This window comes from Paenibacillus sp. DMB5 (assembly GCF_001517085.1).
In the GTDB taxonomy this organism is placed as follows: domain Bacteria; phylum Bacillota; class Bacilli; order Paenibacillales; family Paenibacillaceae; genus Paenibacillus_AQ.
Genome location: NZ_LRAC01000100.1, coordinates 1 through 56,702 on the forward strand (window position 1 = coordinate 1; position 56,702 = coordinate 56,702).

At 54.4% G+C, this 56,702-nt stretch carries 55 protein-coding genes, 2 pseudogenes and 2 riboswitches (1 of these 59 running past the window's edge); of the genes and pseudogenes, 33 read left to right on the forward strand and 24 right to left on the reverse strand.

Annotated elements, in window-relative coordinates; translation table 11 throughout:
- Together AWJ19_RS10745 and AWJ19_RS10750 are read right to left on the reverse strand one after the other, a co-directional pair.
- On the reverse strand, positions 1-333 hold a 333-nt coding region (locus AWJ19_RS10745; protein WP_128083568.1), incomplete at its 3' end, for a biotin/lipoyl-containing protein.
- 55 nt (positions 334-388) lie between these two features.
- On the reverse strand, positions 389-3,256 hold the full coding sequence (locus tag AWJ19_RS10750) for a 2-oxoglutarate dehydrogenase E1 component (protein WP_068723611.1): 2,868 nt from the start codon (positions 3,254-3,256) through the stop codon (positions 389-391).
- Between the two features lie 461 nt (positions 3,257-3,717).
- Positions 3,718-3,803: riboswitch (cyclic di-GMP riboswitch) on the forward strand.
- A 27-nt stretch (positions 3,804-3,830) separates the two neighbouring features.
- Between AWJ19_RS10750 and AWJ19_RS34000 the strand changes: the two genes are divergently transcribed.
- A complete protein-coding gene (locus AWJ19_RS34000; RefSeq protein WP_082707824.1) occupies positions 3,831-3,983 on the forward strand; it encodes an anti-repressor SinI family protein in 153 nt (50 codons plus the stop codon).
- 95 nt (positions 3,984-4,078) lie between these two features.
- Here AWJ19_RS34000 and AWJ19_RS10755 read toward each other — a convergent pair whose 3' ends face one another.
- The gene (locus AWJ19_RS10755) at positions 4,079-4,420 is read right to left on the reverse strand and encodes a helix-turn-helix domain-containing protein (RefSeq protein ID WP_068723612.1); all 342 of its coding nucleotides are present in this window, start codon (positions 4,418-4,420) and stop codon (positions 4,079-4,081) included.
- Positions 4,421-4,827: 407 nt separating this feature from the next.
- Between AWJ19_RS10755 and AWJ19_RS35780 the strand changes: the two genes are divergently transcribed.
- From AWJ19_RS35780 to AWJ19_RS10775, 4 genes are all read left to right on the forward strand, one after another.
- Complete coding sequence (locus tag AWJ19_RS35780) at positions 4,828-5,877, forward strand: hypothetical protein (RefSeq protein ID WP_068723614.1); 1,050 nt, start codon at positions 4,828-4,830, stop codon at positions 5,875-5,877.
- 13 nt (positions 5,878-5,890) lie between these two features.
- Positions 5,891-6,490 (forward strand): signal peptidase I, encoded by a 600-nt coding sequence (locus AWJ19_RS10765; RefSeq protein WP_157889987.1) that lies wholly within the window; start codon positions 5,891-5,893, stop codon positions 6,488-6,490.
- A gap of 93 nt (positions 6,491-6,583) precedes the next feature.
- Complete coding sequence (locus tag AWJ19_RS10770; RefSeq protein WP_068723617.1) at positions 6,584-7,093, forward strand: TasA family protein; 510 nt, start codon at positions 6,584-6,586, stop codon at positions 7,091-7,093.
- Positions 7,094-7,164: 71 nt separating this feature from the next.
- Positions 7,165-7,986: a TasA family protein gene (locus AWJ19_RS10775; RefSeq protein WP_068723619.1), complete on the forward strand. Its 822-nt coding sequence runs from the start codon at positions 7,165-7,167 to the stop codon at positions 7,984-7,986.
- A gap of 91 nt (positions 7,987-8,077) precedes the next feature.
- On the opposite strand, the gene AWJ19_RS10780 is transcribed toward AWJ19_RS10775, so the two are convergent.
- The 6 genes from AWJ19_RS10780 to AWJ19_RS10805 all read right to left on the reverse strand — a co-directional run bounded on the left by AWJ19_RS10780 (position 8,078) and on the right by AWJ19_RS10805 (position 14,508).
- Positions 8,078-9,052 (reverse strand): aldo/keto reductase, encoded by a 975-nt coding sequence (locus AWJ19_RS10780; protein WP_198536541.1) that lies wholly within the window; start codon positions 9,050-9,052, stop codon positions 8,078-8,080.
- A 55-nt stretch (positions 9,053-9,107) separates the two neighbouring features.
- The gene (locus tag AWJ19_RS10785; RefSeq protein WP_068723622.1) at positions 9,108-9,344 is read right to left on the reverse strand and encodes a hypothetical protein; all 237 of its coding nucleotides are present in this window, start codon (positions 9,342-9,344) and stop codon (positions 9,108-9,110) included.
- 103 nt (positions 9,345-9,447) lie between these two features.
- Positions 9,448-10,008: a PadR family transcriptional regulator gene (locus tag AWJ19_RS10790; protein ID WP_068723624.1), complete on the reverse strand. Its 561-nt coding sequence runs from the start codon at positions 10,006-10,008 to the stop codon at positions 9,448-9,450.
- Between the two features lie 6 nt (positions 10,009-10,014).
- Positions 10,015-11,535: an MDR family MFS transporter gene (locus AWJ19_RS10795; RefSeq protein ID WP_068723626.1), complete on the reverse strand. Its 1,521-nt coding sequence runs from the start codon at positions 11,533-11,535 to the stop codon at positions 10,015-10,017.
- A gap of 280 nt (positions 11,536-11,815) precedes the next feature.
- On the reverse strand, positions 11,816-13,654 hold the full coding sequence (locus AWJ19_RS10800) for a diguanylate cyclase (protein WP_068723627.1): 1,839 nt from the start codon (positions 13,652-13,654) through the stop codon (positions 11,816-11,818).
- 266 nt (positions 13,655-13,920) lie between these two features.
- Positions 13,921-14,508 (reverse strand): DUF5317 domain-containing protein, encoded by a 588-nt coding sequence (locus tag AWJ19_RS10805; RefSeq protein WP_068723629.1) that lies wholly within the window; start codon positions 14,506-14,508, stop codon positions 13,921-13,923.
- 165 nt (positions 14,509-14,673) lie between these two features.
- Here AWJ19_RS10805 and AWJ19_RS10810 point away from each other — a divergent pair, with 165 nt between their 5' ends.
- From AWJ19_RS10810 to AWJ19_RS10835, 5 genes and pseudogenes are all read left to right on the forward strand, one after another.
- Entirely contained in the window at positions 14,674-15,015 is a 342-nt protein-coding gene (locus AWJ19_RS10810; protein ID WP_068723631.1) for a metal-sensitive transcriptional regulator, read from the forward strand.
- Positions 15,016-15,064: 49 nt separating this feature from the next.
- Positions 15,065-15,265, forward strand: coding sequence for a copper chaperone CopZ (copZ, locus tag AWJ19_RS10815; protein ID WP_068723633.1), 201 nt, complete (start codon positions 15,065-15,067; stop codon positions 15,263-15,265).
- A gap of 118 nt (positions 15,266-15,383) precedes the next feature.
- Positions 15,384-17,835, forward strand: a pseudogene (locus tag AWJ19_RS10820) (heavy metal translocating P-type ATPase).
- Between the two features lie 28 nt (positions 17,836-17,863).
- Positions 17,864-18,643 (forward strand): oxygen-insensitive NADPH nitroreductase, encoded by a 780-nt coding sequence (gene nfsA, locus AWJ19_RS10825; RefSeq protein WP_068723635.1) that lies wholly within the window; start codon positions 17,864-17,866, stop codon positions 18,641-18,643.
- A gap of 257 nt (positions 18,644-18,900) precedes the next feature.
- On the forward strand, positions 18,901-19,089 hold the full coding sequence (locus AWJ19_RS10835; protein ID WP_068723639.1) for a hypothetical protein: 189 nt from the start codon (positions 18,901-18,903) through the stop codon (positions 19,087-19,089).
- Positions 19,090-19,291: 202 nt separating this feature from the next.
- On the opposite strand, the pseudogene AWJ19_RS10840 reads toward AWJ19_RS10835, so the two are convergent.
- The 5 genes and pseudogenes from AWJ19_RS10840 to AWJ19_RS10860 form a co-directional block, all read right to left on the reverse strand.
- Positions 19,292-20,039: pseudogene (locus AWJ19_RS10840) on the reverse strand (ABC transporter ATP-binding protein).
- 609 nt (positions 20,040-20,648) lie between these two features.
- Complete coding sequence (locus AWJ19_RS10845; protein WP_068723640.1) at positions 20,649-21,410, reverse strand: ABC transporter permease; 762 nt, start codon at positions 21,408-21,410, stop codon at positions 20,649-20,651.
- Positions 21,407-21,697 carry a thiamine-binding protein gene (locus tag AWJ19_RS10850; RefSeq protein ID WP_068723642.1) on the reverse strand — a complete coding sequence of 97 codons (291 nt, stop codon included), beginning with the start codon at positions 21,695-21,697 and terminating at the stop codon, positions 21,407-21,409. The genes AWJ19_RS10845 and AWJ19_RS10850 overlap by 4 nt, the downstream gene beginning before the upstream one ends.
- A gap of 46 nt (positions 21,698-21,743) precedes the next feature.
- Entirely contained in the window at positions 21,744-22,805 is a 1,062-nt protein-coding gene (locus tag AWJ19_RS10855; RefSeq protein ID WP_128083569.1) for an ABC transporter substrate-binding protein, read from the reverse strand.
- A 129-nt stretch (positions 22,806-22,934) separates the two neighbouring features.
- A riboswitch (TPP riboswitch) is annotated at positions 22,935-23,044 on the reverse strand.
- Between the two features lie 71 nt (positions 23,045-23,115).
- Positions 23,116-24,576, reverse strand: coding sequence for a hypothetical protein (locus tag AWJ19_RS10860; RefSeq protein WP_068723644.1), 1,461 nt, complete (start codon positions 24,574-24,576; stop codon positions 23,116-23,118).
- A 235-nt stretch (positions 24,577-24,811) separates the two neighbouring features.
- Between AWJ19_RS10860 and AWJ19_RS10865 the strand changes: the two genes are divergently transcribed.
- The 8 genes from AWJ19_RS10865 (at position 24,812) to AWJ19_RS10900 (ending at position 31,793) form a co-directional block, all read left to right on the forward strand.
- Positions 24,812-25,249: a pyridoxamine 5'-phosphate oxidase family protein gene (locus tag AWJ19_RS10865; RefSeq protein WP_068723645.1), complete on the forward strand. Its 438-nt coding sequence runs from the start codon at positions 24,812-24,814 to the stop codon at positions 25,247-25,249.
- A gap of 229 nt (positions 25,250-25,478) precedes the next feature.
- Entirely contained in the window at positions 25,479-26,516 is a 1,038-nt protein-coding gene (locus tag AWJ19_RS10870; protein ID WP_068723647.1) for an EAL domain-containing protein, read from the forward strand.
- 95 nt (positions 26,517-26,611) lie between these two features.
- Positions 26,612-27,286 (forward strand): response regulator transcription factor, encoded by a 675-nt coding sequence (locus AWJ19_RS10875; RefSeq protein WP_068723649.1) that lies wholly within the window; start codon positions 26,612-26,614, stop codon positions 27,284-27,286.
- Positions 27,283-28,719 (forward strand): HAMP domain-containing sensor histidine kinase, encoded by a 1,437-nt coding sequence (locus AWJ19_RS10880; RefSeq protein WP_068723650.1) that lies wholly within the window; start codon positions 27,283-27,285, stop codon positions 28,717-28,719. The genes AWJ19_RS10875 and AWJ19_RS10880 overlap by 4 nt, the downstream gene beginning before the upstream one ends.
- Before the next feature lie 61 nt (positions 28,720-28,780).
- Positions 28,781-29,692, forward strand: coding sequence for an ABC transporter ATP-binding protein (locus tag AWJ19_RS10885; protein ID WP_068723652.1), 912 nt, complete (start codon positions 28,781-28,783; stop codon positions 29,690-29,692).
- Positions 29,689-30,405 (forward strand): ABC transporter permease, encoded by a 717-nt coding sequence (locus AWJ19_RS10890; RefSeq protein ID WP_068723654.1) that lies wholly within the window; start codon positions 29,689-29,691, stop codon positions 30,403-30,405. The genes AWJ19_RS10885 and AWJ19_RS10890 overlap by 4 nt, the downstream gene beginning before the upstream one ends.
- 1 nt (position 30,406) lies before the next feature.
- Positions 30,407-31,147, forward strand: coding sequence for an ABC transporter permease (locus AWJ19_RS10895; RefSeq protein ID WP_068723655.1), 741 nt, complete (start codon positions 30,407-30,409; stop codon positions 31,145-31,147).
- 280 nt (positions 31,148-31,427) lie between these two features.
- Positions 31,428-31,793, forward strand: coding sequence for a metalloregulator ArsR/SmtB family transcription factor (locus tag AWJ19_RS10900; RefSeq protein ID WP_068723657.1), 366 nt, complete (start codon positions 31,428-31,430; stop codon positions 31,791-31,793).
- A 121-nt stretch (positions 31,794-31,914) separates the two neighbouring features.
- On the opposite strand, the gene AWJ19_RS10905 is transcribed toward AWJ19_RS10900, so the two are convergent.
- Positions 31,915-33,057: a cation diffusion facilitator family transporter gene (locus tag AWJ19_RS10905; protein WP_241781688.1), complete on the reverse strand. Its 1,143-nt coding sequence runs from the start codon at positions 33,055-33,057 to the stop codon at positions 31,915-31,917.
- 297 nt (positions 33,058-33,354) lie between these two features.
- Here AWJ19_RS10905 and AWJ19_RS10915 point away from each other — a divergent pair, with 297 nt between their 5' ends.
- On the forward strand, positions 33,355-35,634 hold the full coding sequence (locus AWJ19_RS10915) for a heavy metal translocating P-type ATPase (protein ID WP_241781695.1): 2,280 nt from the start codon (positions 33,355-33,357) through the stop codon (positions 35,632-35,634).
- A 186-nt stretch (positions 35,635-35,820) separates the two neighbouring features.
- On the forward strand, positions 35,821-37,851 hold the full coding sequence (locus AWJ19_RS10920; RefSeq protein WP_241781689.1) for a methyl-accepting chemotaxis protein: 2,031 nt from the start codon (positions 35,821-35,823) through the stop codon (positions 37,849-37,851).
- A gap of 83 nt (positions 37,852-37,934) precedes the next feature.
- On the opposite strand, the gene AWJ19_RS10925 is transcribed toward AWJ19_RS10920, so the two are convergent.
- The 3 genes from AWJ19_RS10925 to AWJ19_RS10935 form a co-directional block, all read right to left on the reverse strand.
- Positions 37,935-38,897, reverse strand: coding sequence for an L-lactate dehydrogenase (locus AWJ19_RS10925; RefSeq protein WP_068723662.1), 963 nt, complete (start codon positions 38,895-38,897; stop codon positions 37,935-37,937).
- Positions 38,898-39,230: 333 nt separating this feature from the next.
- Positions 39,231-39,737: a cytochrome c biogenesis protein CcdC gene (locus tag AWJ19_RS10930; protein ID WP_068723784.1), complete on the reverse strand. Its 507-nt coding sequence runs from the start codon at positions 39,735-39,737 to the stop codon at positions 39,231-39,233.
- 176 nt (positions 39,738-39,913) lie between these two features.
- Entirely contained in the window at positions 39,914-40,174 is a 261-nt protein-coding gene (locus tag AWJ19_RS10935; RefSeq protein WP_068723663.1) for a GlsB/YeaQ/YmgE family stress response membrane protein, read from the reverse strand.
- 281 nt (positions 40,175-40,455) lie between these two features.
- Here AWJ19_RS10935 and AWJ19_RS10940 point away from each other — a divergent pair, with 281 nt between their 5' ends.
- Positions 40,456-41,511 (forward strand): lactonase family protein, encoded by a 1,056-nt coding sequence (locus AWJ19_RS10940; RefSeq protein WP_068723665.1) that lies wholly within the window; start codon positions 40,456-40,458, stop codon positions 41,509-41,511.
- Positions 41,512-41,585: 74 nt separating this feature from the next.
- On the opposite strand, the gene AWJ19_RS10945 is transcribed toward AWJ19_RS10940, so the two are convergent.
- On the reverse strand, positions 41,586-43,886 hold the full coding sequence (locus AWJ19_RS10945) for an alpha/beta hydrolase (protein ID WP_157889988.1): 2,301 nt from the start codon (positions 43,884-43,886) through the stop codon (positions 41,586-41,588).
- Between the two features lie 378 nt (positions 43,887-44,264).
- Between AWJ19_RS10945 and AWJ19_RS10950 the strand changes: the two genes are divergently transcribed.
- The 4 genes from AWJ19_RS10950 to AWJ19_RS10965 all read left to right on the forward strand — a co-directional run bounded on the left by AWJ19_RS10950 (position 44,265) and on the right by AWJ19_RS10965 (position 47,575).
- The gene (locus tag AWJ19_RS10950; RefSeq protein WP_068723667.1) at positions 44,265-45,392 is read left to right on the forward strand and encodes a sulfate ABC transporter substrate-binding protein; all 1,128 of its coding nucleotides are present in this window, start codon (positions 44,265-44,267) and stop codon (positions 45,390-45,392) included.
- A 138-nt stretch (positions 45,393-45,530) separates the two neighbouring features.
- The gene (gene cysT / locus AWJ19_RS10955; RefSeq protein WP_068723668.1) at positions 45,531-46,370 is read left to right on the forward strand and encodes a sulfate ABC transporter permease subunit CysT; all 840 of its coding nucleotides are present in this window, start codon (positions 45,531-45,533) and stop codon (positions 46,368-46,370) included.
- A gap of 17 nt (positions 46,371-46,387) precedes the next feature.
- Positions 46,388-47,251 (forward strand): sulfate ABC transporter permease subunit CysW, encoded by an 864-nt coding sequence (gene cysW / locus AWJ19_RS10960; protein ID WP_068723670.1) that lies wholly within the window; start codon positions 46,388-46,390, stop codon positions 47,249-47,251.
- 102 nt (positions 47,252-47,353) lie between these two features.
- On the forward strand, positions 47,354-47,575 hold the full coding sequence (locus AWJ19_RS10965; RefSeq protein WP_068723672.1) for a YezD family protein: 222 nt from the start codon (positions 47,354-47,356) through the stop codon (positions 47,573-47,575).
- A gap of 117 nt (positions 47,576-47,692) precedes the next feature.
- Here AWJ19_RS10965 and AWJ19_RS10970 read toward each other — a convergent pair whose 3' ends face one another.
- On the reverse strand, positions 47,693-48,001 hold the full coding sequence (locus tag AWJ19_RS10970; RefSeq protein WP_068723674.1) for a hypothetical protein: 309 nt from the start codon (positions 47,999-48,001) through the stop codon (positions 47,693-47,695).
- Positions 48,002-48,259: 258 nt separating this feature from the next.
- Here AWJ19_RS10970 and AWJ19_RS10975 point away from each other — a divergent pair, with 258 nt between their 5' ends.
- The 4 genes from AWJ19_RS10975 (at position 48,260) to AWJ19_RS10990 (ending at position 51,459) form a co-directional block, all read left to right on the forward strand.
- Positions 48,260-48,688 carry a GNAT family N-acetyltransferase gene (locus AWJ19_RS10975; protein WP_068723675.1) on the forward strand — a complete coding sequence of 143 codons (429 nt, stop codon included), beginning with the start codon at positions 48,260-48,262 and terminating at the stop codon, positions 48,686-48,688.
- Positions 48,689-48,749: 61 nt separating this feature from the next.
- Positions 48,750-49,382: an NAD(P)H-binding protein gene (locus AWJ19_RS10980; RefSeq protein WP_068723677.1), complete on the forward strand. Its 633-nt coding sequence runs from the start codon at positions 48,750-48,752 to the stop codon at positions 49,380-49,382.
- Positions 49,383-49,631: 249 nt separating this feature from the next.
- A complete protein-coding gene (locus AWJ19_RS10985) occupies positions 49,632-50,060 on the forward strand; it encodes a hypothetical protein (RefSeq protein WP_068723679.1) in 429 nt (142 codons plus the stop codon).
- On the forward strand, positions 49,999-51,459 hold the full coding sequence (locus tag AWJ19_RS10990; protein ID WP_068723681.1) for an NAD(P)H-hydrate dehydratase: 1,461 nt from the start codon (positions 49,999-50,001) through the stop codon (positions 51,457-51,459). The genes AWJ19_RS10985 and AWJ19_RS10990 overlap by 62 nt, the downstream gene beginning before the upstream one ends.
- A 94-nt stretch (positions 51,460-51,553) precedes the next feature.
- Here AWJ19_RS10990 and AWJ19_RS10995 read toward each other — a convergent pair whose 3' ends face one another.
- Both AWJ19_RS10995 and AWJ19_RS11000 read right to left on the reverse strand, forming a co-directional pair.
- On the reverse strand, positions 51,554-52,009 hold the full coding sequence (locus AWJ19_RS10995; RefSeq protein ID WP_068723683.1) for a hypothetical protein: 456 nt from the start codon (positions 52,007-52,009) through the stop codon (positions 51,554-51,556).
- A gap of 26 nt (positions 52,010-52,035) precedes the next feature.
- Positions 52,036-52,935, reverse strand: coding sequence for an SDR family oxidoreductase (locus AWJ19_RS11000; protein WP_068723684.1), 900 nt, complete (start codon positions 52,933-52,935; stop codon positions 52,036-52,038).
- A 157-nt stretch (positions 52,936-53,092) separates the two neighbouring features.
- On the opposite strand from AWJ19_RS11000, the gene AWJ19_RS11005 reads away from it, so the two are divergent.
- The 3 genes from AWJ19_RS11005 to sdaAA all read left to right on the forward strand — a co-directional run bounded on the left by AWJ19_RS11005 (position 53,093) and on the right by sdaAA (position 55,239).
- A complete protein-coding gene (locus AWJ19_RS11005) occupies positions 53,093-53,509 on the forward strand; it encodes a GNAT family N-acetyltransferase (RefSeq protein WP_068723686.1) in 417 nt (138 codons plus the stop codon).
- A gap of 111 nt (positions 53,510-53,620) precedes the next feature.
- Complete coding sequence (sdaAB, locus tag AWJ19_RS11010) at positions 53,621-54,331, forward strand: L-serine ammonia-lyase, iron-sulfur-dependent subunit beta (RefSeq protein WP_068723687.1); 711 nt, start codon at positions 53,621-53,623, stop codon at positions 54,329-54,331.
- The gene (gene sdaAA / locus AWJ19_RS11015) at positions 54,328-55,239 is read left to right on the forward strand and encodes an L-serine ammonia-lyase, iron-sulfur-dependent, subunit alpha (protein ID WP_068723689.1); all 912 of its coding nucleotides are present in this window, start codon (positions 54,328-54,330) and stop codon (positions 55,237-55,239) included. Before sdaAB ends, sdaAA begins: the two co-directional genes overlap by 4 nt.
- Positions 55,240-55,307: 68 nt before the next feature.
- Here sdaAA and AWJ19_RS11020 read toward each other — a convergent pair whose 3' ends face one another.
- Positions 55,308-55,610 (reverse strand): hypothetical protein, encoded by a 303-nt coding sequence (locus AWJ19_RS11020; RefSeq protein ID WP_039878138.1) that lies wholly within the window; start codon positions 55,608-55,610, stop codon positions 55,308-55,310.
- Positions 55,611-55,957: 347 nt separating this feature from the next.
- On the opposite strand from AWJ19_RS11020, the gene AWJ19_RS11025 reads away from it, so the two are divergent.
- Positions 55,958-56,152 (forward strand): YwbE family protein, encoded by a 195-nt coding sequence (locus tag AWJ19_RS11025; RefSeq protein WP_068723691.1) that lies wholly within the window; start codon positions 55,958-55,960, stop codon positions 56,150-56,152.
- A 325-nt stretch (positions 56,153-56,477) separates the two neighbouring features.
- On the opposite strand, the gene AWJ19_RS34730 is transcribed toward AWJ19_RS11025, so the two are convergent.
- On the reverse strand, positions 56,478-56,702 hold the end of the coding sequence (locus AWJ19_RS34730) for an HNH endonuclease (protein ID WP_128083571.1). It continues 681 nt past the right edge of the window; 225 of the gene's 906 nt are visible here — the last part of the coding sequence; its start codon lies beyond the right edge, outside the window; it ends in the stop codon at positions 56,478-56,480.

Sequence of the window (56,702 nt, forward strand, 5' to 3'; positions counted from 1 at the left end):
GCAGCAGGTGCCGCTGCTGCTGTTCCCGCCGGCGCTGCTGCCCTCGCTGCTTGCGCCGCCACCAGAAGCGCTGCCGCCTCCAGCCGCGCCACCTTCCGAAGCCGCGCCGATCTCGCCGATCGCCTCGCCGACGGCCACGTTCTCGCCCGCCTGGCGCAGGATGGCGGAAATGACACCATCCTCCTCGGCGCTGATCTCAAGGTTCACCTTGTCGGTTTCAAGCTCGGCCAGCACATCGCCCTGGCCGACGGTGTCTCCTTCTTTTACCAGCCACTTGTATATCGTTCCTTCGGAAATGGACTCGCCCAGATCGGGTACTTTAATTTCGGACACAGGCCGTTACCTCCCCAAACTTAATAGTTTACGTTATCACGATACCGACTTCCGGTTAGGAGGACGGTACAGGCGCTTGTACTTGCGAGTTCGATTTCAGGGCTTCTGTAACAATGCGACGCTGCTCGAAGGTGTGAACATCCGCATATCCGCTGGCCGGGCTGGACCGTTCCGGACGGCCGATATAGCGGACGCTGACCCGCTCCGGTGCAATATCCCGCAGTCTAGGCTCTGTATAGCTCCAGCCGCCCATATTCTTAGGCTCCTCCTGTACCCAGACAATCTCCTCCAGGGAGGTCAGACTGTTCAGGTGTGCAGCGAGCTCAGCCTGCGGGAACGGATAGAGCTGCTCCAGACGGAGGATATGCAGCCAGGACCAGTCACGGCCGCCATTGGCCTCCAGCTCGGTCTGCAGGTCAATCGCTACCTTGCCGCTGCAGACAACCAGGCGCTTCACTTCAGCCGGCTTGCTGCCCAGCAGCGGTTCCGGAAGCACAGCCTGGAAGCTGCCGGAGGCAAGCTCCGCTCCCGGCGATGTGCTGCGGGTATTGCGGATCAGGCTCTTCGGAGCCATGATCACCAGCGGCCGGGCATCCGGCTGTCCGCACATGGCGGCCTGGCGGCGCAGCAGGTGGAAGTACTGTGCGGCACTGGACAGGTTCGCTACCGTCCAGTTCTCTTCAGCCGAGAGCTGCAGATACCGCTCCAGCCGTGCGCTGGAATGCTCCGGCCCCTGGCCTTCATAGCCGTGCGGCAGGAGGATCGCCAGATTGCTGCGCTGTGTCCATTTGGCCCGTCCGGCGGAGATGAACTGGTCAATGATGACCTGGGCGGCATTGGCGAAATCGCCGTATTGGGCTTCCCAGAGCACGAAGGTATCCGGTGCGAACACATTATACCCGTACTCATATCCAAGCACAGATGCTTCCGAAAGCGGGCTGTTATATACCCCGAAGGAAGCGTTGGAGGATTTCAGCTGATGCAGCGGGGAGTAGAGTGCTCCGGTCTCGCTGTCATGCAGCACCAGATGACGGTGGGCGAATGTGCCGCGCTGTGAATCCTGTCCGCTGAGGCGGATCGGAGTGCCGTCCTTCAGGATCGTTGCAAAAGCCAGCGTCTCGGCCAGTGCCCAGTCGACCCGTTCCCCGTCCTTCAGCGCATCCTTGCGGCGTTGGAGAATCCGCTCCAGCTTAGGATACACCTTGAATCCGGCGGGCGCTGATAACAGCTCCTGGTTGATCTCCTTCAGTGTGCTGAGCGGGACTGCTGTCGGACGCGGAGCCTTGGATTCCGCTTCAAGCACCACCGATGTTTTGGACTCGCCGTTCTTATGCTTACCTTCCTTCATGGATTCGAAGGCTGCCTGCAGCACGCTTTCCGATTCGGCACTCATACGCTGCACTTCTTCTGCAGTGATGATCTTCTCGCTCTGCAGCCGCTGGGCATACAGCCTGTAGACCGTCGGATGGCTGCGGACTTTGCCGTAAACAACCGGCTGGGTTGTCTCCGGGTCATCCATTTCATTATGGCCGTGACGGCGGTAGCCGATCAGATCAATGACGAAATCCTTTTTGAACAGATTGCGGTAAGCGCTGGCCAGGCGGACAGCCGAAATGCAGGCCTCCGGATCATCGGCATTTACATGCACAATCGGGATTTCATAGCCTTTGGCCAGGTCACTGGCATAATGGGTAGAGCGGGAATCTTCGCTTTCCGTAGTGAAGCCGATGCGGTTATTGACGATAATATGCACCGTTCCGCCATTCTGATAACCCTTCAATTTGCCGATATTGAGTGTTTCCGCAACGATGCCCTCACCGGGAAAAGCGGCATCCCCGTGCATCAGCACAGCCATGGCCTTGCTGGTATCCAGCTTCGGCAGGCCCGGAGTGCTGCGGTCCTCCTGAGCTGCCCGGGTAAAGCCCTCGACAACAGGATTAACAAATTCCAGGTGACTTGGGTTGTTGGCCAGCGTAATCCGTGTGCGCACCGTTTCTCCCTGGCGTACAGCGCGGTCAGCGCCGAGATGATATTTGACATCCCCGGTCCAGCCGTAGTTGATTCCCATCGAGCCTTCGGAAGGAAACAGCTCCTTATTCGGAGAATGATGGAACTCTGAGAAAATAATATCATACGGCTTGCCCAAAATGTGAGCCAGTACATTAAGACGTCCGCGGTGAGCCATCCCCATAAGAATATGCTCTGCACCGTCGTGGGCTGCAGCACGCACGATCTCATCCAGCATCGGTACCAGGGCATCATTGCCTTCAAGGCTGAAACGCTTCTGGCCGACAAAGGTTTTGTGCAGGAAGGTCTCGAACTGCTCCACCTGGATCAGCCGGTTCAGCAGCTCCTTGCGTTCATTATTGTTCAGCGGAGCAGGGGAACTCAGGGATTCCGCCTGGCTGTTCAGCCAGCGCAGCTCCTTCTCCTCATGCACATGCCCGAATTCATAGGCGATAGTCCGGGTGTAAGCCTGAAGCATCCGCTGAACCGCATCCCAAGCGGTTTTGACATCACCAGGCGCGTTCTCCCAGATCAGCGAGGCAGGCATTGCCGTGAGATCCTCACGGGTCAGGTCATAGGTACGGAAATCCAGCCATTGGGCCATCGGATTCTCACCGCGCTCAAGCGGATCAATATTGGCGGCGCGATGGCCATGTATACGAATGTTGGCGATCAGCTTGGAGGCTCTTACCGCCTTTTTCAGCCACTCGGCATCACCGGTGACAGCAGGCATCGGAGCCGGTTCCGGTAAAGGTGCCATCGGAGGCGGACCGGATGCAGTAAACAGATCGCGGTAATTAGGTTCTACTGAAGAAGGATCATTGATAAACTGTTCATATTTGTCTTGGATATAGCCCAAATTGGGTCCGTGATAATTGCTCCAAACGGATTCATTATAGGGTCCTTTGGCTGCCATGAATACATCCTCCTAACGGATGAACCCCACATGCGCCAGAAAAAGCACCAGCAGCTGGCAGGGCTGATATGTTTGCGGTTTCATTTCACTACTATTGTGCAACTTTAACGTCTGCTAATCAATTCATACTTTGTGCTATTCCGTTCGCAAAACGGTATGATTCAGGCCTTAATTCATCCAGAACCATCATAAATGCGGAGAGCTGATTGGATCCTGGAGAATTGGGTAAATAAGTCTATATTTACTTCTAGGAAAATAGGTTGAACGCTCCGCTAGTTTTAGGTCATAGAGCACAGTTTTCAAATAGTTTAATCAAAATATTACAAAATGAATCGTGAACTCCGAAGATATTCCTATAAAATATTTCCAACAATCGACACACTTTTTGTGGTAGGTGCTATATAATGTTATTGCAGATAGCGGTTTCATTCATTATTAGCCAGATCCTTTCATGTAAAGGGTCCAGTAAAGGGTAAACCTGGACGAAAGACAGGGGCACAAAGTCTCGGATCTAATGTAGAAATACTATGATGGCCGGACTGCCTGGGGACGCGTAATCTTAGGAGGAGATTTCTTGGATAAGTCCAACCAGGGGAATGTCGGAGAGCTGCAGACGGGTGATCTGGATCTAGAGTGGGTGTACTTAATGATGGCGGCCAGAAAGGCCGGGCTCAAGGTGGAGGAAATCCGCCGGTTTCTGAGTGAAAGAGCTTTGCAGGCGATGTAGTGCAGTAGAGCAACCGGATATTACATACAAAAAAGGGCACAGCGAACGAGGCTGTGTCCCTTTTTGTATGTCCGGAAGAGAAAACCTCCGGATGTCTATTCCTTCTGCTCCAGCCGCCATTTCTGATAATCCAGAAACTCCTTAAATTCCCGCTTGCTTATGCCGGAAGCCATGGCCTCCTGTACAAGACGGAACCATTCTCCGTCAAGCGAAGACTCCTGCGCTTCTACAGGTTCACCGTACAGCAAGACATGAATGGATACCTGAAGCGCATCAGCCATCTTCTCAATGAACTGGATGGAGGGGTTGGATTGAATATTTCTTTCCACATTGCTTAGGTATGATTTCGCCACGTCCGCCTTATCCGCAAGCTCGGATAAAGACAGGCCCTTCTCCACGCGGAGCTGATGAATGCGACTTCCTAAATGTTCCGGCACAGTTAAACGCCCCTCCGCACTTTTTGTTAACAGTATAGCAAATAACCCTACGACGGACAAAGGACTATCAAAAAAGTTATGGATCCATTTGTAAATCCCCCCGCCTTAATTTCCATCTCAGGAACTGAATCCATTGTACATGACGATAATATCTGTTTTCTGTGAAACTGTTCTTTAAAAAGTACGATATCATGAGCAAATCGCCGTAAAACGGAGGGAAAAGCGATGGAAATCGTTCTTTATAACGAATTTTGCTCGAAAATGAGAGTTTAAATTTGTAAAGGTGATGACATATACTAAGGCCATGGTTCTTTATAACGAACAATATATGTTCTTCATAAAGATCGTATAACTGATAGATGAACTAGTATGCATATGACGTGCACACTATTAAAGGAGAGGCTCAAATGAGGCTTTCACGGACATCGCGCAAGAAAAATAAAAGCCGGCTAACCCTCCCCCGGCTTGCCGGAATCGTGGTGATTTCTGCTTATGGAATCGGCCAAATCACTTCACCAACCTATGCGCTTATTACCAGCAGTACAACGTCGGAATCCGGCATTACGAGTGCATTTGTGTTCCCGGTTACAGTGGACCAATTAGCCAATCAGGCCAGCGAAGCGATGAACCGGGCTATTCTGAAGCATGAGGCGGCAAAAGGGGCATTGGCAGACATAGCAGACAAGGACGCGGATTCCAAAAAGGCCGGTAATCAGATTGGAAATATTCAGGAGGCTGCCGAACAGGCGCGCAGAGCTGCTGCTTCTGCAGCTGAATTGCTGGCTCAGCTCGAGGCTTACGCTCTGCGGTCGCAACAGGAGCTTGCGCAGCAAAGGCAAGAAATAGATCTTAGGCTGGCCCCTGCGGGAGTCACCATTGATCAGCTGGATACAGCACAGCAGACGGATCCCGCTGCATTTGAACAGCTGCTGGTCAAGGCTGATCTGACCATGATCGATTTTCAGGAAATGGTCCGCAGACTTGCTTCCGCTGTGCGGGTAGATACATACGTGAAGGCGGCCTATCAGCAGGCTTTGACAGCGGCCTCTCAAGCCGGAAGCTACGCCGATGAAACTGCACAGCTGTATGCACAGGCAACGGAAGCTCTGCAGGAGCTCAAAGCAACGGAGGAAAAGGCAAAGCTCGAGGCAGAAAAGAAGGCAAAGCTCGAGGCAGAAAAGAAGGCGAAGCTCGAGGCAGAAAAGAAGGCGAAGCTCGAAGCGGAAGAGAAGGCGAAGCTCGAAGCAGAAGAGAAGGCGAAGCTGGAGGCAGAGGAGAAGGCGAAGCTGGAGGCAGAGGAGAAGACAAAGCCCGGGACTCAGGAGCCGGCACAGCCGGAAGCTGAACCAGCAAGGCCCGATGCATCTGAACCTGCCGTCCCCGATGTGCCTGGAGCGATCACTAATACTGACGGTATAACCGTAAAGATAGGGCACGACAAAACAGATTTTAATTAAGGAGATGCCTCAAGTGATACTCAAATGGACCCGTACTTTAATGATGTATGTTCTCATGGCCATGTTTCTGCTTCTGCTGATATCTGCGGTAACCAGCAGGATGAATGGCGGAACGCCCAAGATTCTGGGCAAAGAAATTCTGACCGTCCTCTCTGGCTCGATGGAGCCCGGAATCAAGACCGGTGCTATCATCGCGGTTAACCCGGTAAGGGATGAGGCGCAGCGAGCGGACTTTAAGCCGGGAGATGTGATTACCTATAAGTCTCTGGATGGATCAGGCAGCCTGATTACCCACCGTGTTGTGAGCGTCAGCGGTACAGGATCTGAGCTTGCCTACATCACCAAAGGCGATAATAACGATGCCGAGGACCCGTCGCCGATACCCGCAGGCAATGTTGTTGCAAGCTACGCTGACTTTACGGTTCCTGTAGCCGGGTATTTGATGAACTGGGTAAAATCGACCGCGGGTATCATTGTCGTAATTCTGATTCCCGGTATTTATCTGGTTGTTTCGTCAATAATCACGATTTTTAGAGCAATCATGCGGATGGACGACGATTCTGCAGAGCTGCAGACCGCAGCCGGTGATTCCCCGCCGGTAACGAACGGTTGATGCTTCCATTAACGCGCTCACGCGGTTAGGGAAGATTCAATAAATATTCCATTATATTCTCCATGCATGGAGACCAGGAGGAGACAAATTACAATGGCTAATCTTAAAAAGACAATTGCAATGGCAATGGCGACTACTGCACTGGGGGCTACTTTAATTGCCGGGGGGTCCTTCGCGATCTTTACGAGCTCGGTACAGAATACAGGCAATACCTTTGCTGCCGGAACACTGAAGATAGGCCTGGATAAAGAAGATATAGACGGTACTCCTGCCAAGTATTTTACTCTGACGAATTGGGCTCCGGGAGATTCTGACATCCAGCCGGTAGTAGTAACGAACAAAGGCACACTTGAGCTGCGTTATGATCTTGCCCTCGCTGTAGGCGGTGATCTTGGCGGCGGTACGCATCCGGTCACCATTAAGGCCTATTCGGATGCTGCCGGAACAACTGCGCTTACCGTAACTGACCGTGTGCTGGCCGTCGGCGCTTCTGAGACCATTTATGTCAAAGTGGAGTTCCCTAAAAATGCAGGCAATGAATATCAGGGCAAATCCGGAACAGCCAGCATCAAGGTGGATGCAGAGCAGACCAAAAACAATTAATCAGCCGAATTTGATCCGAAACATATAATCTAAAGGGGGAAGCCCCCTTTTACTAAGGAGCGCTTAATCTAATGATGAAAAAGAAAAAATTGCTTATTACCGCACTTTCCTCCGTGGTTCTGCTCTGCGCTGCGATCGGCGGCGGTACCTATGCGCTATTCACCAGCTCCGCCAAAAATACGGGGAACACGTTTGCTTCCGGTACGCTGTCTCTCAGCACTCACCGTAACGATGTCCCGGTAGAAGGGCCGATGTTCTATACCAATGATTCTGATGCCGGCCGTATGGGAACGGGATTATGGGCGCCGAAGGATAGCCACACCCGTGCCATGCTGATCAAGAATACCGGATCACTGGATGCCAAATTGACGGATCTTGTGGCTCTTCCGGAAGGAACAGCCGACCAGCAGACTGCTGCACTGGCCTTCGGGGAGCAAGCGGTAGTAACTGTAGCTGCCCTGGCAACACCGGGAGGCGTAACGCTTAATGCCGATGCGCTCAATAAAGTGAATGAAGCTGCAGATCAGCTGTTCAAATCCCTGATCAACGGTCCGAACTTCGCAAAGGCGCTGGCGCGCAGCGGACAGGAAGCATTTGCAATTGTCAGAGAAGCCGCACTTGACTGGACTTATCGTGTAGATAACAACGGCCAGACGGTTGAGGTTAGCGTATCTGACGCTTATGTCGGCTCACTTAAGGATCTGTACAACGGCGGTGCGGGTAAGGATGCGAATCTGCCGAACTTGATCCTTCCTGCTAAAAAAACCATGCACCTGGCCTATAATGTAACTTTCATTGATGATACCGGCCTCGCCTTCGATAACGACGCCATTCAAGGGAAAGTCGTAAACTTCACCTTTAAAAACACGTTTGAGCAGGTGAAGAATAACTAGAATTAGGGTATAACCGCATAAGAGCGTCACCGCCGGCCTGATCAACCGGAGGTGACGCTCTTTTCATCGAGGATAGCACGGGGCTCCATGCCTAAGGCAGTTTCTCCCCCCGCGAGCTTATATACAGCTCATACCATTCCTTGCGGGACAGCTCCACCTTGTCCGCTCCCGCGCAGGCAGTGATCCGCTTGGGATTCACGGTGCCGATTACCGGCTGGATGGCTGCAGGATGGGTCATCAGCCATGATAATACTATGGCTTCAGGTGTTGTGTTCTTCTGTTCGGCGAGCGAGCTGACGAGTGCTGCTGTTTGCACTACATTCTCCGGCTGGCCCTCAAGGGAGCGCCCGCTGAAGCTGCCCTGAGCAAGCGGCCCCCAGGCCTGCAGCTGGATATTCTCCATGCGGCAGTATTCAACCGTGCCTTCAGGGAAGGTGATGTCCTTCCAGGGCTCACGGTTCACGCTGACCATCGCATCAAGCCAGCTGATCTTGGCCAGGCTCATATGCAGCTGGTTCACAATAAACGGCTCGTCGCAATAATGCTGCAGCAGCCTGATTTGGGCGGCGCTCATATTGGAAACGCCGAAGTGGCGGACTTTGCCCGCTTTTTTCAGCCGATGCAGTGCTTCTGCAATTTCCTCCGGGTCCATCAGCGGGTCGGGCCGGTGCAGCAGCAGGATATCAAGATACTCTGTACCGAGACGGGATAACGTACCATCAACACTCCTCAGGATATGCTCCCCGGAGATATCAAAGGTGTTGCTGGTATCACCCGGTTCGATCAGCCTGATGCCGCATTTGGACTGAATGATGATCTCCTCGCGCAGTCCCGGCCGGTCCTTGAAGATTTGTCCGAATACCTTCTCCGCCTTGCCGCGGGTGTAGATATCGGCATGGTCAAAAAAGTTGATGCCAATGGACAAAGCGGCTTCGACCGCTTCATGCCCCTGGCTGATATTTTCTGCGGTCAGCGGCTCGTAATCCCAGCCTCCGCCGAGTCCCATGCAGCCCAGGGCAATGCGGCTGGCGGGAATTCCCCGTGCATTAAGTGGCAGCGTTTTCAGCAAAAATGATCCCTCCGTCACAATGGAATTACAGCTCAGGGAATATTGTACACCTTCAGAAGCCGGTATGGTACTTTTTGTCACTTGAGGAGCGGTGTTTGGTGCCTTCCTTGTCCTTTTCCTCCTGCTGCTCTAGTGTGAGATCCTCTACCGGAATCGGATCGACATGCTGCTCGCTTTCATGCATGTCAAACAGGCTGGGCTGTTCGGTCGGGTATTGTTCGGGATGGTCGCGGTTGTCTCCCTGCAGCTTGTTGTCCTTGAGTTGTTCTTTATCCTTATCCATAGTCATTCCCTCGCTCTCCTGAATTTGCAGTTTGCACGTTAATACACGCATTCAGGTGTTATTAAACAGCAAAGAGGCCCGTTAGGGGCCTCTTCATCCAAATTACGTCCTATAGTGATAACGGTGTTCCAAAGTCGTTCAACTTGCGTGCCGTAACATCCGCGTACAGCCGCTTCAGCCACTTCAGCTCGGTAAGGCTGTGCTCATACCGGCCGTACATCAGGTGCAGTGCTGAACGGGGAACCACTGAGATATGCTCCTCATATACCTGATAGGCATAATTGACCTGATGCTCGATTTCCCGGATGCGCTCTTCCAGCACCTTCTCCACCTTGTCCTGGTCGATATACCGTGACAGCGCCAGCGCCATATACAGGGGGTGGAAGACAAGCTCGACCTTCTTGATCTGCTGCAGAATCAGCTGCTCGAACAGGGCCTTACCCTTGGCGGTGATCCGGTAGATGGTCTTGTCGGGACGGTCATTGCTGCGGATGGTCTCTACAGCTTCGATATACTCCCCCTGCGCCAGCTTGTCGACAGCGTAGTAGAGCGAGCCCATCTGCAGCTTCATCATCTGGTCGTACATGCGCTCCTTCATGATGAGTGTGATCTCATAAGGGTGCATGTCTTTTTCCTGCAGCAGGCCGAGGATAGCGATCTTCATCGACATCGCGGGTTACCCCCGATCGCTGGAAGGCTGTGCTGTCTTAGGTTTAAGCGTGAGCCGGTCGCCCGGCATAAGCAGTACAAAAACTACGCCAAGCGCTGCCGGAATGAGCGCCCACAGGAAGGTGTGCGAGATGGAGTCTGACAAGGCGCCTGTAATCTTATCCAGTACGGCTGCGGGAATATTGGCTCTTGCTTCCGGAGTAAGAGCTGCCTGCGGATTGCCAAAGGAAGCAGCCTGCTCACTGTTGCCGAAGGCGCTGCCCAGGCTGTCCGTGAAGCTGTTGCGCTGGATAATCCCGAAGATGGTTATCCCGAGCGTCATGCCGAGCGAGCGCATGAAGGTGCTGGTGGATGTCGCTGAACCGCGCTGGCGTATGTCAAAATGATGAATTGATGACATGCTGAGCACGGAGAAGGAGAAGCCGACACCGAAGCCGGTCAGCAGCATGAAGACATTAAGCATCAGCCGCGAAGTATCCGGCGACAAGGTGCTCAGGCAGAAGACTCCTGCCAGGAAGCAGGCTGCAGACAGCAGCATAATATTGCGGAAGCTGGTTCTGGTTGTGAGCAGACCGCCGGTCTGGCTGCCCAGCACGGTGCCGATCATCATCGGCATCAGGATCAGCCCGGAGTTGGTCGCCGAGCCGCCGTTAACGCCCTGCACAAAGATCGGAATATACACAGTGGCTACAATAAAGGTGGAGCCATAGAACAGCCCGATCACACTGCTGGTCGCAAACAGGCGTTTGCCGAACATAGCGAACGATATTACCGGTTCTGCCGCGTAACGTTCAATAAAGATGAAGGCAATCAGCAGAACGGCGAAGCCGGCGAACAGGCCGAGAATCGTTGCGGAATCCCAGGCATACTGGTTGCCGCCCAGCTCGAGTGCGAACATCAGGCAGATGATGGAGCCGACAAGTGTAAACGCGCCGCCCCAGTCAATCCGTTGCTTGGCATGAGAGATGGATTCCTTGTAGAACATCGTAATCAGTACAAAGGCCACAATGCCGATCGGCAGATTGATATAGAATACCCACTGCCAGCTCAAGTAATCGGTAATGTAAGCGCCCAGAAGCGGGCCGATTACGCTGGAGATGCCGAAGACGGCGCCGAAGAGACCGGTCAGCTTGCCTCTTTTTTCAGGCGGATAAATATCAAACACAATCGTAAACGCAATCGGCATCAGCGCACCGCCGCCAACCCCCTGGATAGCCCGGTAAATGCTGAGCTGGGTAATGCTGGTTGCCGTACCGCACAGCGCAGATCCCGCAAGGAAGACGATGAGGCCGAAGATGAAGAACCGTTTGCGCCCGTACATATCCGACAGCTTGCCGAAGATCGGGGTGCCGGCCATAACCATGACCATGTACGCAGAGGTGACCCAGACAATTTTATCGAGGCCGCCAAGCTCAGATACAATGGTGCCCATAGCCGAAGCTACAATGGTATTGTCCATCGCGGACATCAGAATACCAAGCAGCAGGCCGACAACTACAAGCTTTAAGTTGCTTTCTTTAGTATGCATGCTTCGCAGACTCCTTTACGTTCAATGTAGAAACAGACCTAATTATATTCAAATTGAATAGGGTAGCAACCATTATTTTTTGCGGCATTTAGTAGAGAGTATAGACCTATTGGCAGGGATGTATGCGGGAATATGCGGGAGTGGCAAAGACAGAGCTGTCAGCACAAAATAACCCCACAAAGTGGAGCTTTTTCAGGGAGACTGACTCATATACTTTGCGTGGACCCCGAAATATACTTTTTAATAAGTCAAAAAAAAGCCGGCCGGAGGAGGCGATGTGCTACATCGCCGCATTTCCGGGCCGGGGCTCTCTGGATTCAATATAGTTAATAAAAAGCTCCGTAAGCTCAGGGTCGAACTGGCTTCCGGCGCAGGCGCGCAGCTCAATGACCGCTTCTTCAAACGATTTGGTCGGCTGGTACGGCCTTTCTGTGGTCATTGCATCAAATGAATCGATGATGGTCAGCATCCGGCAGAGGCGGGGAATCTCCTCGCCCTTGAATCCGTAAGGATAACCTTTACCGTCGTAGCGTTCGTGGTGCAGCTCGATGTAAGGGGCCAGCTCCTTAAACTTGTCGTTAGTCAGCGCCATTTTTTTGCCCCAGGTGACATGCCATTTCACCATCTCCCATTCCTCGGGCGCAAGCTTGTCTGTCTTGTTGAGAATGCTCCAGGGTATCTCCAGCTTGCCGATGTCATGAATAAGCGCACCGAGCGTGAAATTTCTTTTGGATATAGCATCCATTTCGAGAATTTCGCTGATATCCATCGCATAGCGGAAGACGCGCTTGGAGTGGCGGAAGGTCTCCATGTCCTTGTACATGAACAGATTGAGCTGCTGCTCGATATCCCGCACATCCTGGCTGAAATCCAGCTCCTGCTCCAGCGGAGAATGTTCTCCGTAAGTGTGCACTGTGTTCTTGCCCTGGCGTTTGGAGTAGTAGAGCGCCTGATCGGCATGGTCGACGAGCTGTGATTTGTCGTGGATGTCGCTGCTGCTGGCAGCAATACCGGCAGAAAAGGCGAGGCAGCCTAGCGGAAAAATCTCAACGCCGTCGAAGCGGCTGTTGTTGAGCTTTTTGCGCAGCTGGTCGATGAAGGTCCGGGCCTGGAGGCTGTCGTAGCCGGGCATGAGCAGCGTGAATTCCTCACCGCCGTAACGGGCGGCAATGGTGCCGGATTTCCGCGACTCTGTCTTCAGCAGCTCTCCGACAAAAGAGATCAGCTTGTCCCCCTGAAGATGCCCGAAATGATCATTATATTTTTTGAAGTCGTCAAGGTCGATCATGGCCAGCGACAAAGGCGTGCCCGAGGACCTTGATTTCTGAATTTCCTGTTCCAGAACTTCCTCGAAGTAGCTGTGATTGAATAATCCGGTCCGCTGGTCGGTGTTGGCCCGCTCCTCGATGCTGCGGTACATGGAGAACAGCTTTTTGAAGGATTGGCAGAGCAGTACGGCCAGACACATAAAGAGCAGCAGTCCGAGAATCTGATTGTGGTAGACCAGCACAGTCAATACGAGGGAAAGCACTAAAGTGCACAGATAGACGAATACCGAATCCTTTATCATTCCTTTGATGGTCTCGTAAAGTGTAGCTCTATATAAAATATAATAATACAGGACGACTAGCAGGGTGTTGGAAGCAAAGTAAACGGTCAACACAAGGAGATAGTTGAATAATTGGGTGTTAATGAGCGCACCGGGGTTTCCTCCGAGGTACTGGAACAGAGCAGCTGATACAGTGATCATAATGCAGTAGATGGAGAAATTAGTCAGGTGCTTCCACCAGCGCGTGCCCCGGTCAATAATGGTGAAGAAAATGCAGTTCAACAGCAGCACGGTCAGGGTGAAGGCGGGTCCGAATATAAAAATACAGGCGAGATAGACCGAAGAATCCATCGACTGCTCATTGCCTTCCGGGGGAAGCTGGATCATAAAGAAGTTGAGGACAAGACAGGCGCTGGTCATCGCATAAACCCAGACCCAGGTGGGTGTGGAGTAGTGCAGGAACTCAAAGCGGTTCGTATATGAAAAAAGTCCCATGCCAACCAGGCAGACGGACAGTGCATACATGTGGCCTGAATCCAACGTTGCAGCAAATGATTTAAGTTTAGACATGAGGACCCCTCTTTACATTATCAAAATATTCCTTTGTACATAATAATAGTTTTAGGAACAAATGAATAGCGTAATGTAAAGAAACAGGCGGAAATACCCGCCTGTTTCGCATGAATACTTTTATAGTCCGCCAATCTTATAGCCCGAAGTCAAAGCGATAACTACTGAAGCTACAATAATAGCGTTGATCGCAAGACGGGAATATTTAATGCCTTCCAGTTTCTTTTTCACAGTATAACCCTCCCTTCCTGGAGTCAATTAGCGGCTTATCCCTGCACATCAGGCTGAGGCTTCCGGGTTGTGGCGGCAGGCGTCATGAGGTTGACTATGAACAGGAAAATGCCGAAGTTCATCACTACATCACCAATGCTGATAGCCTGCGTACGCGGATAAGGGCTGGACAGGGGGATAATATCGCCCAGAAAGGCAAGGCGGGTCGAGGCATCAAGCAAATAATGCTTGGTCACTGCATCGCCGCTTCTCAGCATCTCCAGATAGATCGGGTCCAGTACGGACGCCGCCTCGTAAGATACCGGCATTCTCCCTCCGTTGACAAGCATAACCAGAAAATTCAGGAATACGCCTATCATAATCAGCCAGAATCCTTTGTTGTGCCGGTTCAACCATAAAAAAATCAGCCCCACCACATACACAGCGATATAAATATATCCGCTGGCTGCGGCTACAGTGGACGACCGCTCCTGAATATAAAACATGAAAAATTGGAATACCAGCAGCAGCGGGAAGATCCAGCCTGACTTCAGCCGGATATTGCTGAACTGGACGAGGCCGTGTTTCAAGCCACCTCTGAACAAGCCGACAATTAAACCGATAATAATGCCATCGTAAACCATTAAGCCTACCTGCCCCTGAATAAAATATGTAAAAATTTACTGTGCTTCTGGTTAGTTCGTTGACATTAAATAAAAATCCTTTTTTTCTCATAAAAAAACTTCTCGACATACCCCTTGGGGGTATGTTAGACTGAATTTGCAGCCAGGATACGGGGAGGTATGTAGATGGCATCTAAGGAAGAGAAGCAGTCTCCTGCAGCCTGCGACAGCAGCTGTCATACACCGGGTGAACGCAAGAGCCATCATTCAGAGGAGTTCAAGAATGGACTGGCTACCCGTCTTAACCGGATTGAAGGGCAGATCCGCGGAATCAAGGGCATGATTGAGCGCGATACCTATTGCGATGATGTGCTTAATCAGCTGGCAGCCGTACAGGCTGCGCTTGGCGGAGTCGGAAAGCTGCTGCTCGAAGGGCATATGCGCAGTTGTATTGTGGAGCGGATCGAGGCCGGAGAGCATGAGGTTATCGACGAGCTGCTGATTACGGTCAACAAGCTCATGAAATAGGGCATAACAGGTTAATTGCCGCAACAACATTATATTAGGAGGGTTTGCCATGTCAAACGTAACTTTAACTGTAGAAGGAATGTCTTGCGGACACTGCGTCAGTGCTGTAGAGAAAGCGGTAAGCGGTCTGGGTGCTGCTGCCAAAGTGGATCTGCAGGCCAAGAAAGTGGCAGTAGAGTATGACGAGAGCAAAGTAAGCCTGAACGCGATTAAAGAAGCCATCGAGGATCAGGGATACGACGTGGTGTAAGCCGGATTCCGGCAATAAAGGCCTGGAGCAAAGGACCCGTTAGAAGGTCTGGTGGCATCCATGCCTTTTATTTTTCAAAGATTTATACCCTTGGGGGGTATACGGAGGTGTTTGGCAAATGGAAAAGAGTTCAGAAGCGGGACTGCAGCAGGCTACACTGCAGATTACAGGCATGACCTGCTCCGCCTGCGCGGCCCGGATTGAGAAGGGGCTGTCCCGGATGGAGGGGGTATCGCGGGCCAATGTAAACCTTGCGCTGGAGCAGGCAACGGTGGGGTTCGATCCGGCGGTTGCCACTTTGCCGCAGATTGAGGAGAAAATCCGCTCCCTTGGCTACGATACGATTAAGGAGTCGGCGGATTTTGATATTACCGGCATGACCTGTGCCGCCTGCTCGGCCAGAATCGAGAAGGTGCTTGGCAAGATGCCCGGGATTGCATCGGTCAATGTAAATCTGGCGCTGGAGACGGCGCATGTGGAATACTCGCCGGGCAATATCAGCACGGCGGATATTATGGAGAAAGTCAGCAGCATCGGCTATAAGGCATCACTGAAGCAAGACCGCAGGGAGACAGCGGACCAGCGCGGCCAGGAGATTGTGCGCAAGCGGAATAAGTGGATCATTTCAGCGATTCTGTCCTTTCCGCTGCTGTGGGCAATGGTCGGCCATTTCAGCTTTACCTCATGGATTCCTGCTCCTGATCTGCTGATGAATCCCTGGTTTCAGCTTGTGCTGGCCACTCCGGTACAATTTATTATCGGCTGGCAGTTCTATGTGAGTGCCTATAAGGCGCTGAAGAACGGCAGTGCCAATATGGATGTGCTGGTTGTACTGGGTACCTCTGCGGCTTATTTTTACAGCTTGTATCTGACCATAGATTCGCTCGGGATGAGCGGAATGAACCACTCTGTCGATATGTATTATGAAACGAGCGCTGTCCTGATCACGCTGATTCTGGTGGGCAAATGGTTTGAAGCGCTGGCCAAAGGCCGTTCCTCGGATGCGATCCGCAGCCTGATGGGGCTGCAGGCCAAATCGGCGCTGGTAATCCGCGGCGGTAACGAAATCAGCATTTCTATAGAAGAGGTTATTCCCGGCGATGTTGTACTGGTGAAGCCTGGCACGAAGATTCCTGTAGACGGCCAGGTACTGGAAGGCCTCTCTTCCGTGGATGAATCCATGCTGACAGGGGAGAGCATCCCGGTGGAGAAGAAGCCGGGTGACCCTGTAATCGGGGCAACGGTCAACAAGAACGGGATGCTGAAGATTGAGGCCCGCAAGGTAGGCCGCGATACCGCACTGGCGCAGATTATCCGGGTGGTGGAAGAAGCTCAGGGGTCCAAAGCACCGATTCAGCGGATTGCCGATGTCATTTCCGGTATTTTTGTGCCGATCGTTGTCGCTATCGCGGTTCTGACCTTCTTTATCTGGTACCTCTGGGGGGCACCTGGACAGTTTGCCGATGCACTGGAAAAAGCGATTGCCGTGCTCGTCATTGCCTGCCCTTGTGCTCTTGGGCTGGCACGCCGACCTCGATCATGGCCGGCTCAGGCCGGGCGGCCGAGTTCGGCATACTCTTCAAAGGCGGTGAACATCTCGAGGCTGCGCAGGATATCCGCACTGTTGTGCTGGATAAGACCGGCACGGTAACCAGCGGGAAGCCTGTACTTACGGATATCCTGACCACGACCGGCATTCCGGCTCACGGCAAGGAGCTGGCGGAGAACCGGCTGCTGGCGGTTAGTGCGGCTGCCGAGAAGCTCTCGGAGCATCCGCTTGCCGAGGCTATCGTGGCCGGAGCCGCCGCGCGCGCCTGGCGCTGCCGGAGGCAGAGCAATTCCAGGCTGTACCGGGCAGGGGTATTTCGGCGGTCGTTGACGGAGTGGCTGTTCTGGTTGGAACCCGCCGGATGATGGAGGAGAGCGGAGCGGATCCCGCCCCATGGAGCCAGCTGATGAAGAAGCTAGAACAGGAAGGCAAGACGGCGATGCTTGTATCTCTTGATGGAAGCATCGCCGGTATTGTGGCGGTTGCCGATACAATCAAAGAAACTTCGAAGGCAGCCGTAGCCAGACTGCAGGAGATGGGCATTGAGGTTGTCATGATTACCGGCGACAACAAGCTGACTGCCGAAGCTATCGCACAGCAGGCCGGCATCCGCACCGTGCTGGCGGAGGTGCTGCCCGAAGGCAAGGCGGCAGAAATCCGCAGGCTGCAAAGCGGCGGCGTGAAGGTCGCCATGGTCGGCGACGGAATAAATGACGCGCCGGCGCTGGCTACGGCCGATACCGGGATGGCCGTCGGCACCGGTACGGACGTTGCGATGGAAGCGGCGGATATTACGCTTATGCGCGGCGATCTGATGAGTATTCCCGATGCCATACTGATGAGCCGCAAGACGATGCGCAATATCAAGCAAAATTTGTTCTGGGCGCTCGCTTACAATACAATTGGGATACCGATAGCCGCACTGGGCTTTCTGGCGCCGTGGCTCGCAGGAGCGGCGATGGCCTTCAGCTCCGTGTCGGTTGTACTCAATGCGCTGCGGCTGCAGCGGGTGAAGCTGTAGCCGGCGGCAGGAATAAGGAGCGATAACAATGAGTGAAGAACAAAAGGTTGCGGCAGGCAGCCCGGACAACGAGACCCTATCGCTGTTAATGAAGCATGCCTCGGTCCGCCAGTACCTGGACACCCCTGTAAGTGATGAGCAGCTTGCCGCCATTATCGGGGCGGCGCAAATGGCTTCCACTTCCAGCAATGTGCAGGCTTACAGCGTTATTGCTGTGACTGACGCTGCACTTAAAGCGCAGCTCTCGGCTTACTCCGGCAATCAGGCATATATTGAGCAGTGCCCGGTGTTTCTGGTGTGGTGTGCTGATCTCTACCGGCTGAAGGAGACCGCGCGCCCGCATCTGGGTGATGCAGAGACCTATGAAGACACGACAGAGAACCTGATCGTTGCCACCGTTGATGTTGCTCTGGCTGCGCAGAATGCGGCGGTTGCTGCAGAGTCCCTGGGGCTCGGAGTCGTCTACATCGGCGGAATCCGCAACAACAGCGCCGCTGTATCCGAGCTGCTCGGTCTGCCTGAGCTGGTCTATCCTGTATTCGGCATGTGCCTGGGCACTCCAGCCGGAGAAGCCGGCCTGCGTCCGCGCCTGCCGTTATCTGCAGTGCTGCATTACAACGGCTATGATAAGGAGAAAACAGCGGCCCAGGTTGAGATCTACGACAAGGTAAGCAGTGATTACATGCATAAGCGGACCGGCGGACAGAGCAGCACCCCGTGGTCGGCCATGATGGCCAAGCGGCTTGCCGAGCCTGCGCGCCTGCACATGAAGGACTATCTGCAGGAGAAGGGCTTCATGAAGCGGTAACCGCTGCGGTTTGAGTGCGAGACGGTAGGGGGCGCAGAGATAGGCTGATTGTTCTAAAAGCATGGTGTACCGGTGCTGCCGGGGGCCATGCTTTTTTTGTGCCGCCGGCGGGTGAGGCAGAGGCAGCTTATGACGCTGGGCATCCGGCTGGGGCAGCAACGGACAAAGGGCTGGATCAAACCGGGAATGAAAAAGGTAGGACTTTGGAGGGTGAGGTTATGGAAATATGTTACAATAATTAAAAGGAGATGATAATCATGTCTAATTTTTTTAACCCAGGTCCTCCAAATTCGACTGATCCTGGCGGTCATAAAGCTAACCATGACGTTAACGCTGAAAAATATCATAATGAGGGCCCTCCAGGTTTTTGGAGGCAGGTTACTGATCTTTTGATTGCAGTAGGAATTTTAGCCGTTATCATTCTCGTTGTAATGTGGATATTTTAACCGCTGATAAAATGTACTCCAGGATATTTTGGTTTCACTATACCCGATTCGATATTTATTGCTTTTTTGGGAGTAGCGTAGCGGATGGTCTGCTCATATCTAAAAAAAATCCCTGCCCTCCTGTTTGCAACAGGTAGGCAGGGATTTCAATATTAAAGGCTTGCATGACGCACCGTTGCAGACTGACAGTCTCGTCCTCAGGCTACTTCCTGTCCTTGGCCTGCTCCTCCCGCATCCACTGGGAGAGCTGACGCTTGAGCTGCAGGAATTCAGACGTCTCGGTAATTTCCTCGCGGCGCGGGCGCGGAAACGGAACATCCACGGTATGGAGAATCGAGCCCGGCCGGCCGGAAAAGACATAAATCCGGCTGGAGAGCAGCAGCGCTTCTTCAATATTGTGGGTGATGAACAGCACGGAGCGACGGTTCTCCTCCCACAGCTCCAGCAGCCAGCGCTGCATGTCGCTGCGCGTCAGCGCATCGAGCGCGCTGAACGGCTCGTCGAGCAGCATCAGCTCCTGCGGAGCGAGGAGGGCGCGCAGAAAGGCGGCCCGCTGCCGCATGCCGCCGGACAGCATGTGCGGGTACGCCTGCTCGAAGCCGCCGAGCCGACCCGGCCGAGCCAGCGGCGGGCGTTCTCCCGCGCGGCAGCCAGCGGCTCGCCCTGCAGCTCTCCGGCCAGCAGGACGTTGTCCAGGGTGCTGCGCCATGGAAAGAGCGCGGGCTGCTGCGGCATGTAGCTGATCTCGCCGCGCTGCCCGGTAACGTTGCGGCCGTTCATGCTCACTGTTCCTGTATCCGGGGCCTCCAGGCCGCCGATGATGTGGAACAGGGTGCTTTTGCCGCAGCCCGACGGGCCGAGGATGGAGACGAACTCCTGCGGCCGGACGGTGAGGGAGACGTCATTCAGCACACGGGTCTCCTTGCGCCGCGGCCGAACGTCTTGGAGATGCCGTTGACCTCAAGCGCGGAGGCTGGTTCTGCGCGGCGTTGCCGTATGCGGCGTCAGTGCCGACATCTGCGGACTCTTGAGCGTTGGCAGCCCCGCTCCGGTGGCCTGCAGGAATGAAAGGGACCGATGATTCAATGTTCTCTGTTTGGTGAGACATACAGCATTACCTCCTTTCCAGTTGAGCTCATCGTCTATTGCAATTATAAGTTAGATAGACCGCAACCAGTGGCGTATGTACTCCTGTTTATACGTGTAAGCAGACGGCTGCCTGGAATTAGTGGGAAAAACGACAACTAAATGCTCTGAATTCGCCTGAACTCTAAAACTAAGTGGAAAAACGCCATCTAATTTTACTGGAAATCCTGTTTTCAGGCCAAAGTGGTGAGATTAGGTGGCAAAAATCCAACTAATCCTGACTGTTGTCCGTCCGGGAAGCAAATAGGCGGCGAAAATCCAACTAAGCTACCCCAATCCGGGTCGTCCCAAGCCGAACGAGAAGCTGGTCTCAAGCCGATCCCAAGCAAGCCCCAAGCGGGCCCAAAGCTGGTCCCAACCCGGTCCCAACCCGATCCAAAGCCGATCCCAAAATCGTCCGAAGCCCACCGTGCCTATTCCGTTTTCCGAGGCTTCCAGCGGACCAGCCATCTCTCCGCCAGGGCAATTATGGCGAACAGCACCAGACTTAGTAACACAATAATGACGATGGCGACAAACACGTTATCGGTGCGGTAAGCCGATTTCTGCAGCAGCATGTAATAGCCCAGCCCCTTGTCGGCGCCGATCCATTCGGCGACAACGGCGCCCATTACGGCGTAGGTGGCGGAGATTTTGACGCCGGAGAACAGGGCGGGCAGGGAGCCGGGCAGCTCCAGCTTGGTAAAGATCTGCCACTTGCTCGCCCCCGCCATCTTCATATAATTCATCATCATCCGGTCGCTCTGCGCAAGGCCCCCCATAGCGGCGACTGCTACCGGGAAGAAGCAGACAAGCGTGATCAGTACAATCTTCGGCAGCAGGCCGAAGCCGAACCAGATGACCAGCAGCGGCGCGAGTGCGATCGACGGCACATTCTGGCTTAGAATCAGCAGCGGATACAGCGCCCGCTTCAGCCAGGGCAGCAGATGCAGCAGCAGGGCTACGATCAGGCCGGTGGCTGTGCCGATCGGGAAGCCGATCAGGGTAAGACGCAGAGTAGCTGCGGTATGCGACCAGATGCTGGCAGCATTATCCGCAGAAGCCTGGGCAATCGCCCCTGGTCCCGGAAGAATCCAGGCCTCAATCCCGAATATAGATACGGACAGCTGCCAGATCCCTATAAACAAGACGACCGCCACTAAGGGCGGCCAAATCTGCTTGAAGTACGGTCTCACCGGTATTTCTCCGTCAGCTTGTCCATGCTGATGCCGTTTGGATTATGGGCGATCTTGATCTGGGAAATGACGCTCGGGCTGCCGGCAGCAACCAGCGCCTCATGCATCTGGCGTACAACCTCCAGCAGCTCGGTGATCTCGCCCTCCATGGTTGTTTCCAGCGGGTTCACCTGGTGCTTCACGCCGGATTGCTGAATCACTTCAATCGCTTTGTCTACATAGGGAATGGAGTCTTCTCCGTTCGGCGTTTTAGGGATAACCTGAATGCTAAGCAGTGTATTTGCCATTATAATCAACCCTCTCGATAGTATGGGATATTCACTTATTCCTTCTTTATTCCGCCGGCAAAAACTCATTGGTGAACGTACTGTCCACATCCAGCGGCTGATCCAGCAGCTTCAGGCCGTACATCCAGTCGGAATAGTTCTGCCAGACTTCAGCCTTCTGCTCACCCCAGCGGTCGGCATCGTCCGTATATTTCGGGCTCAGCCATTTCTGGCTGGCCAGGACAAGCTCGGGATCAAGATCAGGCACAGCCTTGGTCAGGATGGCGGCTGCTTCCTCCGGCTGGTCGATGGCGTACTGGTAACCTTTCGACGTGGCTTTGAGGAACGCCTTCACCAGCTCAGGCTGATCGGCAATAACTTTTTCGCTGGCCGTAAGAATAGGGGTGTAGTAGTCAAGCTGCGGCGCGTAATCCTTGAGATAGAGCATATCCAGCGGCTCGCCGCGCAGCTCGGCCTCAATACCGGTCCAGGCGTAGAAGATCCAGGCAAAATCAATATCGCGCTTCACGGCGGTGAAATAGTCGGCTTCCCCGATGTTCACCAGCTTGACCTTCTTCACATCGCCGCCTTCCGGGTCCATGATGGCTTTCATGGCCGCCTCTTCAGCCGGAGAGCCCCAGCCTCCGTAAGTCTTGCCTTCAAAATCCTTAGGTGATGTGATGTTGCGGTCCTTAGGTGCAGCGAATCCGGAGGTATTATGCTGAATGATGGCAGCAATGGATACAAGCGGCACACCCTGCAGACGGGCCAGCGTCAGTGCTTCCTGGGCACTGACGCCAAACGCAGCTTCGCCCGAGGTCACCATGGTATCGGCTCCGGCCGCTCCCGGCTGGACAATTTCCACATCAAGGCCCTCTTCCTCGTAATAGCCCAGCTCCTTGGCCGCGTACAGGCCGGTGTGGTTGGTATTCGGTGTCCAGTCGAGCGCAACCTTAATCTTGGTCAGCGCTGCCGGCGCCGCAGCTGTTGCTTCCGCAGCTGGTGCCGGGGAAGCGTTACCTCCGTTACCTTCGTTTGTTCCGTTTGCCCCGTTGTTACTGCCGCATCCGGCAATCGCCAGACTCAGGATGCAGGCAAGAGAGAGCAGTCTGCCTTTTTTGATTCCCATTTCGCTTGATTCACTCCTTCCAGCAATCCCTAGTCTTCCAGTTTCTAAATCTGATATGCAAAAAAGCGCCCCGAAGATCGGGACGCCAGTCATTTGCGCAAGGTTGCAGGCTCCGGCCGCAGGGGACCGGGAAGCAGTTATGGATTCCTACGCTGGCATTATCCAGATCAGGTATAAGGGTCAGTATCTTGAAGGGATACACTCTCAGCCGGCCAATTCCAGCCCCCCTGGTTCTATGAAGTTATCGGGTATTGCTTATTCTACGGTGTATTATAGACGCACCGCCAGGGGTTGTCCAGTAGCAATCTCCCTAATCCCTGGAGTAATACCGCTTCCTGCGGCGCCGGCGGATGCTGTTCCACAGCTCCTTCAGAGTCATGAAAATGCTGACGGTAATCCCTGTAAACGTGACGAACAGCGCCAAATATTCAAATGGGGAGTAGCCCGTCATTTTGCTCCAGTCAATCGGGGCCTTCAGGTCCTCAATAACCTGATTCATCCCGTAAATACCGCTGACCACGGTGAACACCGTAAGGATCATCAGCAGCGTATCCCGGCGTTTGGCCTGGAACTTGTCCTGGTACTGGAACAGGTCATCCAGCGTCATCTTCACTTCGTCGAATAAGGCGTCATTACCGTAAACCTTCCGCAGCTGGAAAAAAATCTCGCGGCCCTGTGACTGTGAAATCAGCTCCATAAAGTAGAATTTGGCTGAGAATTTATTGATCAGGAAGATCAGATTCTCAATTTCATCGTAGTCACGGTTGATGCGCAGACGGGAGTGCAGATTGGACAGCTTCAGCAGCACGATTTTGTGGAAAATACTCAGCAGCAGCCCATAGTAATACTCGCCATACATCTGGTTGGCCAGCTTGGTGGCGATTTCGGGCTTGGCTCTGCTGAGGCAGCAGAAGGTCTGCTCATTGGTCATATAATAGGTGTCCGGACCCCAGCGGTTGTAGGAATGCTCCTGGCAATAGTCCCTGATATAGTCCGGGTCGCTTGCGCTCATATAAGGACTGCCATCTGCGTCAAGCCCGTCCAGCTGGGAGGCCCGGAATCTCAGCCCGGTGTCCAGCTCATCTTCATCATCATCAGGAACAAAGCCGTAAAAGCCCTGAACCATCATCCGTTCATCGACGAAAAAGGGCAGCGTCTCAAAATAAGCCCCGTCAAGCTCCGACTGGTCCAGAAACGGCCTCAGGCTGGGCGCAAGATTCTCAAATACAAAATCCTCGACCAGATCAAACGACTTCTGGCCAAACTGAATAGAGGTTCCCTCATCCTCAAGAGTGGCATCCTCAAGGGTGCGGAACCGGTCGGCAAATTCCAGTGCCACACTGTAGGGAAGCGGAGTATCCTCAAGCTGGGTCCGGATGGTCAGAAAGCCAACCTGAAACGGACAGAGAAAAATATCGGTCGAGAGTACCCGGAAGGGAATGGACCGGCCGGGCATTTCAAGCGTGGCGGCCAGATCATTTACCTTGGAGAAGCGCCGGAAGGAGTCCTTATCTTTTTCTCGCGGAAACAGCACATGGGCTGCGAAGGGGAGGTAGCTGCGCTCCATTTTTTCATGCGATACACAGTATCCTTCGCCGTAATAGGCATCCTCAAGCTCCTTGTTATCCAGAAAAAAGCGTGTGAAGCCGTCCTGCTTAATCTGCCGGATCAGCTTGTCGTCCTCACCGTTTTGAATGGAGAAAGGAAAAATAAACTGCAGCAGCGCAGTATGTAACACCGGTTCGGGAGATTCAGCCAAAAGCTTAGTCATACACAGGTTCCACCTTATTTTTCAGAATATCAGTATTGTGTAGTATTACCCTAACCGACAGGCAGCAACGCTAGGCCTTACCCTCACAGAGGGATCTGTTCATGGATTTGTCCCGGATTCAATGCGAATGAAGGGGGTACACTATAGTAAGCACAATTTTTATGATAAATCCAAACTGCGAATGCGGATATATAAATGTGTATCTGCGTGATTTCTGAAAGGAGCTATTTCGTCCATGAATAACAATGAGCTGGAGCAGACTATCCTCAAGGCGCTGGATGACAACAAGTTCGGGTCCTTCGGCACGATCGAAGCCGGCAACAAACCAAAGGTGCGTTATATGGCGGTATTTCATGACGGACTGAATATTTATCTGGCTACCAATCGCAAAACGCATAAGGTAGAAGAGCTGCAGGAGAACCCGAATGCTTTTCTGCTGCTTGGATACGAACAGGGCGGCGGCAGGGATGTGCTGGAGATTGAAGCCAGAGCTTCCGTCACCAAGGATGACAGCCTGCGCTCCAAGGTCTGGAACAAGTCGCTGGAGGAGTGGTTCAAGGGACCGGATGATCCTGATTATGTTATCCTGGAGCTTACGCCTACACGCATTGAGTATATGGGCAAAAACAAAGAGCATGGCGTCTGGCAGCCTGGTGCTACTGCAGGGAAATAACAGGTTTCCTGGAAGCGTATCAGACAGAGCAGCCGGCATACAATACAGCCACCCGCGGACTCCAGTCCCGCAGGTGGCTTTTTAGGATGCGCCGGAGGCCAGGATCTGACCCTAACCTGCAAAAAAAGGTTAAAGCCGTCATTTTGCATCACAGCGTGGCTAAAAATTGGCAGATCATGATATAATGGCTACACTTAAGGTTCGACATTTGATGCGAGGGAGGATGTCTATGAACTGTAGGGACTGCTCTGCGATAGAGCCGGTGGAGGATGAGGGGGAAATCCGGTTTCGGCCGTGTACCTTTGTGTTTGCCTCTGCATTGAGAGCTTCAGGAGTGGAGTTCACAGCGGTGAAGAATACGGGGGAGATTCCGTACGCTTCCAGAGAAGCGCTCTTTGAGCTGCTGGAGCTGCTGACCATATTGCAGAAACAAGCGGATACTCATCTGAAGCTGTGCATCAGCGGCAAGTCAGGCAGCCTGACAGCAGAGCGCTGGGTCTCCTTGGAGCAGCTAGAAATAAGATTCGCCAACGACAATCTGATTTCCATCATTTCCAATCATGACTTTACCAGCCACATGCAGCCTATTGTGAATTTTACCGAGGAAATTGTGGGCTTTGAGCTGCTGCTGCGGCCGTTGCCCGAGGGAAGTGCTTTTCAGCCCTATGAGCTGTTTGAAATCGCCCGGCAGACCGGGTTTCATTCTTTTCTGGACCGTGCTGCGCGCATTTCGGCCATTGAGACCAGTGCGAGGCTGCTGCCCAAGGGCATTAAGCGTTTCGTTAATTTTTTGCCATCCTCCATTTATAATCCGAATTTTTGCCTTACCCACACCTTTGAGGCCATCGAACGATTGGATCAGGACCCGGAGGACTTTGTGTTCGAGGTAGTGGAGACGGAGAAAATCAGTAACATGGAGCACCTGCAGGCGATTTTTACGGAGTACCGCAGACAAGGGATGCGGGTCGCGCTGGATGATGTCGGCGCAGGGTATTCGACCGTGGAGGTCATGTCCAGCCTCAAGCCGGATTATGTGAAGATTGACCGGAATCTGATCAGCTATTGCGATCAGGATAACCTCAAGCAGAGCACAATCAAGGATATAATCAGCCGGGCCGGATCCTTTGGAGCCAGTGTGCTGGCCGAGGGCATCGAGCGGCGGGAAGAATTCCAGTACTGCCGGGAGATCGGCATCGAGCTTGCCCAGGGCTATCTTTTCGGCAAGCCGGAGGACAAGCCGCCGGCACATTTCGGATTTAGCGCATAACGTATGAAGTACATATTCCCCGGAGCGAACGCGGTTTATCCGCCGCCCCGGGGATTATTTGCGAACGAGACAAATTCAGAAAAAATGGAGGGGCTATGAGTATTACATTGCTGTATGTGGAAGATGACCGGGAGATCGGGAGCGCGGTTTCGGCAGATTTGCGGGAAAGAAAATATGCAGTCCGCTGGCAGCAGAGCGGCGAGGGTGCCGTTGAGGCCGCAGCAGGCTGCCAGCTGGCCATTCTGGATGTCATGCTGCCGGGGCTTGACGGCTTCACCGTCGGACAGCGGCTGAAGCGGGCCTATCCGGATATGCCGGTTCTGATGTTATCCGCCCGTACCTCCATAGATGACAAGCTGCAGGGGCTGGAGTTCGCGGATGATTATTTGACGAAGCCGTTTCATCCCGACGAACTTGCAGCCAGGATTGAAGTGCTGCTGAGACGAACCGGTGCTGCCGAGCCTGCACCGCTAGTTCTTAAACATCTTGTTGTGTATGAGGGCAACAACGTGATTCAGGAAGCGGCAACCGGCCGTGAGATTCTGCTTACCGGCAAGCAGTTTCAGATCTTTACCTATATGCTGCGCCATCTCGGGCAGATCCTGACCAAGGAACAGATTTATGAAGCCGTCTGGGGCGAGGCCTATATTGAAGGCGATAAGACATTGATGGTGCATATCCGCTATCTGCGCGAGAAGCTGGAGCTTGATCCGGCTGCTCCGGAGATAATTGAGACCGTCCGGGGGATCGGCTATAGGGTGCGGGCATGAGCGGGCGGAGGAGCCTGCGCGGGCGCCAGCAGTCGCTGCTGTCCCGTTATCTGCTGATTATTGTTGCAGCACTGCTGTTTATCCCGGTTGGCATTCCGCTGACCTTTGCAGGTTATAATCTGTTTAATCTTCAGACTGCCGAAAAACCTCCGGAGGAATATAAGCTGTATTCCAACATCACCTTACTTGAGGAGCAGTGGCATCAGGAGGCATTGGGCCTGTCCGGGCAGACTCCTGATGCGATCGACCGCAGGCTGGAGGAGCTGAGCGGCAGCTATCCGCTGGCCGCCATGTTCTGGGTGGACGGGGAAGGGCAGACGCGGCAGCTTCATACACCGGAGGATCCGCAGCTTTGGGGGCAGCTTGAAACGGACAGGATACCTGCGCAGTGGAGTGCACCAGAGGCGATTGCCTTCATGAAGGATGCGGCCAGGCAGGACCCGCTGGCCATTGTCGCATTCATAGGCGACCGCACAGATGCCGGTGAAGGCTTCCTGGTTATGCAGATACCGGAGAAGATTACCGAGGCCTACCGTTTCCAGAGCCTGGGCTCCTGGTATATTCTCGTACTGCTGATCTTTTTTGCCCTGTTTGTTGCGGTATCCTGGCTGTTCTTCACCGGAATCCGCAGGCGCCTGCTGAGGCTGCAGACAGCCATGAGCTTCACCGGGGGCGCCGGCATTCCTGAACCTATCGCACCCGGCAAGGCGGATGAAATCGGCCGTCTGGAAGAGGCGTTCAATCGTATGGTTGCAGAGCTGACCATGAGCCGCCGGCGGGAGGCAGAGGAGGAAGGGCTGCGCAAGCGGCTGGTCGCCGACCTGTCACATGATCTGCGGACTCCGCTGACCGTAATACGCAGCCATCTCCATGTGCTGGGCAAGGAAGGCTTGTCCCGGCGCGGGCAGGAGTCCATTCTGCTAATGGACGAACGGATTGAAAGCCTCAGCGGCCTCATTGATAATCTGCTGTCTTACAACCTGCTCAGCAGCGGCCGGGTGACTCTGAATCCTGAGCGCAAGGATGTGCTGCGGATATTACGGGAAAGTGCAGCTGCCTGGTATCCCCTGTGGGAAAAGGAAGGATTCGAGGTGGACATCAGCCTGGAGGGGGAACCCTTATACTGGATTATCGACGAGAGCTGGTTCCGGCGGATTCTCGATAATCTGTTTCAGAACATTGTCCGCCACGCGCGCAGCGGAAAATACGTCGGCGTGCAGCTGGTTACTCGGGAAGATGGGCGTGCGGTCGTCATCTCCGACCGCGGACAGGGGATGGACAGCGCTCCGGAAGCAGCAGGAGCGGGACTTGGCCTGTCCATTGTTGATCTGCTGCTAACCCGGATGGAGCTTGCCCGGGAGACCTACAGCTCCCCGCAGGGGACATCCATTGAAATTTTTCAGCTGCGGACGCAGAATTTAAACAAAATTTAAACTTGCTGCGGCCGCTGCTTTAACCTCGGGGCGTTATGCTGGATACCGAGGTGAACGACTAATGAAATCAACGGTAATCAAAACGACAGGTTTAAGAAAGGTGTACCGCGGCCGGGCTGCGGTCGAGCATCTGGAGCTGAATATCGGCCGGGGGGAAATCTACGGCTTCCTCGGACCGAATGGAGCGGGCAAAACGACAACCATCCGCATGCTGCTGGGCCTGATCAAGCCTACCTCCGGACGGATTGAAATCTTCGGACAGGAGCTGCATAAGCATAGGCTGCAGATTCTGCGCAAGGTGGGCTCGCTTGTGGAGTCGCCGTCATACTACGGGCATCTGAATGCAGTGGACAATCTGGAGGCGATCCGCCGGATTCTGGATGCTCCCAAGTCCCGGATTGCGGAGGTGCTTGATATTGTCTCTCTGACCGGTGAAGAGAAACGTCCGGTTAAGGGGTTCTCGCTGGGCATGAAGCAGCGTCTGGGGATTGCTGCCGCTCTGCTGGGCAGCCCTGAGCTGCTGATTCTGGATGAGCCGACGAATGGGCTTGATCCTTCCGGCATACAGGAGATCCGCTCGCTGATCAAGAGATTGCCGGCAGAGCACGGGATTACAGTGCTCGTCTCAAGCCATCTGCTCAGCGAGATCGAGCAAATGGCCGATACCGTGGGTATTATCCGCCAAGGCAAGATGGTCTATCAGGATACGATTGCCCATCTGCAGGAGCAGGCCGCAGGCGATCTCAGGCTTGCGGTATCCGAGCCGGAGGCTGCCCTGGAACTAGCCAAGCGGCGGGGCTGCGGCGGCTCGCTGCAGGAGAGCCGGGTTATTCTGCCCCGCATGAGTGATGCCCGGGTGGCACTGCTGATCAAGGAGCTGGTAGAGAACGGGCATGCGGTCTACCGGGTCGAGGAACGCCGGCAGTCCCTGGAACAATTCTTCCTGCAGGTTGTTGAGGGAGGAGTGTCATGATGTGGCGGGCGCTGTCGGCAGACTGGCTCAAAATACGCGGCAAAGGCCTGTGGTTCCTTGTTTTTCTTGGACCGCTAGGTCTTACTGCGATGCAGGGGCTGAATTTTGGCATCCGTTACGATTATCTGAAAGAGCAGTACCAGGCCGATCTATGGGGCGGACTGCTCAGCAATGTTGCCGGCTTCGTACCGATCGCCCTCTATCTGGGCGGTACGCTGATCTGCTCCCTGATCGCGAATGTGGAGCATCAGATGAGCTCGTGGAAACAGCTGCTGGCCCTTCCGGTTTCACGCACCTCCGTATTTATGGCCAAGCTGCTGCTCTGCCTGCTGCTGCTGGTCTGCTCCTGTCTGCTGCTGTCCGCCGGGACTCTGGGCCTGGGGCTGATCCTTGGCTTCGGCTCCCAGCCCGTACCGTATGCCGATATCCTGCGGCTTGGCTTTGCTTCTTATGCCGGTGCGCTGCCGGTCATTGCACTGCAACTGTGGCTCTCCCTTTCCAGCCGCAATCAGACCTTTCCCGTAGCTGTCGGGATTACGCTGTCGCTGCTCAGCATCTTCTCCATGTATCTGTCCGAATGGATGCCGCTGACCTGGCCTGCCCTTGCCTGGGAGGCCGATTCACCGTGGCTGTTCATCACGTCTGGCCTGCTGCTTGGCCTGCTGATGATCCTGCCCGGAGCTATTCATTTCGCGCGAAAGGATGTGGACTAAGATGCGGAGGTTCTGGAGAATTCTCTCGGCGGAGAGAATGAAGCTGTCGAGGTCCTTTATCTGGCTGCTGGTAGTCATCAGCCCGGTCATAGCGTTGCCAGTGGGTGCGCTGGCCAATGTGCAGCAGGAGGGAGAGCTGTTATCCTGGCAGATACTGCTGAATGTCATGTCCCTGATTCATGCCTTATTGTTTCTTCCAGTGCTCACAGGACTCTTTGCGGCGCTCATCTGCCGCGCCGAACACAGCGACGGCGGCTGGAAGATGATGCTGTCGCTTCCTGTAACACGAACATCGGTATACCTTGCGAAGTTTACTGTTATTATGGCGCTGCTGGCCTGCGTCCAGCTGGCCTTTCTGGCGGCCCTGCTGGGCATGGGCCTGTACCGCGGGGCTGAGGGGCCTGTACCCTGGCCGCTGTTCCTCTCAAGCATAGCGGGCGGCTGGTTCGCCTGTCTGCCGCTTGCTGCGCTGCAGCTGAGTGTATCCCAGGGCTGGAGCAGCTTCGGCGCACCGCTGGCGCTCAATGTCAGCCTGACCATCCCCAATATGCTGATCGTCAACTCGGCTACGTATGGGCCTTATTATCCGTGGGCCCAGCCTCTGCTTGCCATGTCACCCTTCGGAGGAGACGAGTTCGGCGCATTTCATCTTCCGGCACAGACGCTGATGCTTGTAGTATCCGCCAGCCTGATTGTGTTCCTGGCTGCCGGTCTGCTGGCTTTCCGACGCAAGGCGGTATAGGACGGCTTAACCATAAAGCTTTGCTGAATGCACGCTGTTCCCTGATCTCTTATCTCTGCCTTCTATTGTTTTACCTGTTGTCTGGTAACGCATCTGCCCTCCATTTATGCGTCACCCGCCAACTGTTACCGGCACCTGTGAATGGTCACCCGTACCCTTCCCCGGCTATGCTCTGCGGTCAGCTCAATGGACATTGTCCGAAGTTTTTTTTATAATTAATCGTAGAGAATCTTATTAATGACCGGTGCGACCGGGGAAGCTTAATTAGGAGGGCGGAAGCATGGAGCCGGCAGCACTTGAAGAATGCGATAACACCTGCAGCGGTTCGGAGCTGGGGCCGGAGACCGCGGCGCTCATTCTGCCAGACCGGGGAACTACGGATAAAATGGCCGAGATGTTCAAGGCGCTGGGCGATCCGACAAGAGTGCGGATGATTTACGCTTTATCGCAGAGAGAGCTGTGCGTGCACGATCTGTCCACTATTCTTGATATGGGGCAGTCGGCGGTATCCCATCAGCTCCGCTACTTGCGGAATCTGCGGATTGTGAAGCGCCGCAAAGAAGGCAAAACCGTATATTATTCGCTGAACGACGCGCATGTTGAGCAGATTTTCCTGCAGACACATGAGCATATCCGGCACGAATAGATCAGGCACACAAGAAACCGTCCATAGGGCCAGTAGCCCCGGGGACGGTTTTTTTTGCAGCGTTTAAATATCAGGATGGCTGAAATATCATGTGTACGGCTGCTCCGGGCTTTGGCCGGGGTCACACCTTTAACTCACCGTGCGCTATAGCGGAATTCTCGACCTGCAGTGTAACGTGACGGATGCCAAAGTCCTGCTCTATAAGCCGGACGGCTTGCTGTAATATAGCCTGATGACTGGCGTTATCCCTGATCAGCAGGTGTCCGCTAAGCGCATCCAGGCCAGATGTGATGCTCCAGATATGGAGATCATGGACATCCATCACGCCGTCGATGCCAAGGAGCGCTGCACTGACAGCTCCGGAGTCTACGGAAGGGGGAGCCCCCTCCATCAGAATGTGAAAGGCCTGCTTCACTACACCCCATGCGCTCCGCAGAATCAGCAGCGCCACAACCACACTGATGATCGGGTCAGCCAGGTACCAGGAGAACAGCGACATAACCAGCCCGGCCAGCAGTGCGCCGACAGAGCCGAGGGCATCACTGACGATATGCAGATAGGCGCTGCGGATGTTGATGTTATCATGGCCGCTGCTCTTGCGCAGCAGCGACCAGGCGCTTGCAAGGTTAGCCAAAAGACCAACGGCAGCGATGATCATCATGGTACCGCTGGCTACTTCAGGAGGGGAACCGAAGCGCTTGAACGCTTCCCACATAATAAAGCCGGCGATCACAAACAAAGTCACTCCGTTAAACAGGGCGGCCATGATTTCAAAGCGGTAAAACCCGTAGGTATTTTTGGCAGAGGCCGGTCTGACGGCAAATATCATGGCGACCAGGCTTAAAGCCAGTGAAGCCGTATCGCTGAGCATATGCCCGGAGTCTGAGAGCAGCGCCAGGCTGCCCGTGACCAGTCCCCCGAAGAATTCGAGCAGCATGATTCCGCCGGTAATAATCAAGGCAATCAGCAGACCCTTCCGGTCAGCCGGGGCATGGGAATGGCCATGTCCGTGAGCGTGGTCATGATCATGCCCCGTGTGGCTGTGTTTAAGAGCGTGCTTATTGTCTGTGCTGCCGTGTTGATGGGTCTTATCATGGTTTGGGTGGCCATGTCTGTGAGCGTGACCGTTGTCTATGTAGCCGTGTTGATGAGAGTGATTTTGGTTCATATCCTGGTGCTCTTCAGTGTGGTTATGCCCCGTGTGGTTTTTATGAAGCGATTGTTCATTAGCCTTATCGTTGCCTGAGCGGCGGTGCTGATTCATAAATAAGCCCCTTCCTTTAAAAAACATATGAATGATTGCTCATATGTTAATATTATCCCTGCTGTGATAAAATTACAAGCGGCTATATCTTTTATTTTTATAATCCCGACAGCGAATAAACATTATCCTGTAGCATCTAAAATAAAGGGCTAACTATGCAGTTTCTGCATTGACACTGTAAGTTTTAGGAGAATATAATGTGTTTAAGTTAACATATGAACAAATACTCATATATAGTTGGATCTAAGGGAGATGAGTCATTTGAGTACGGCTGAGGGTCTGGTGAAACGAAAGTGGATGCTTGACGGGCTGGATTGTGCAAACTGTGCAATGAAAATTGAGAATAAGGTCAGTAAGATTGAAGGCGTCTCCTCCTGCTCAGTCAATTTTGCCATGAAGACGATGACTGTGGAAAGTACTGCTGATCTGGCGGACAGCATCTCCGAGCAGGCCCGGCAGACGGTAACGAGCCTTGAGCCGCATGTGAAGGTGCGGGAACTGAAAGCAGGAGGCGTCCGCAGGAAGACGCAGCCGGGAGCAGAGTCCCGGGCTGTCCAAGAACATGAGGACGTAGACTCCGGCTCTAACGGGCATGAGCACTCCCACGGGCACGGGCATGCCCACGGAGACGCCGCCGCCCACAGGCACGCCCACAGCGATGACACCCGCGGTCATGGGCACGCCCACGAAGATACTGCCCATGGCCACAGCCATGATCACGGCGCAGGAGATACCCGGCGCATCGTGCTGAGGCTTGCCGGAGGCGGGATTCTGGCCGCTGCAGCCATGCTGCTGCCGCTCGGCGGCCTCCCGGAGCTGCTGCTTTTTCTGGCCGCATACCTGATTGTCGGCGGAGAGGTCGTTCTGTCGGCAGCCCGCAATATTATCCGCGGCCGGGTATTTGACGAGAATTTCCTGATGGCGCTGGCGACAATCGGGGCCTTTGCCATCGGCGAATATCCGGAAGGCGTGGCCGTCATGCTCTTTTACCAGGTAGGTGAGCTGTTCCAGGGCATGGCCGTGAACCGCTCCCGCCGGTCAATTACGGCGCTGATGGATATCCGTCCCGAATTCGCTTATCTGAAGGACGGCAGCGGGCTGCGGCGGGTGCCGCCGGAGGAAGTGGAGATCGGGGATATCATTGTCGTGAAGCCGGGTGAGAAGGTGCCGCTCGACGGAACCATTCTGGAAGGCAGTGCGATGATGGATACCTCTGCACTTACCGGGGAATCGGTGCCGCGTTCAGCTGAGCCGGGCAACCAGGTGCTGAGCGGCTTCATTAACCGCAACGGCGTAATTACCGTAGAGGTTACACAGACTTTCGGGGAATCGGCAGTGTCCAAAATTCTCGAGCTGGTGCAAAATGCATCCAGCAACAAAGCCAAGACGGAGAATTTCATCACCAAATTCGCCCGGGCTTACACGCCGCTGGTTGTCATTACAGCATTGCTGCTGGCTGTTGTTCCCCCGCTGGTGATCAGCGGAGCGACCTTTTCGGACTGGATATACCGTGCTTTGGTCTTCCTGGTCATTTCCTGCCCATGCGCGCTGGTCGTCTCGATCCCGCTTGGCTTCTTCGGCGGAATCGGTGCCGCTTCGCGCAGCGGAATCCTGGTCAAGGGCAGCAATTATCTTGAAGCGTTAAACGATGCAAAGCTCGTAGTCTTCGACAAGACCGGCACACTGACCAAAGGGCAGTTTACTGTAACGGGAATCTATCCTGCTGAAGGCTTTACAGACGAAGAACTGCTGCGGACGGCCGCATATGCCGAGAGCCATTCCAGCCATCCGATTGCCGAATCGGTCCGTGCAGCTTACGGCCAGGCAATTGACATGGATATAGCGGAGGATTACGACGAGATCTCAGGACACGGGATTTCAGTTACAGTAGAGGGCAAGGCAGTGCTGGCCGGAAATGCCAGGCTGATGGAGCGTGAAGGAATTACAGCGAGTGTGCCTGTGCAGAACGGAACGGTTGTTCATCTGGCAGTGGACCAGCGGTACGCCGGACATCTGATTATCGCCGATGAGGTGAAAGAGGACTCGCTTCAGGCAGTCAAAGCGCTTAAAGCGCTCGGTATCCGTAAAACGGTAATGCTTACCGGTGACACCAAAGCGGTGGCTGAGGCTGTCGGAACACAGCTTGGGATTGATGAGATTCATGCCGGCCTGCTGCCGCAGCATAAGGTTGAGGCGATTGAGCGTCTGGAGCAGGAGAAGGTCAAGCGGGAAAATATTATTTTTGTAGGCGACGGCATTAATGATACCCCTGTACTCGCGCGGGCTGATGTCGGAATTGCGATGGGCGGGCTCGGCTCGGATGCAGCCATTGAAGCGGCGGATATTGTGATCATGACGGATGAACCGTCGAAGATTGCCGCGGCAATCGGAATTGCCAAGCGTACACGGCGTATTGTCTGGCAGAATATTATTTTTGCCCTCGCGGTCAAAGGGCTGTTCCTCCTCCTGGGCGCATTCGGGATCGCCACGATGTGGGAGGCCGTATTCTCGGATGTAGGCGTTACTGTACTGGCGGTGCTCAACAGCGTCCGTGCCCTCCAGCTTCCCAAAGAATGAGCTTGATTTTGCCGATAAATTAAAATGAATAAATATGAAAAATAAGCCTGTTTAGATTCCATTATGTGGGACTAAAGGCTTATTTTTTATATGATATATAATGGAAATTGTCTGTTCTTGCCGATATAACAGTATAGATTTACAGCAAATGGAAGCTGCTAACTAATACTGCTGGGAGGACTAAAGGTGGAAAAAGAAGTGAAGCTTTGGACAAAGCTTAGATTGAAAGCAAAAAAGCGCAAAACGGCCTCGATGCAAAGAAAATGGTCCCTGATTATATTGGCCATATCGATTATACCGTTACTCGGATCTACCCTCTTTTTTACAACCTATTTCAGTAAGGTGACCAAGGAAGACAGTGAAGCAATAGCGGAAAAGATCCTTGATATGAATGCCTCACGGCTTAACGAATGGTTAATGTCCAAAACCTCGGCTGTACAGGCGCTGGTCGCCCTGCATCCTGAATTTGATACTTCAGATCCGGAGACGATTTTTCCGGCCATCAAGGTACTTGAAGAAAGCGACATGCAGTCTGAAGGCTACAGTGTTATTAATAAAGACGGTCTGTTGACCAATATGCTGGGCTTAACGGCTGAGATGGGAACTGCGGACTACTTTTTGAAGGCGAAAGAGACGATGCAGCCGGCTGTAGCAGATATGACCTTCCTGGAGCCCCTCAGCAAGTATGTTATTTCCGTAGTCGTCCCGTTTACCGGGGCGGACAAACAGTTTGCCGGAGCCATTGCCTTCTCGGTTACGCCTGAGATGATGAATGAGATGAGCAAGGATATCAAAGTCGCAGAAAGCGGCTACGGTTATGTTGTCTCGGGTGACGGGACCTATTATGCCCATTATGATACACAGCGGATCGGGAAAAACATCGCCGAATACGCCGGCAGCAAGGAAATGAAGGCGGCAACAGAAAAGATTCTGGGCGGGGAGAGCGGCTCGGAAACCTATAAAGGTGAGGATGGCAAGGAGATCATTACGTATTACCAGGCAGTGCCGGGTACGAACTGGAAGCTGATGATCAATGTACCGGAAAACGAAATCTATGCAAAAGTAATCTCGGCACAGACCGTTGCAGGCATCTTTCTGATCATTGTCATCCTGGTAGTTGTGGTCCTGGCCCTCTACCTGACGAGACTGATGGTTAAACCGGTGTCTGCCGTGTCCAAGGTGGTAAAACGGGTTGCCGAAGGTCATTTAAGTGAACGGGTGGCTGTGACCACCAATGATGAAATTGGCCAGATGAGCAAGGGCATTAATGATATGATCGAGGCTTTATCCGGTATTGTCGGGATGATTGATGCAGCAGTGGCTGAGGTGGCCATTTCGGCCAAAGGCCTGCTCGGATATGCCAATGAGTCGTCCAATACCTCGGCGGAGATTGCCGAAGTCATCAAGGAAGTGGCCCATGGAATGGAAGAGCAGTTCAAAGGATCGGAGCAGTCAGCCCGGGCGACGGAAGAAATGGCGGTTGGCCTCCAGCGGATTGCGGAATCTTCGGTGAGTGTATCCGACCAGGCGGAGAGTGTGAACAAGGAAGTAGAGAACGGGTATCTTGGAATCCAGTCTACGCTGGAGCAGATGAAGGTAATCAGCACGACAGCCGGACAGACTTCAGAGCTGATCGCAACTCTTACACAGCAATCCGAACAAATCGGCCAGATTGTCGATGTCATCTCTGAAATTTCCAATCAGACCGGACTGTTGTCCCTGAATGCATCTATTGAGGCGGCCAGGGCAGGTGAACACGGGCGCGGCTTCGGGGTGGTGGCGAATGAAGTGAAGAAGCTGGCTGAGCGCACAAATACGTCCATTGTGCACATTGTTGAGCTGATCCGGCAAATTCAGACCTCGACGGCAAATGCCGCTGCGTCCATGGAGAAGAGTATTGCTGAAATTGGCGACGGTATGGATAAAATGAACCATGTAGGCGCGGCCTTCGAGCACATCCGTTCCTCCATGCGTGAAGTTTCCAACCAGATTCAGGATGTCTCGGCTATCAATGAAGAGATGTCTGCCGGGACAGAGGAAATTACGGCATCCGTCTCGGATATGCTGACGATTGCCAAAGCATCGGCGGAGAATGCGGAGCTGGTTGCCGAGGCTTCTGTAGAGCAGAAAGATCTGATGGGTAAGGTTGTGTCCGAGGCTGAAGCCCTCACGGCCATGATGGCTGAGCTGAAGGAAGAAGTCGGCCGTTACCGTTAAGCTTTCAAATATACTAATTAACCCCCTCCGCAAAGCGCGCAGCGCTAAGCATGAAGGGGGTTCTTTGTATAGCGGAGCGAAGGCTACACCGTTTCTTCCAGCTGCAGGCTTTGGATACCGGCGCGGATGATGCCGCAGGAGGCATTGAATTTGGCGGTCTCCTGATCGCTCAGATTCAGCTCCAGCAGCTCCTGAATGCCGCCGCCGCTAATGATGGCCGGGACTCCGGCGCATACTTCCGTCTGCCCATATTCTCCGTCGAGGATGGCCGAGACGGCGATGATCTTGTGCTCGTCATTGAGGATGGAGCGGGTGATATAAGCCAGCGCGCTGCCGATGCCGAAATGGGTCGAGCCCTTGCGGGTGAAAATTTCCCAGCCGGCGTCCTTGGTCTTGCGGGCAAGATCGTCGAGATCGAGGCTGCTGAACCGCTCCCGGTGCTGCTCCATGATCTGCAGCAGCGGCTTGCCGCCTATCGTGACGTGGGACCAGGCCACGAACTGCGACTCGCCGTGTTCGCCCAGCGCATAGCCGTTGACGCTGCGCGGATCAATAGAGAACACCTCGGAGAGCAGTGTCTTCAGGCGCGACGAATCGATGGAGGTGCCGGTGCCGATCACACGGTGACGCGGGAGGCCGGACATTTTCCATACCATATATGTGACGATATCGACCGGATTGGCAGCCACCACAAAGATGCCGTCGAAGCCGCTGGCCATAATGTCGGTAACAATCTCTTTAGTGATAACAGCGGCGGCGTCCAGCACATCAAGTCTCGTCTGGCCGGGCTTGGGATTCGCGCCGGCTGTCAGGATGACCACATCCATGCTGCCGCAGTCACCGGCAGTTCCGGCATACACCTTGGTTCTGGTTCCTGCAAAATCCATGCAGTGCGAGAGGTCAAGCGCTTGTGCCATGGCGCGGTCATAGGTACGGTCGACCATCATGATCTCATCGCAGATGGCCTGGTTGACCATGGAATAGGCACAGCTTGAGCCTACATTTCCTGAGCCGACGATCGCCACTTTTCTAGATTTCGTTTTCAATTGCCTTGCCCTCACTCTCTAAAAGTAATACCCGGCCCCGCCTGTGAAAGCTGGAGGTTAAGTATGTCTTTATTCTACCTGATCTCACCGCAAGTTACCTGACATCAAAGTGAAAAAACCAGGCTGAAGCATTCAACTTTTGTCACATATTCTACGAAAAACGGGGCTGAGCCGGCTTTTGTATATAACTATTGTATGCGGGAAATGCGAAAGAAGGGATATAAGTTGACAAACCTGCAGCAAATTATATTAGCCGCTGCTGACTCAGCATCTCCAAATAACGGAAAAAGCATCCCCTACCCGGCAAGGATAAGAGATGCTCTTTATAAAGTTCTAGCTCCGCGGCTGGGGAATACGTTCCTGCGGCGGAGACATTAGGGTATAGCGCTTATACATGAAGACCCGCCAATGAAGAATCATACCAAAAGCCAGGATGAAGAACAGGCCGCCGGATTGCGGGACGGATACATACCGGTTGATAAACTCATGGAGTACGGTGCGGACGAGCAGCAGGCCCAGCAGTATGAAGGCGAAGCTCTTGGAACGCTGGGCGTAGATCAGGCCGTTCCGCTCTTCGAACTTGGTGCTGCGGATCAGCGGATAGGCAAAAATGAACCAGCCGGCGATAAAGGCCAGCACTGCCCACCACCATGGAAAGCGGACTTCAGGTACTACAAACATGGCGAAGCCGGTTGACATCCCCAGGGGCGGAATCCATATTTTGCGGAGGGTCACCGGACGCTCGCTTGCCTTCAGGCGGATAAAAATAACCATCAGCGCCATGAAAACGGCTCCCAGCGTAGAGCCTATATGCAGAAGCGAGGGATTGATATTGCCCATCATTCACGTTCCTCTCTGTGATTTGTGTCACTTATTTCTTCATTATAGCAGAAATTTCTTTGTAAACAGAATGCTGGTTAAGAGCAGACACAACGAACCCGCCAGGGATATCCTTGGCGGGTTCATGTACACATTGTGTGTTAAACAGTTTCAAGAGTCGCTATTGACCACTCAGCTTACGAACGGCTGCGTCCGCCAACCGAACGGAGAATCAGGCTGACGATAGCAATCAGGATTACTGCACCGATAATGGATTGGAAGACATAGAAGTCACTGATTCTAGGACCCCAGTCACCCAGCAGCATTCCGCCGAGCCATGAGCCAAGGATACCGGCAATAATATTACCAATAATACCTCCCGGAATGTCTCTGCCCATAATCAGACCTGCCAGCCAACCAATCACGCCGCCTACGATCAACATCCATAGAAAACTCATTTTGCTTCAGCTCCTTTTTGTATGTGTGTGTTGCCTTCGATGGTTACTATTAACCTCAAGCAATGCGTTTAAACCACGTGGATAATTTTGTATTTACGGACTGGTGTGGCATTTTAATATGCCCGGAAAACAGCTGTTTAATACCGGTAAGGTGCCGGGTAAATAAACATGTTATATTGATTTATGAGGCCTGGAACAGAGGCAATCTGCACAGTACAGGGTAAATATTATGTAAGCAACAGCAATTATAGAATGCAGTTTACTGCAAAGGAGACGCGGATATGAAGCAGCCGAATGAAGTCTTATTTTACATTGGTACTTATAATACAAAAGAGAAAGAAGCCATCCTGCTGGGAGCCCTTAATAAAGATAACGGGGAAATGAGGGTGCTGGGCGGGACCGCAGGCATTGAGAATCCTTCCTTTCTGGCTTTGAACAGCTCCGGGACAGTACTGTATGCGGTAAGCGAGCGGGATGAGGGTGAGGTCCACGCCTTTGCCGCTGACGCCGGTACGGGGGCGCTGCAGCCGCTGGGCAGCAGAAGCACGGACGGCGGTGCACCCTGCTATGTATCTGTTTCTCCGAAGGGTAATTACATATTCGTAGCCAATTATACCGGCGGCAATGTGAATGCCTTTCCGGTCAGTGATGACGGCTCACTTGGTGAAATGTCCGGCCAGGTCAAGCATGAGGGCTCGGGAATCCGCCAGGACCGGCAGGATGCACCCCACACGCATTCTGTTATTCCTGACAGCACCGGGGAACGAGTGCTGGTATGTGATCTCGGGATTGATCAGGTGCTGATCTACCGGCTTGTGGACGGCAAGCTGGTTACACACCGTGAGGTAGATCTTCCTCCGGGCTCGGGCCCGCGCCATCTGGCCGCCCATCCGTCAGGACAGTGGATGTATCTGATTAACGAATTGAACAGCACCATTACGGTATTTGCCAACAATGAGCAGCAGGGCGACCTGAAGATTCTGCAGAGCATCAGCTCGCTGCCGGAGCAATATCCGGCCGGCAGTGATGATACGGCCGCAGATATTCACGTTTCACCATGCGGACGGTTCCTGTATGCGTCCAACCGCGGACATGACAGCATCGGCCTGTTCTATATTAATGCAGAGACGGGATTGCTGGAGCCGGGTGACTGGGTGAAATCGGGCGGGCGGATACCGCGCAATTTCGCAATCACCTCTGGCATGCTGCTTGCTGCCAACCAGGAGAGCGGCAATATTGTTTCTTTCCGGATTGACAGGGAGAGCGGCCGGCTGATCCCTACCGGTAACGAGCTGGAGGTTACCGCTCCGGTCTGCCTGGTTCCGGTGCAGCCATAGCACAACAAGTAAGGGCCTTCCCTGCAGCCGGCTGCAGGAGCCTTGAGCAACAATGAATAAAGAATAAGAGCAAACTAATGTAATCCGCCTGGACTCCCGTCCCCGGTATAAAAGCCGATGTCATCCAGCATGATCCGGTCGCCTTCCTCTTGCAGATAAAAGGTGATTTCGGTTAATTCATCGGGATTAAGGGCAGGCTCTTCCGTAAGGAAGCTCTCAAAAGGCAGCTCATACGTCTGGAATACGGCCTCTGACAGGTCGCCGTATTTACCGCCGCTGACCCGCTCCTCCAGCCAGGGGCTGATTGTGAACTCTGTCTGAGGCAGTGGAAGGATGTCCATCACTTCATCCAGCGGCAGCCGGGCGCTTACCTCATTGCTGTCAGTCAGTTCGATCTCGACATCAGGAGCCGGGGCAGCCGAAGCAGGGACAACCGGTTCACTGTCTTCTTCACCAGTGTCGGCATTGCGGTTCGCCATCGAGAAGGTCAGGCCTTCCGCACCGGAGGCGGCCAGCTCCCGGACTACGCTGTCCTTGAGCAGGATACTGTACGAGCCTGCTTCTTCTCCGGCATCGTGCTCCAGCAGGATGCCATAGGTTGCTTTGCTCTTGGACTCGCGGTCCTTGGTCGTTTCCTCGGTCCAGCCCAGACCTGTCACGGCGGCAGTGCCGCCTGTCACTGTATTCTTGTTGCGGTCTTCATCATAACTCGCGACCGGAATATACTCACCGCTCTGGAAACGGCTGAAATAGGCCGTATCCGGCAGCCACTGCAGCCCGCTGCGGTAATTCCGGAATAATTCCTTGTATCCGGTTTGTCCGTGCAGGGTGGTTTCAAGGAATGCAGATACATATACTCTAGCAATCTGCCGCTGTTCATCTCCGTCCATAATCTCTGCCCGGCTTAATAATAAGCCCGCCGGCAGGGACTGGTCATACAGGCCCCAGTCCGTATTGAACTGGCTGTGGTTGGCATCGGCGATATAGAGCGAGCTTTTGAAGGCGGATGAGCCGCCGGAGTAGCTGGAGCGTATATATTGCCGGTCCCCGTAAAAGTCATGCACATCACCGTCCCGCGCACCCTGCAGCGTCAGATAATTGACATCCTTCAGCCGGGCCTGCTGGTCGTCAATGGCTTTATCGGTTGGAGCCAGTGCAATAACGGAGCAGATTGTGAATTGATCTGTGACCGCGAGAACAGGATCATTCTTGAACCAGCGTGCTGCATCGGCAGCCATGGCAACCGCCTGGCCACCGCGGCTGTGGCCCAGCAGGGCCGTTTTTGTATAATCGACCTTCCGGTAGAACGGATTATCCGGCTGCTCCGCATATTCCCCGATCTGCTCCAGATGCTTCAGAATCATCCACGTCCGCACCTTGAAATCATTGTCCGGAATGCCGGACCAGGCCGAATAGTTAAGAAAATTCTCATCCAGCGTGACCGCAATGAAACCCCGGCTGGCCAAAAGTTCCCCCAAATAGGCGTACCCTTCTTCCGAATAATCCTCCATCATGTGGTTGCCGTGTACCATCAGCACCAGCGGAAAGGGGCCGGTGCCTTCAGGCATCCATACCTGGGCATTGAGCGGAAGCGCAGTATAATCGAATCCCCAGAATATCGTCCGCAGCTTAGGCCAGTTCTTGATATAGGCTGAGGCATCGGCAGAACCGGAGGTCAGCCGTACCTCTGAACCATACGCAGCGCGGTGCAGATCATCTCCGCTGCCGTAGGTGAAATGCTCGTAGCTGTAGCTCCCCGGTGCTCCGGGGTCGGCCGCGCTGATTGGAGCAGCATATCCGGCTCCAGCGGTTATGGTATGCTCTGAAGGCTGTCCGGGTCCCATGCCGTACAGCGGCAGCGGAGCCAGCAGCAGGACTGCGGCGAGCAGAACTCCCGACACGGTCCGCCTGCTGCGCAGCAGCCCGGCCGACAGCCCGGCCGCTCCGCCGAGCAGAGCGGCAATGGCTGCAACAGCGGCGGCCGCTTCGATCGTCAGGTCGGAGAAGTACAGAATGAGCAGCACAGCTCCGAAGGAGCTGAGTACAGTACCGGCAAACAGCTTAGGAAAGCGGAGGCCGGTCAGGGACAGCAGCAGGGCAAGAAGATTCCCGGCCAGTGCCAGCACGAGTGTTCCGGCTCCTGCCGCCAATATAATATCCGCCGGAGCTCCCATACCTGTCGGAATTCCCAGGACGGCAATAATAAAGGCCAGCGTGCCTATTGTCCAGGGACCGGCCAGCGCGGTCCTCCATAATGTTGTGTCGTAAGCGTAGGTTAACATGATACGTCTGCCTATTTCCGCGAATATGCGTCTGATCAGCCGCGGTCTTTGCGGCTCCGGCAGCTCTGGAGCATATTCCAAATCCATTCCCATGTTTTTATCCCCCATAAGATGTAGCAATATTATTACTTTACAGCTTTTACAGCTTTGATAACAAGCGGGTCTTGCAGGAACGGCCGCCATTTGCTTCCCGCAGAAAGAGCAGAATGCCATCTTGAAGCCATTTTGAAAAAAAGATTTGACAGGTGGCAGAGATTTCAGTATTATGTGTCTAAACCTACTAAACGGGTAGGAATAATTAAATAAATGTTCTTACCGTACAGACGGAGGAGCGCCCGCTTGAAGCAAGCAGACACGTGTCTACAGGACCGGTTTGACCTGCGATATGTGGGCATTCCTGCGTCTTTTTTTTCTACTAACATGAATTTCAGAGGCATTTCTAATATTAAAAAACATGGGGGAGTGGTTGGAATGAAGAAAGGGATCAAGAAGGGGCTTCTCGCCGGATTTACATTACTGCTGACGGCAGGGCTCACTGCTTGCGGAAGCAACGGCAATACGAACAACAGTGCAAATTCAGCAGCAGGCACGCCTGAGGCAACCAATGCAGGAACGAATGCGGCTGCTACAGCCGAAGCGACAAAGGCGCCGGCAAAAGATCCGGTAGAGCTGCTGAATGTCTCCTATGACCCTACACGCGAGCTGTATGAGAACTATAACAAATCGTTTGCTGCTTATTGGGAGCAGGAAACCGGGCAGAAGGTAACCATCAAACAGTCCCATGGCGGTTCCGGGGCGCAGAGCCGGGCGGTGCTTGAAGGGCTGGAGGCGGACGTTGTAACACTGGCGCTTGGTTATGACATTGATGCACTGGTTGATAAAGGGCTGATTAATGCAGGCTGGGAGAGCAAGTTCGAGCATAACAGCTCACCGTACACCTCGACCATCGTATTCCTGGTTCGCAAGGGCAATCCCAAAGGCATCAAGGACTGGCCGGATCTGCTTAAAGAGGGCGTGGAAGTGATCACTCCAAATCCCAAGACTTCCGGCGGTGCACGCTGGAACTATCTGGCGGCATGGGGTTATGCACTGGATAATAACAATAATGATGAAGCCAAGGCACAGGAATTTGTCCAGGAGCTGTTCAAGCATGTGCCGGTACTGGATACCGGGGCACGCGGAGCTACAACGACCTTTGTAGAACGCGGTATCGGCGATGTACTGCTGGCGTGGGAGAATGAGGCCTATCTGTCCATCAAGGAGCTGGGTCCGGACAAATTTGAAATTGTGAACCCGTCCGAGAGCATTCTGGCAGAGCCGCCGGTAGCGATCGTGGACAAAACAGTCGACAAGCGCGGAACACGCGAGGTATCTGAGGCCTATCTGAACTACCTCTACACCGAGGATGGCCAGAAAATCGCCGCAGAGAACTATTACCGTCCGACACTGGAGAGTGTGAAGGAGCAGTTCAAGGATCAGTTCCCGGAAATCAAGCTGTTCACCCTGGCCGAGAAGTTCGGCACCTGGAAAGAAACCCAGGAGAAGCATTTCAATGACGGCGGGATCTTTGACCAGATTTATGTGCCGGGAAGCAAATAAATAAGATACTGGCTTTTAATAACCGGATGCCTCAGCCGCAAGAGCTGGGGCATTCATGAATGTACGGGCCTGGGGAGCCTGCTCCGTCAGGGACGCTGATCGGTGACAAGCCGAAGGCAGGAAAGGATGGGTGCATAGATGAATGTCATTTCTACGGCTGCAGCACGGCGCAAGGTGCTTCCGGGCTTCGGCATTACGATGGGTTACAGTGTACTGTACCTGAGTCTGGTAGTACTATTGCCGTTGTCGGCGCTGCTCTTCAATTCAACCGGGCTGAGCTGGGCCAAGTTCTGGGATATCGCCACTGATCCCCGGGTGCTGGCTTCCTACCGTGTCAGCATAGGCACTGCTGCGGCTGCAGCATTGGCGAATGCTTTTTTTGGCCTGCTGATGGCCTGGGTGCTGGTGCGTTACGAGTTTCCGGGCAAAAGAATTTTCGACGCCCTTATTGATCTTCCGTTTGCCCTGCCGACTGCGGTTGCCGGCGTTTCCCTGACCGCACTTTATTCCCAAAATGGCTGGATAGGCTCTTTATTTGAACCGTACGGCTTCAAAATCGCCTTCACCCCGCTTGGAATCACGCTGGCGCTGATGTTCATCGGCATTCCCTTTGTTGTGCGGACCGTTCAGCCGGTGCTGGAGGATCTTGACCGGGATATGGAGGAGGCTGCAGCAACATTGGGTGCAAAGCGCGGCCGGACTTTTCTGCGCATCATTCTGCCTGAGGTGTTTCCTGCGCTGCTGACCGGCTTCGCGCTGGCTTTTGCCCGGGGGATCGGTGAATACGGCTCTGTCGTCTTTATCTCCGGTAACATGCCGATGCGGACTGAAATTGCCCCGCTGCTGATTATGTCCAAGCTGGAGCAGTTCGACTACGCCGGAGCGACCGCGGTGGCTCTGCTTCTTCTGCTGATTTCCTTCCTGATGCTGCTGGTCATTAACCTGCTTCAGCGCTGGGCCCGCAAAACTTCACGTTAAAATAAGGAGGAATGAACATGGCAGGAACTGTGCCCATGCATGCTCCGAAGCGGAGAAGCAGCACTGTCTCATCCGCAACAAATGAAAGCTCTATAGTAAAATGGGTGCTCATCGCTGCCGCCGGGCTGGTGATGCTCTGGCTGATTGCCCTGCCGCTGATCGTTGTGCTGACAGAGGCGCTGAAGCGGGGCTGGGACGTCTACTGGGCTGCGCTTTCTGATCCGGATGCGGCTTCGGCCCTAAGGCTGACACTGCTCGTAGCGGCGATTACTGTTCCGCTGAATACCATTTTCGGCGTAACTGCGGCCTGGGCGGTGACCAAGTTCCGTTTCCGCGGCAAAGGCTTTCTTATTACGCTGATTGATCTGCCGTTTGCCGTATCCCCGGTTATCGGCGGTCTGATCTTTGTGCTTGTGTTCGGCTCGAGCGGCTGGTTCGGCTCCTGGCTGAGCGATAATGACATCAAGATTGTTTTTGCCCTCCCCGGCATCATACTGGCGACATTGTTTGTAACCTTTCCCTTTGTAGCACGCGAGCTGATTCCGCTGATGGAGGACCAGGGCACGCAGGAGGAGGAAGCGGCGATCACGCTGGGGGCCAAGGGCTGGCAAATCTTTTTCCGTGTTACCCTGCCCAATATAAAATGGGGTCTGCTGTATGGTATCATTCTCTGCAATGCGCGGGCGATGGGGGAGTTCGGGGCAGTGTCCGTAGTATCCGGCCGGATCCGCGGAGAGACCAATACGCTGCCGCTGCATGTGGAAATTTTATATAACGAATATCAGTTTTCCGCATCGTTCGCGGTTGCTTCCCTGCTGCTGTTACTGGCTTTGTTCACGATGATTATTAAAAGCTGGCTGTTGCGCAAAAATGCTAATTGACAGTGATTGGGTTCCATGCTAAGTTAAAACTCAGTATACAAGTTGGAAATGACGGGATTTAGGCGGAGATAACCCCCTATCCGGGGAAAGGGAGGCTGGAAAATGGCTAAGCCACTGAAGGTGGATGAGTTATGGCTATCACGAATTTCAGAACTGCTGGACAATATGGAATTCGGCTCACTGCATATTGTAGTGCATGAGGGTCAGATTGTTCAGATGGAGCGTACGGAACGCAAGCGTTTCGAGAACAGCTCAGCAAATCCGCGTATCAGTGGGGAAACCGGAAGCCGGCGCACCGACGCCCGTTCGGCGGGACGGGGATAACAAGAAGCGCGTTAGTACTCATCCTATATACAATTGTGCTTGAGATCAAAACGAAACAGAGCAGCGTCTCCTCCAGGTGAGAGGTACGCTGCTCTGTTTTGCTGTAACACGGTTGAATTAATAACGGGGTCTCTGCCGGTTGGCGGACAGGCCTTCAATCAGCAGGACGATAGCGGTAATGGCATGCATGATCCAGCCGACAAACGGAATGAGTGCAACTACCGAAGTGACAATCCCGATGACGTTACCGATATACGGCCCGCGTTCTCTCAGCAGGATGACTACAGCCGCCGCGTGGAGCAGGAAGGCAACGCCGAGCGGCAGCCAGGCGTTGGCGACAACGAAGGTACCCCCGATAAACGGGATGGCCAGAAATGCCTCGTACGCGAAAGTCCCCCATTTAAATAATTTGCCCAGTGATGACATGATGGTTCACCGATCCTTTTCAAGTTATAGTGGAGCCTGATTGTATTACTATTAGTTACCCGTCTTCTTGGACTGAGAATAGGCAGTGATGTCTGTGGCGGAATTCTTTATAGCATACGTTGGAACCGGTGATCCGTTTCAAAATGAACCCCGGGCTTATCCGACCGCCTTGATTGCGGCTGCTGCTGTCGTATATATTGGTTACAGTGCAGGGGACCGGCAGCGGGCTCCTGACAGAGAGCGAGGAGAAGATCAAGTATGAACCATATATCCAAACCGGAAGTACGCCATGAGCTGCCTTCAGTGGAGCAATATCTGGCTCTGCGTGCAGAGGCGGGCCTGAGTCCGATGAGTGCTGCAGGAGCAGCAGCCGGGCTACCGCGTTCCTGTTTTGCAGTTACTGTATTTGACGGGGAACAGCTGGTCGGAATGGGCCGGGTTATCGGGGACGGAGGCTGCTTCTTTCAGGTCACCGACATTGCGGTTAAGCCCGCTTATCAGGGCCGTGGTCTGGGAAAAGCGGTCATGCACGAAATCAGACAGTTTCTTGATACCGTACCGCAGCCGTCCTATGTGAGCCTGATTGCTGATGGTGAGGCCGCGAAGCTCTATGCGCAGTACGGCTTCACTTCTGTTATGCCTGAGTCACAGGGAATGTTTCTGCGGCGGCAGAGCGTAGATAAATAAACTTAGAACGAATTGATGGATAAAGCGGCATGCAAGCTGACGAAAGGTGAGGAAACGGAAGATGGATGTAGTGGTAATAGGAGCGTCAGGAACCATTGGAAAGGCCATTGTACAGGAAGCGTTAAAAAGAAAACATGAGGTAACCGCAGCCGTCCGTAATCCGGAATCGGTGGGGCTGCAGCACGAACGTCTGCAGGTTGTACGGGCGGATGTGCTTGATCCGGCATCTGTTGCCGCGGCAGTAGCAGGGCACGGTGAAATAATCAGCGCCTTCGGGCCTGATCCGGGGCAGGAAAATGACCTGCTCAGAGCGGCAGATTCCTTGATTGAAGGGCTGCAGCAAGCCGGTGTAGAGCGTCTGATTATTGTAGGGGGTGCAGGCAGCCTGAAGACAGAATCGGGAGAATGGCTGATGGATACGGCCGGATTCCCCGAAGAGCTTCGACCGCTGGCTGCAGCGCATGCACATGCTTATGAAATTTACAGGGGCTCAGAGCTGGATTACACCTATATCAGCCCGCCTGCAGCAATCGTCCCCGGCCGCCGGACCGGCATGTTCCGGATTGGCCTGGACCGGCTGATTACCGATGAGAACGGCGAGAGCAGCATCAGCGTGGAGGATTTTGCCGCAGCCGTGGTTGATGAGCTTGAGGAAGGCAATTTCAGCCGGGAACGGTTTACAGTAGCGTATTGATTCACCATAATAAGCGGGGCGGGCTGCAGCCGCAGCCGGCCCAAAGGGGATTGTTCCCCTGCGCAGAGGGGTAAGACTTATTGCATATGATGCTGTAAGGCTTGCCTTTTTTGGTTATGCGGGTTGATTTCAACTAAACTGCAATTGCATGGCGAGTTGGAATAATTAAGCGGCGTTTTTTCAACTAGACTGGATAAGAGCAAGCCTGCCTTAATGTTAGTTAATTAATCCGGGAAGGGGTTGGAGTAAATGAATCTGGTCACGGCAGAGGAAATGCGGCAGCTCGACCGTATGACGATAGACAAGCTGGGTATTCCGGCCATTGCGCTAATGGAAAATGCCGGGCGTGCGATTGCTGAGGAAGTGATTGCCTTATGCCGGCGTAAGCAGAATAGCAGCGGAAACAGCTGGTGCGGTGAAATAGAGCTTGGCTCAGACTGGTCTACGGATAGTGATATTGTGCGCAGTAGGAGCGGTAGCGGAAGCAGTAAGATTGCCAGCAGCGGGGGCTGTGTTACCGGGGGGACTGGGCACAGCATAAACGGCGGCTGGAATGCCGGAAGTGGAGGGAAAGGAGATGGCGGCATAGGCCTGGGCTGGAACGGTGGCGGTGAAAATGGCTGGTGCGGCGGAGCGCAGCCGCCGCAGGAATTCAGGGTCAGCGCGACCGGGCGCTGACCTGGACACCGCGCGCGAGCACTGGCTGATCCTGGTCGGCAAAGGCAACAACGGCGGCGACGGCCTCGCCGCGCCAGGCACCTGCGTGAGGCGGGCCTCGCCGTCACGCTGGTGTACGCGGCCGCGCCGCAGACGCTGGCCGGGGAAGCCGCCGGTGCAGCGTGCTGCTGCTGCGGCGCTGGGGCTTCCGGCCGTTGTCCACGGCCGGAACAGCATCGACTTTGCCGGGTGCACCGGCATCGTCGATGCCCTGCTCGGCACCGGAAGCGCGGGAGCGCCGCGCGGTGCCTATGCGGACCTGATTGCCGCGGCAAATGCCAGCGGCAAGCCGATTGTGTCCGCGGACATCCCCAGCGGGCTGGACGCGGACACGGGGGCGCTGCATGAGCCTTGCATTCATGCGGCGGTGACGGTCTGCCTCGCGCTGCTCAAGCGCGGTCTGGTGCAGTATCCCGGCGCGGGAGCAGCCGGGAGGGTGGTGGTCCGCTCCATCGGCATCCCCGCTGCTCTGGCCCGGGAGGCCGGGGTGCAGGCCAGCCTGCTGACCCCGGAAGTGCTGAAGACACGTCTCGGGGTCGACGTGTCGCGCCGCCGCTCGCCCGAAGGCCACAAGGGCACTTACGGGCATGTCCTGCTGGCGGCGGGAAGTCTGTCCATGAGCGGCGCCGGGCTGCTTGCGGCACGGGCCGCGCTGCGGGCAGGGTGCGGTCTGGTGACCTGGACACTGCCTGCAGCGCTGCTGCCCTATGTAATCGGTGCCGCTCCGGAGATCATGCTGGCTGCAGCCGGCGGGGGGGAGGACGGCACCTGGAATGCGGGGACGGCCGCGGAGGTGCTGCGGCTTGGCGGGAAGCGTGATGCGGTTGCCACAGGTCCCGGGCTGGGCCGGTTTGCCGGAGACCAGGAATGGCTCCGCATGCTGTGGGAAGGGATCGGCAGCCCGCTGGTGCTGGATGCGGATGCCCTTAATATTCTGGCGGAATGTAACTATACGGAATGGTCCAGTCCCGGCAGGCCGGTTATTCTAACCCCTCATCCGGGGGAAATGGCCCGGCTCGCGGGCGTATCCACGCCGGAGGTACAGCGTGACCGGATCGGTCTTGCCCAGGCTTATGCCATAAAGCACGGCGTGGTCCTTGTACTCAAAGGCTCTCACACCGTAATTGCCTCGCCTGAAGGGGAGGTCTATGTCAACACCACAGGCCATCCGGGAATGGGCACGGGCGGAGCAGGCGATGTGCTGACGGGAATGATAGCCGGCCTGCTCGCCCAGGGTCTGGATGCCGTCCAGGCAGCAGCCTTCGGCGTGTATCTGCACGGACTGGCCGGCGAGCGGGCGGCCGGCTCACGGAATGATCCGTCGGCACTGGTCGCGGGAGATATTATCGAGGCGCTGTAGAAGCCGCCGGATGGATCTGCATGAACGGGGCTGCTGAATGATCGCACACGGATCATCTGTCAGCACCGGTAAGCGGAAGCCTTACTAATTCTACCTACTGCAGAACCAGACAGAGCAGCGGTACGAAGAGGGCGAATACAGGCAGCAGCAGCGGGTAGCGTTCGCCGGCCAGCTGGGCGAGGCGGAACAGCAGCAGGATGCCGATGCCGTACAGGCCGCAGGTCTGTGTATCTCCGCCCTGCTCTGAAGCAAGCCACAGGCCGGCCCCGAATCCGGCAGCGGCGTAGAGGATGAGCGAAGGGATGAGCCTGGAAGAACGGAACATGGACAACAGGGCGTCGGCAATCAGTGCAGCCGGCAGGGCATAGGAATAGATGGCATAAGGGACTGAGACCGGCCAGCCTTCCGGAATCCCGTCCGTATACGGGAGCCGGAGCAGGATAAGGGAGACCAGCATAAAGGTCAGCCCGGCAGCGGACAATTTGGACAGGGCATAGATGCCCGCCGACAGTCTTACAGAAGGCAGGTCGTACTCTTTGATTTTGTTCATCTGAAAACGTCCTTTCGGGTTTGATGTCAGCTTGTGACCATATCTCCTCCATTGACATGAATGCAGGTGCCGGTTACGTAGGCTGAATCAGGGCCGGCTAAATAAACATAAGCACCAGCAAGCTCATAGGGCTGTGCCGCCCGCCCCAGCGGCGTATCGGTTCCAAATATACTGACTTCGTCGGCAGGGAAGCTGGAAGGGATCAGCGGAGTCCATACGGGGCCTGGGGCAACACTATTGACGCGGATTCCGCTTTCGGCAAGCGACAGGGCAAGGGAACGTGTGAAGGTGACGACAGCGCCTTTGGTCGAGGAATAATCAATGAGCTCCTTATTGCCCTGGTAAGCGGTAATCGAGGCGGTGTTGATGATGGATGAGCCTTTTGCCAGATGCGGCAGTGCGGCCTGGCTCATGAAAAAGAACGGAAAAATATTGGTCTGGAAGGTCTGGTACAGCTGCTCTTCCGTAATGTCCAGAAGGCTGCGCTGGGGGTACTGTACCGCGAGGTTGTTGACAAGTATATCCAGCTTGCCCAATGTCTGCACGGTCTGCTCCACCGCCTGAAAGCAGTTTTGCCGGTACCGCAAATCTGTCTCAATCCGCAGGCAGCGGCGGCCAAGCTGTTCGATGCGCCGTGCTGTATCATTGGCATCAGAGGCCTCATACAGGTAGGCAATAGCCACGTCCGCCCCTTCCTTGGCGAAAGCGATAGCCGCCGCCTTGCCGATCCCGCTGTCCCCGCCGCTGATCAGGGCCACCTTGCCCTTTAGTCTGCCGCTGCCGCGGATTTCCGGATCTTCACTGATCGGCCGGGGATTCATTAGGCTCTCCAGTCCGGGCTGGCGGTTCTGGTGCTGCGGGGGAAAAGCGATTTTTTGTGTGCGGCATACCGTCTGTTCCCCGTAAAAGGGATATGTTGGGTTCATTGCGCTGTACTCCTCCTTGCGTGCTGCCGGTTTTGTATATTTCTATGCATCCGCCCAGAAAAGCGTGCGCTTTCTGCGGCATAAGCCGGCGGAAATGACCGGGCGGTTACGTATGCTGCTGTACCTGAATTGAATAATAGAAAGGTGGATAAATAAAATGCTGTATCGTGCAATGGTAGCAGAGGATTATGACGCAGCCTGCAGGCTGTGGGAAAATACGGCGGGGATGGGCCTTAGCGAAGCCGATTCGCGGGAAGGCATTCTGCAGTTTCTCGGGCGGAATCCGGGCCTGAGCCAGGTATGCGAGGAAGAAGACGGCACACTTGCCGGTACGGCCATGTGCGGGCACGACGGACGCAGGGGATATATGTATCATGTAGCCGTCAGTACAGCCTGCCGGGGTAAAGGGGCCGGCCGTGAGCTGGTCTCCCGTGCGCTGGCGGCCCTTCATAAAGAAGGCATAGCGAAATGCCATCTGATGGTCATTGAAGGCAATACGCTGGGACGCAGCTTCTGGTCGGGAACCGGCTGGCAGGAGCGGGACGGCCTCGTACTCTTTTCACAAAATACATAATGAAGCAGCCGTTCTTAGGTGACAATGAATGTAATGGTGTAGGTTCTGCGTTCGTGCAGTATAATGTATAGGCAATTAATATGGCGAACTTAATAAAAGGTGATCAGAACAATGCGCTTCAAGGATGTATTCTCAATAATCGGGCCCGCTATGGTCGGCCCTTCAAGCTCTCATACCGCCGGTGCCGCGCGGATCGGCCGGGCTGCACGTCAGGTGCTGGGTGAAATGCCGCGTGAGGCGGAGGTTATTTTCTTCGGATCCTTTGCCGCCACTTATCAGGGACATGGGACGGACCGGGCGATTATCGGCGGACTGCTGGATTTTGCAACGGATGACCACAGGCTGCCTGATTCGGTTGAATTGGCTGCTGAAGCCGGAATGGATATTTCCTTCCGTCAGGGCACAGGCCTGTTCCCGCATCCGAATACGGTAAGGCTCCGTCTTGTCGGCCGGGACACCGGTACGGAGCTGACGCTGACGGGAATCTCCATCGGCGGCGGAAATATTGAAATTGTGGATATCGACGGCTTCGGCGTGAAGCTGACCGGGATGTATCCTACGGTGCTGATTAATCATATGGACTATCTGGGCGTGCTGGCCAGCGTTACGGATGTCATGCGCAGGGGACAGTTTAATATCGGCCATATGTCGCTTGACCGCAAAAACCGCAGCGGCGCGGCACTCACCGTGCTGGAGCTGGATGAGCCGGCAACAGCCGGGCTGCTGCAGGAGCTGCAGGCCCTCACTGCCGTGAAGTCGGTCAAAGTGGTGGACTTGAACGGAGTCAAGCAAGAACAGAAAGGGAAGGAAAGCACACCATGAATTTTCAAACACTGAGCCAGCTGGCTGTATTATGCGGGGAGCGGGGGCTCGGCATCGGGGCGCTGATGCTGGAGGAGCAGAGTGCGGAATCGGGACGTCCGCGGGAACAGGAATTTGCTACAATGAAGGAATATTACGGAGTCATGAAAGAGGCGGTACACCGCGGGATGACCCAGGATACCACCTCGCGCAGCGGTCTGACGGGCCTTGATGCCCAGCGGGTAGGTGCTTATAACGCGGCTAGTGAGCCATTACTGGGCGGACCCGCCGGACAGGCGATGGCCTATGCACTGGCGGTATCGGAAGTGAATGCCTCGATGGGCCGGATTATAGCGACTCCGACAGCAGGCTCCTGCGGCATTATTCCGGGAGTCTTTCTCAGCTGTCAGGAGCGTTTCGGCTGGGATGACGATTATATGGTTTCGGGGCTGTTTGCCGCAGGGGCGATCGGCTATGTTATTGCCAATAATTCCTTTGTATCCGGAGCGGAGGGCGGCTGTCAGGCAGAGGTTGGTTCGGCGATCGGCATGGCAGCCGGGGCGCTGACGGAGCTGCGGGGCGGAACGCCAGCCCAGGCTGTCCATGCCGTGGGGCTGGCCCTCAAAAATACGCTTGGCCTGATCTGCGATCCGGTAGGCGGACTTGTCGAAATTCCCTGCATCGTACGCAACGGCTTCGGGGCTGTTACTGCCCTTGCTGCTGCGGATATGGCGCTGGCAGGCGTACGCAGCGTGATTCCTTCAGACGAAGTGATCAAGGTGATGCTGGAGGTCGGCTCAGCCATGCCTGAGAAGCACCGGGAGACCGCCGGAGGCGGTCTGGCCCAGACACCGACCGGCCGGCAGATTATGAAGGATTTGCGGAACAAGAAGAGTCAAGGTGCAGGAGGACCGGCTGATAAAGGTTAGGATTTATAGCATTTTGTAGCGGTTTGTAGGGTTAGTAGCAGTTTGTAGCATTCTGTAGCAGTCTATGTCTATAGCATACGGAACCGTTCCAGCTGCTCCCACATTCCCTCGCGCCGGAGAATCTCCGGCTGCTTCGGACCGAGCAGGTCGAAGTGGGGAAAAGGTCTGCGGTTATGGATATATTGCGGGGGAAGTCCGTTCTGCTCACACCAGCGGCGTAGACGGGGGAGGTCGCTGCAGCCTACTTTGGTTACGGTGGTTATACCCGGGAACCGGGGATCAATCCAGTAATGTGTCAAAAAAGCGATCTCCCCCCGCAGGACCGCCGCTTTCCACTGGTTCAGTTCTTCTCTGTTAATTCCGAAGGCCATAGCTGTCTCATCCTTATCCTTGGGGTAATTGTCGGCCGGCTTCATGCCATTTTATTGATGTTTACCTTGCAGGAGCGATTCTCCAGGGTATTGTATTACTGATTATGCTAAGTGGAAAATCGCCATCTATTTCCGGGCTAAAGGCAAAATAGAGCAGACTAAATGGAAAAAAGACATCTAAATCTGCTTATTTAGCCCATAATAGTGTTAATGGTCAAAAATAAGTGGCGATTTTCACCTAATGCTTAGAAAGTTTGAGAAGTGGTGAAACTAGTTGCCGAAAATCCACTTAGTTAGAGCTCCATTAATAGTGTGGCTTCATTGCAGCTTACGAAAGGAGGCTTATCATGAACGGACAGGTCAGAGCAGACATCCGTCCCGGGCTTGAGGTGGATATTGTGCTGAAGCAGGATCAGGCTACAGGCAAGCTTACACATGGTACAGTCAAAGACATTCTGACCAATTCGCCCCGCCACCCTCATGGAATCAAGGTGCGGCTGGCTGACGGGCAGGTCGGCCGCGTCAAGCATATCAGCGGCTGATTACCCAGCCGGTTATCTCAGAAGCGGCCGGATACTGGTTTATAACAACCAACTTTAAAGCGTTTTTCGCTGTCTGTTATAGCGTAGCTAATACGCAAAAAGCAGTTACACAAGCACCCGCATTATCACACAGTGTCTACTGACACGGCTGATATAAAGTCCGGGTGCTTTTTTATTGCAAGCTCCCCGCACGCTCTGCACGTTTACCGCACGCCCGCTGCTTCACACCGCAGCTCACCGCATGCCCTGCAAGCTCACCGCCCGCTCACCGCCCACTGCCCGCACGCTCCCGGCCACTGCCCGCCCACTGCCCGCCTACTCCCTCTCAGCGCCGCATGAATTCCTCCACATCCATATCCGCTTTGGTCTGGTTGCACAGGTTACAGGCACAGACACAGTTGTCGGGAGTGGTGTGGCCGCCTTTGGCCCGGGGCAGGAGATGGTCGATCGTGTCACCGTACAGGCCGCAGAAATGACATGTATAGTTATCTCTTGTCAGAATCAGCTTCCGGAAATCCTTGTTGCTGTACAGGCGGCGGATGGTCCGGCG

Coding starts and splice junctions, on each gene's coding strand:
- AWJ19_RS10990 (WP_068723681.1), top strand. CDS start 49,999: ATGGCTGGTGCGGCGGAGCGCAGCCGCCGCAGGAATTCAGGGTCAGCG.
- AWJ19_RS10880 (WP_068723650.1), top strand. CDS start 27,283: ATGAGCGGGCGGAGGAGCCTGCGCGGGCGCCAGCAGTCGCTGCTGTCC.
- AWJ19_RS35780 (WP_068723614.1), top strand. CDS start 4,828: ATGAGGCTTTCACGGACATCGCGCAAGAAAAATAAAAGCCGGCTAACC.
- AWJ19_RS10790 (WP_068723624.1), bottom strand. CDS start 10,008: ATGTCGATGAAGATCGCTATCCTCGGCCTGCTGCAGGAAAAAGACATG.
- AWJ19_RS10795 (WP_068723626.1), bottom strand. CDS start 11,535: ATGCATACTAAAGAAAGCAACTTAAAGCTTGTAGTTGTCGGCCTGCTG.
- cysW (WP_068723670.1), top strand. CDS start 46,388: ATGGCAGGAACTGTGCCCATGCATGCTCCGAAGCGGAGAAGCAGCACT.
- AWJ19_RS10890 (WP_068723654.1), top strand. CDS start 29,689: ATGATGTGGCGGGCGCTGTCGGCAGACTGGCTCAAAATACGCGGCAAA.
- AWJ19_RS10970 (WP_068723674.1), bottom strand. CDS start 48,001: ATGTCATCACTGGGCAAATTATTTAAATGGGGGACTTTCGCGTACGAG.
- sdaAB (WP_068723687.1), top strand. CDS start 53,621: ATGCGCTTCAAGGATGTATTCTCAATAATCGGGCCCGCTATGGTCGGC.
- AWJ19_RS10950 (WP_068723667.1), top strand. CDS start 44,265: ATGAAGAAAGGGATCAAGAAGGGGCTTCTCGCCGGATTTACATTACTG.
- AWJ19_RS10995 (WP_068723683.1), bottom strand. CDS start 52,009: ATGAACAAAATCAAAGAGTACGACCTGCCTTCTGTAAGACTGTCGGCG.
- AWJ19_RS10935 (WP_068723663.1), bottom strand. CDS start 40,174: ATGAGTTTTCTATGGATGTTGATCGTAGGCGGCGTGATTGGTTGGCTG.
- AWJ19_RS10985 (WP_068723679.1), top strand. CDS start 49,632: ATGAATCTGGTCACGGCAGAGGAAATGCGGCAGCTCGACCGTATGACG.
- AWJ19_RS11020 (WP_039878138.1), bottom strand. CDS start 55,610: ATGGCCTTCGGAATTAACAGAGAAGAACTGAACCAGTGGAAAGCGGCG.
- copZ (WP_068723633.1), top strand. CDS start 15,065: ATGTCAAACGTAACTTTAACTGTAGAAGGAATGTCTTGCGGACACTGC.
- AWJ19_RS10885 (WP_068723652.1), top strand. CDS start 28,781: ATGAAATCAACGGTAATCAAAACGACAGGTTTAAGAAAGGTGTACCGC.
- cysT (WP_068723668.1), top strand. CDS start 45,531: ATGAATGTCATTTCTACGGCTGCAGCACGGCGCAAGGTGCTTCCGGGC.
- AWJ19_RS10785 (WP_068723622.1), bottom strand. CDS start 9,344: ATGACTATGGATAAGGATAAAGAACAACTCAAGGACAACAAGCTGCAG.
- AWJ19_RS10875 (WP_068723649.1), top strand. CDS start 26,612: ATGAGTATTACATTGCTGTATGTGGAAGATGACCGGGAGATCGGGAGC.
- AWJ19_RS11005 (WP_068723686.1), top strand. CDS start 53,093: ATGCTGTATCGTGCAATGGTAGCAGAGGATTATGACGCAGCCTGCAGG.
- AWJ19_RS10940 (WP_068723665.1), top strand. CDS start 40,456: ATGAAGCAGCCGAATGAAGTCTTATTTTACATTGGTACTTATAATACA.
- AWJ19_RS10775 (WP_068723619.1), top strand. CDS start 7,165: ATGATGAAAAAGAAAAAATTGCTTATTACCGCACTTTCCTCCGTGGTT.
- AWJ19_RS10860 (WP_068723644.1), bottom strand. CDS start 24,576: ATGACTAAGCTTTTGGCTGAATCTCCCGAACCGGTGTTACATACTGCG.
- AWJ19_RS10850 (WP_068723642.1), bottom strand. CDS start 21,697: ATGGCAAATACACTGCTTAGCATTCAGGTTATCCCTAAAACGCCGAAC.
- AWJ19_RS10800 (WP_068723627.1), bottom strand. CDS start 13,654: ATGTCTAAACTTAAATCATTTGCTGCAACGTTGGATTCAGGCCACATG.
- AWJ19_RS10900 (WP_068723657.1), top strand. CDS start 31,428: ATGGAGCCGGCAGCACTTGAAGAATGCGATAACACCTGCAGCGGTTCG.
- sdaAA (WP_068723689.1), top strand. CDS start 54,328: ATGAATTTTCAAACACTGAGCCAGCTGGCTGTATTATGCGGGGAGCGG.
- AWJ19_RS11025 (WP_068723691.1), top strand. CDS start 55,958: ATGAACGGACAGGTCAGAGCAGACATCCGTCCCGGGCTTGAGGTGGAT.
- AWJ19_RS10965 (WP_068723672.1), top strand. CDS start 47,354: ATGGCTAAGCCACTGAAGGTGGATGAGTTATGGCTATCACGAATTTCA.
- AWJ19_RS10805 (WP_068723629.1), bottom strand. CDS start 14,508: ATGGTTTACGATGGCATTATTATCGGTTTAATTGTCGGCTTGTTCAGA.
- AWJ19_RS10865 (WP_068723645.1), top strand. CDS start 24,812: ATGAATAACAATGAGCTGGAGCAGACTATCCTCAAGGCGCTGGATGAC.
- nfsA (WP_068723635.1), top strand. CDS start 17,864: ATGAGTGAAGAACAAAAGGTTGCGGCAGGCAGCCCGGACAACGAGACC.
- AWJ19_RS11000 (WP_068723684.1), bottom strand. CDS start 52,935: ATGAACCCAACATATCCCTTTTACGGGGAACAGACGGTATGCCGCACA.
- AWJ19_RS10905 (WP_241781688.1), bottom strand. CDS start 33,057: ATGAATCAGCACCGCCGCTCAGGCAACGATAAGGCTAATGAACAATCG.
- AWJ19_RS10975 (WP_068723675.1), top strand. CDS start 48,260: ATGAACCATATATCCAAACCGGAAGTACGCCATGAGCTGCCTTCAGTG.
- AWJ19_RS10810 (WP_068723631.1), top strand. CDS start 14,674: ATGGCATCTAAGGAAGAGAAGCAGTCTCCTGCAGCCTGCGACAGCAGC.
- AWJ19_RS10915 (WP_241781695.1), top strand. CDS start 33,355: ATGCTTGACGGGCTGGATTGTGCAAACTGTGCAATGAAAATTGAGAAT.
- AWJ19_RS10750 (WP_068723611.1), bottom strand. CDS start 3,256: ATGGCAGCCAAAGGACCCTATAATGAATCCGTTTGGAGCAATTATCAC.
- AWJ19_RS10835 (WP_068723639.1), top strand. CDS start 18,901: ATGTCTAATTTTTTTAACCCAGGTCCTCCAAATTCGACTGATCCTGGC.
- AWJ19_RS10895 (WP_068723655.1), top strand. CDS start 30,407: ATGCGGAGGTTCTGGAGAATTCTCTCGGCGGAGAGAATGAAGCTGTCG.
- AWJ19_RS10870 (WP_068723647.1), top strand. CDS start 25,479: ATGAACTGTAGGGACTGCTCTGCGATAGAGCCGGTGGAGGATGAGGGG.
- AWJ19_RS10930 (WP_068723784.1), bottom strand. CDS start 39,737: ATGGGCAATATCAATCCCTCGCTTCTGCATATAGGCTCTACGCTGGGA.
- AWJ19_RS10945 (WP_157889988.1), bottom strand. CDS start 43,886: ATGGGAATGGATTTGGAATATGCTCCAGAGCTGCCGGAGCCGCAAAGA.
- AWJ19_RS10770 (WP_068723617.1), top strand. CDS start 6,584: ATGGCTAATCTTAAAAAGACAATTGCAATGGCAATGGCGACTACTGCA.
- AWJ19_RS10980 (WP_068723677.1), top strand. CDS start 48,750: ATGGATGTAGTGGTAATAGGAGCGTCAGGAACCATTGGAAAGGCCATT.
- AWJ19_RS10855 (WP_128083569.1), bottom strand. CDS start 22,805: ATGGGAATCAAAAAAGGCAGACTGCTCTCTCTTGCCTGCATCCTGAGT.